We start from the raw sequence: 55,143 nt of genomic DNA on the forward strand, positions 1-55,143 counted from the left end.
CCGTTCAAGGCTGGCATGACGGCTGAGCAGCGATGCGCAGAGCCGTGCGCGCGTAACCGCGGCAATCGGTAAGCAGCGCCGCCACAGGGCGGCGATTAATCGGGGATCGGGACATATGAGTCGTTATCAACGGCAGTCGATGCTGCCGGAAGTGGGCGAGGCCGGGCAGCAGAAGCTGGCGCAGGCGCGGGTGCTGGTGGTCGGTGCCGGCGGGCTGGGCAGCACGCTGCTGCCGCTGCTGGCCGGGGCCGGGGTGGGTTATCTTCGGCTCTACGACGGCGACGTGGTGGAAGAGCATAATCTGCACCGGCAGACGCTGTTTACGCTGCAGGATATCGGCCAGCCGAAAGCGCTGCGGACGGGTGATGCGCTGCGGGCGCGTAATCCCGACTGTGAGGTTGATGTCCGACTGCAGGCGCTGAGCGCCAGCGGCGTTGAAGCGGCGCTGCACGGCATCGATCTGGTCGTCGACGCGGCAGATAACTTTGCCATCACCTATCAGCTGTCGGACGCCTGCCAGCCGCGCGGCATTCCGCTGGTCAGCGCGTCGGTTCTCGGCCGCCAGGGATACGTGGGCGGCTTCTGCGGCGGCGCACCCAGCTATCGCGCGCTGTTTCCGCAGCTGCCGAAAGCGGCGGGCAACTGCAACACCGCCGGGGTGATGGGCCCGGCGGTCGCCACCCTCGGCGCGCTGCAGGCGCAGATGGCGCTGAGCGTGTTGCTCGGCCTGCAGCCTTCGCCGCTCGGCTGCCTGCTCAACTGCGATTTTGTGCAGTGGCACTTTCGCCGCTTCCGCTTCGATGGTGCTGAAGAACCGGCTGCGACGGCGGTGCCGTTTATCGACCGCCAGCTGCTGGAGGCAACGGATTGCATCGTTGAGCTGCGCGGTCATGAAGAGGCGCCTCAGAGCATTGCGGCAGAGGAGGAAGTGGTGCGGCTGTTGCCGCCGCAGCTGGCCGCCTGGCAGCCGCCCGGCGATCGACGTATCGTGCTGGTGTGCGCCAGCGGCATCCGCGCCGCGCAGGCCGCGATGCAGCTGGAGCAGCGCGGGTTTACCCGGCTGGCGATTATCGCCGCGAACCGCTGAGCAGAGCGGATCCCGTCACAGACACCGCATAGTAAGTACTGAGAGGTGAGCGTGGGTCTTTATAACAGATGGAGAGAGAAAGACGGCCTGCGCTGCCTTTAAGGTTATCGGGTGATCTGGCGTTTTTTCAGGAGAATGAACAGATCAGGGGGGATGCGCAAAGTGCGGCATCTGCTTCCGCCGCTCAGTGCGTCTCATCGCGACATGGCAGGTTTCCCCCGGGGAAAACCGGGGGAACAACGTGTCAGAACTTGTAGCTCAGGCTGACCGAGACGTTACGCGGTTCGCCGTACACCGCATAGTCGCTGGTGTAGGCGTAATATTCGCGATCGAACAGGTTGTCGACGTTAGCCTGCACGCCCAGATGCTTCGTCACCTGAAAGCGGGCAAACAGGTTCGCCAGCGGGTAGCTGCCCTGGAACACCCGCTGGGTGTCGCCGGAAGGCCCCGTGGCGTCCTGGTAGGTGCGATCCTGCCAGTAAACCCCGCCGCCGACGGTCAGCTGCGACAGCATCGGCAGGTTGTAGCTGCTGAACAGTTTAAAGGTGGTCTGCGGGGCAAAGGCGTTGGGGCGCGCGCCGCTGGCGTCTTTTGCCACGTAACGCGCCGCGCCAAAGGTCATCTGCAGGTTGTCGGTCAGCGCGCCGTTCAGTTCGAACTCCGCGCCCTTGCTCACCACGCCTTTTGCGGCGTAATACGCCTGCTCGCTGGAATCTCCCACCGTCTTATCGCCATCGGCCTGTGCCAGATTGTCCTGCTCAATGCGGAACACGGAAAGGGTGGCGGTCAGGCGACCGTCCAGCCACGCCGACTTCAGACCAGTTTCATAGTTTTTGCCGGTGGCCGGTGCCAGGTAGTTGCCGCCCGCGGTGCGCGAGGTCTGCGGCTGGAAAATTGAGGTGTAGCTGGCGTAAGCCGACCACGACTCGTTGAGGTCGTAAACCAGCCCGCCGTACGGCGTCAGGTTGTTCTTGCGCATTGCGGCGGTGGTGCCGTTGGCGCTGTACTGCGTGTAGCGCGCGCCGAGGATTAGCGCCAGCGGATCGGCCAGCGAGAAGCGCGCGGCGGTATAAGCTGATTTCTGGCGGATCACATCATCAGAGGTGACCGACCAGTCGCCCCACGCCGGTTCAGCCACGTTGCCATCCCAGCCGTCGCCGAAGGCCGCCACATCCTCTGCATTAGATGCGCTGTAATAGACGTTGCTCTGGCGGCTGTAGCTGACGCCGGTCAGCAGCTGATGCTGGCGGCCCAGCAGCTCAAACGGCCCGCTGGCAAAGCTGTCCACCGAGTCCAGCCTGCGTTTTCCCTTATCCAGGCTGCCGTAGCCGGACATCCCTTCTCCGCTGGTGATATCCGGGAAGCCGGAGCTGTAGAGCAGCCTGCTGTCGAAGGTGGTTTCGCTGTGGGTGCCGTTAACGCGCAGGGCCCAGCCGTTGCTGAAGTCGTGGCTGGCGGAGGCCAGCAGCTTGCGCGACTCAAGGTAGTAGTGGGTCCAGTCGGCGGCGGAGTTAGTGCTGCGATCGTAACGGGTGCGCGAACCGTCGCTGTACCAGGTCGGCAGCCCGCCCCAGGTGGGACTGGCGGTGCTGCTGTCTGAATAGTCATAGCCCAGCGAGAGGGTGGTGCTGTCACCCACGTCGGCGTCGACAACGGCGTAGAGGAACTTTTTGCTCTTGTGGTAGCGATCCAGCCAGCTGTCCTGGTCCTGATAGCCGGTGACCACCCGGCCGCGCACGCTGCCCGCCTCATTCAGCGGGCCGGAGAGATCGGCCACGTAGCGCTGTCTGTTCCAGCTGCCGTAGCTGGCGGATAACGCACCGGTAAAGGTTTTGCTGTCGGCGCGCCTGCGTACCATATTGACCGACGCGCCCGGGTTACCGGCACCGGTCATCAGCCCGGTCGCACCGCGCACCACCTCAATGCGCTCGAAGGTGGCGGTATCGCCGGCGGCATCGCCGAAGTTCCACTCGTCGCTGACCGAGGTGGGAATATCGTCAAAGGTGTAGTTATTGATGTAGAAGCCACGGGAGAAGTAGCTGACGCGCTCGCTGTCGATAATGTACTGCGAAACGCCGGTGGTGTTATTCAGCACGTCGCCGATGGTATCCAGCTGCTGATCCTGCATGCGTTGTTGTGTTGTCACGCTGACCGACTGCGGCACGTCGCGCGGCGTCAGCAGCATTCTGGTGCCGGCGCGGGTGGTTTTTACGCTGTAGTCCTGCTGCTCCTGCCCGACGTCTGCCGCGCCAGCGCTGCTGGCGTTGACCACCATTTCCGCGTCAGCGGAGGGCGCGAGGCTCGTGTCGGCTGCGTAAGCGGGCGTCAGCGACGCCGAAACCGCCAGCGCCAGTAAGGAAACACTAAAGGGGCGGACGATGGCGAGCGAAGGCGCAACAGCGCCGGTTTCCCTGCAATAAGGCATGTTTTTTTCCGTCAGGAAGCGACTTTGGTTAGCCGTGCCGGGTCTTTTTTTATTGTTGCGGTTGCCGTTGTTTCAGCACTGCAAAGCGCCACCAGGGCATAAAGCAAGATAAGCACGCAATGAGAATATAAATGATAATTATTTAGTTTTATCGCGTCATGAAGGAATTTAACAGGAAATGTAAGTAAATGTAAATATGTTGGTTGTCAGAGGGTTAGAGAGGGTTTTAGCCATATTTTTATCTGGGTGTAATCTTAATGATTCAAAAAGGCGTTGATAACGGCGTGGCAGGGGATGTGGCTAACGGGGGAGGTTAACCGGGGCTGGCCGGTTTCAATGCGTGACAGTTACCCGGCCCGCAGATCGGGATGTTACTGTGGCCGAAGCTGACGCCACCTGCCGGGCGGTGTTACCTGCCGCCCGCCAGATCGAGAAAACTCCCGGTGACGTAGGACGCCTTTTCTGACAACAGCCAGGCTATCGCCTGCGCCACCTCTTCCGGCTGGCCGCCGCGCTGCATCGGCAGGCTGGCCTTGACCCGATCAACCCGGCCCGGTTCGCCGCCGTCGGCGTGCATATCGGTATAGATAAAACCGGGCCGTACCGCATTAACGCGGATGCCCTGGGCCGCCACTTCTACCGCCAGGCCGGTGGTCAGCGTATCGATGGCACCTTTTGATGCCGCATAATCAACATATTCATGGGGAGAGCCGAGCCGCGAGGCGGCAGAGGAGACGTTGACGATCGCGCCACCCCGGCCGCCGTGGCGCAGCGCCATTCGTTTAACCGCTTCGCGGGCGCAGAGAAAACTGCCGGTGACGTTGGTGGCGAGCACGGCGTTGATCCGTTGCGCGGTCAGCTGCTCGAGGGTCGCCTGCGGCTTCATCATCGCGGCGTTATTGACCAGCCCGGTCAGTGGCCCCAGCTCGCGATCGATCTGCTGAAACAGCGCTACCACCCGATCCTCCTGCGCGATATCCACCTGCACGGCGATGGCGGTGCCACCGCCGGCACGGATCTGCGCGACGACCTCCTGCGCAGCCTCGTGATTTGACTGATAGCCAATGCAGATATGATGTCCCTCCGCCGCCAGCTGTAGCGCGGTGGCGCGGCCAATACCGCGCGATCCCCCGGTAATTAAGGTGATTTTAGATTGCATCATTCTGGCCCTCAGTCAACCCGGTCTACACGTTCAGTGACAACACATACTCTTTTCTGAACCCGGTTACGCTCATCACTTTTTCTACCGATAAACCGCTGCGAAGTAAAGAAATGGCAACTTCCTTTAACGCTTCGAAATGACCTTCTTCGCGACCTTTTTCACGCCCCTCTTCACGACCTTCTTCACGACCTGCTTTGAAACCCTTTTCATGGCCGATTGCTTCCAGTTGTTCTGCAATAGTCATCAGTTGCTCCTTGTGTCTGGGTAAGTGTTCTGCCAGTCGGCGTACAAAGGCTGCCGCATCATCGGCGCTTCCCGCCTGCAGAATGTAGTGGGTTAGCGATAAGAACAGCGCTTCGTCAGTACTTTCATCACGTAGCGCGTCAATCAGAGTATCCAGTTTTTCTGACAAGTTTTGTTTCCGAATATGCTTTTGGATCAACATCAGTGCAGAAAGTGGGCCATGTTGTAGCATTTCTTCATCCGGAATCACGGTGACGTCAACCAGTGGAAAAATGCCGTTGTAAAGCTCTGACGCCAGCGCGGGGTCATCAAACTCCTCAGCCCATTCGAGCGGGCCGGGGTAGGGCGACTCGCGACCGTTGTAATAGAGCACCGGCACCACCAGAGGCAGCGTTCGGTGACCAGTATCCAGATGTTTCTTCATTGCGGCGATGGCATAACGCATCATTCTGAACGCCATCAGGCGGTCGGGTGAGCTCTGATGCTCGATCAGCACATAAATGTAGCCTTCGCCGTTGCTGGTGCGCAGGCTATAGAGAATGTCGCAAAAGTACAGGCTGAGTTCGTCCGCAATAAACGAGTCTGGCTCCCGACGGAGCGTGCTGAGATCGCAGTTTTCCAGCAACGCCGGCGGTAAATAGTGTTGAATAAAATCCCGGGCGATTTCAGGCCGTGAAAGGAACTGCCGAAAGATGGCGTCATGGGGTGAAGTGGTCCGTTTATGTCTCATCAAAGGCTCCTTTTTTTTAGTGTCTATGTGGAGTCTATTGGAGTTATATGGAAATAAATATCCGTAAAACGTCCATTATGGCTTGATACCTTCGTTATTGAGCACGTCATGACAGATACCGGTATAAGTCAACCCTGCCGACTATCCTCGGTCTCCCGGCAGTTTTCGTATGATCCCTACAGAATGAGATGTTGTTAGAATTCTCACATTTCACTTTCTCTGCACTCAGACTATTTCTCTAATTCACTGGTTTATCAGTGGCGATCTCTGTCACAAATCTCACATCTCATCGTTGTCGTTGTGATTTTAATAACATTTAATGGGAAAAATTTCGCACGGAGAGAAATGATGTCTGTCGCTGTTATCGGTTCCAATATGGTCGATCTGATCACCTACACTAATACCCTGCCAAAAGCCGGGGAAACGCTGGAAGCGCCCGATTTTGCGCTGGGCTGCGGCGGCAAGGGCGCTAACCAGGCGGTGGCCGCCGCGAAGCTGGGCGCGGAGGTGATGATGGTCAGTAAGGTGGGGGAGGATCTGTTTGCCGCCAACACGGTTGCCAACCTGCAGCGCTACGGCATCAACACGGCGCACGTGACCGTTGCCGCCGGCACCTCCAGCGGCGTGGCGCCGATATTCGTCGACGATCGCTCACAGAACCGCATTCTGATTATCAAAGGTGCTAACGCCCGGCTGGCCCCGGCGGATATTGACGCGGCGGCTGAGCAACTCAAACGTTGCCGGTTAATCGTCCTGCAGCTGGAGATCCCGCTGGCCACCGTCTATTACGCCATCGATTTCGCCCGCCGGCACGGCATTCAAATTATCCTCAACCCGGCACCGGCCGTCGCCGGGCTGGATATCGATTACGCCTGCCAGTGCGACTTCTTTATGCCGAATGAGACCGAGCTGGAGATCCTCACCGGCCTGCCGGTTGAAACGGAAGAACAGGTGCTGCACGCCGGACAGACGCTGCTGGCGCGCGGGCTGAAAAACCTGATTATCACCCTCGGCGGCCGCGGTTCGGTGTGGATGCACGGCGACAGGGTGCACCGCGAAGCGCCGGTGCCGGTGCAGGCCGTCGACACCAGCGGCGCGGGCGATGCCTTTATCGGCTGCTTTGCTCACGGGCTGATGCAGCACGGCGACGTGGCGCAGGCGATGCGGTCAGCCTCCGCTTACGCCGCCCTCAGCGTCACCGGTCGCGGAACCCAGTCTTCGTATCCTGATGCCACGACCTTTCATCGCTTCCTTAACGCCTGAGGTTTACCATGCACACGAACATTGTCCAGCAGCCCGACGGTTATCTGAATAAGACGCCGCTGTTGCAGTTTATCCTGCTGTCGTGCCTGTTTCCGCTGTGGGGCTGCGCGGCAAGCCTGAATGATATTCTTATTACCCAGTTTAAAAGCGTGTTCGAACTCAGCGACTTTGCCAGCGCGCTGGTGCAGAGCGCCTTCTACGGCGGCTACTTCCTGATCGCCATCCCGGCCTCGCTGGTGATCCGCAGCAGCAGCTATAAAATCGCCATCCTGATCGGGCTGGCGCTGTATATCGCTGGCTGCGTGATGTTCTACCCGGCCTCGCATATGGCGACCTACACCATGTTCCTGGCGGCGATTTTTGCTATCGCCATCGGCCTGAGTTTTCTGGAAACGGCGGCCAATACCTACAGCTCGATGATTGGTCACCGCGATCACGCCACGCTGCGCCTTAACATCAGCCAGACCTTCTACCCGGTCGGCGCGCTGATGGGCATCGTGCTGGGCAAGTATCTGGTGTTTCAGGAGGGCGACAGCCTGGAGAGCCAGATGGCCGGCATGAACCCGGAACAGCTGCACCAGTTCCGCCTGAGCATGCTGGAGCACACGCTGGAGCCGTATAAGTACCTGGTGATGGTACTGGTGGTGGTGATGGTGCTGTTCCTGCTGACCCGCTACCCGCACTGCAAACCGCAGAGCGTTAACAACAAACGCCCGGGGCTGGGTGAAACCTTCCGCTACCTGGCGAAAAACCGCCACTTTAAACGCGGCATCGTGGCCCAGTTCCTCTACGTGGGGATGCAGGTGGCGGTCTGGTCGTTCACCATTCGCCTGGCGCTGACGCTGGGGGCAGAGAACGAACGTCACGCCTCGAACTACATGATCTACAGCTTTATCGGCTTCTTTATCGGTAAGTTCGTCGCGAACTTCCTGATGACCCGCTTCCGGGCGGAGAAGGTGCTGATCGCCTATTCGATAGCGGGCGTGGCCACGCTGCTCTACGTGATGCTGGTGCCCAACTTTACCGCGGTCTATGCGGCGGTGCTGGTCAGCGTGCTGTTCGGACCCTGCTGGGCGACCATTTACGCCGGTACGCTGGCAACGGTGGACAATAAGTATACCGAAGTGGCCGGGGCCTTTATCGTGATGGCGATCGTCGGCGCCGCCGTGATCCCTGCGGTACAGGGGCTGGTGTCGGATTCTCTCGGCTCGATGCAGCTGGCGTTTGGCGTGTCGCTGCTGTGCTTCGCCTGGGTCGGGGCCTTCTTCTACGGCGAGCTGCGTCATAAAAAGCCGGGTGCTGCCGCCGTTAACGCCGTGGAGGCCACACGATGAAAACGATTCTGCCTTTACACGCTGCCCTGTTCGCTGAAACACCGCGGGTGCTGCTGAGTAACGACGCGTTCAGCGTTGAGCTGTTCCGTTATCCGTCCGGTATTGAAGCGGTGAAGCTTATTAACTGCCGCGGTACGGTAACCGTGCTGCCGTTTTACGGTCAGATGGTCTGGGACGCCAGCTTCGACGGGCACACCCTGACCATGGGCAGCGGCTTTAAGCAGCCGCTGCCGGGTAAAGATATCGTCGACACCTACGGCTGTTTCGCCTTCCACTCCGGGCTGCTGGCCAACGGCTGCCCGTCTCCGCAGGACAGCCACCCGCTGCATGGAGAGATGGCCTGCGCGCGGATGGACAGCGCCTGGATTGAGCTGGAAGAGGGGGCGCTGACGCTGCGCGGTGAAGTCGAGTATATCAAGGGCTTCGGGCACCGCTACCGTGCGGAGCCGGCGGTGACGCTGCTGGCCGGGCGGCCACGGTTGCGCATGACCATGGCGGTGACCAACCTCTCCGGCAACCCGATGCCGCTGCAGTACATGTGCCACATGAACTACGCCTGGGTGGCCGGGGGCCACTTCAGCCAGAGCATCCCGGAGGGCGCATTCCGGCTCCGAACCTCGGTGCCTGCGCACGTGCGCCCGACGCCGCAGTGGCAGGCGTATACCCGCCAGCTGGCTGAGAAGCCCGAGGGGTTCGACGGGCTGCACCGGCCGGAGATGTGTGACCCGGAGATCGTCTTTTTCGCCGACGACCTGCCGCAGTACGGTGAACAGGTGACTTTCAGCCTGATCTCGCCGCAGGGCTACGGGTTCTCTACCACCTTCGACACCGCGCAGTTCAGCCACGCCACCCGCTGGCTGCTGCACAATGCCGATCAGCAGGTGGCGGCATTCGTGTTGCCCGCCACCTGCCGGCCGGAAGGCTACCTGGCGGCAGAACGCGCCGGAACGCTGCTGACGCTGGCGCCCGGAGAATCCCGGCAGTTTGAGGTGGAGACCGGGTTAACCGAGGCGTAAATCCGCTACCGCCGGCGGGCTGACAGCTGCGTCAGCCGCCGGCATTTTCTGACGCTAACCGGCAGTGCAGTGGGACAGGGCACACCTTCACACCGCAAGGCATGAACGGATAACCTCAGAGGAAGTTACAATCCTGCCTGCATCCGCCGACGGCAGGTTTCCGCATCCAGATTCGCCGCCCGCTGCTCGTCGGGCGTCAGGGTCTGCCAGACGCCAGCGACTTTTTTACCGAGGTCGGGAATATATTCGGTTCTGTGCAGCGCGTAATCGGCATTACCGTCTTCTATCACCCGCTGCATATCCTGAACAAACTGACGACTGTCATCGTGAGAAATCGTGCAAAAAACGGCGGCGTACCAGGCTTTATCTTCAGCAGAGTGGTGCGGAATTAACCACCAGCCCAGCAGGGCGCAACATAGCAGAGCCGGTATAACAATACGAAAATTAAACAATGACATAATTAAACCTGAATTAAAAAAAGAGTCGCCGGCCTGAATAAATAAGGTTCATCAGCGGGCTGATGATGTTTAATTCTACAACAGCAGCGATGCGGCAGCACTATATCATAGTGAGAATAGCGGGAAAAAATAATGATAGCCGGCACCGTCCCGTAATTAGGTGACGGTCGCCCACGCCGCACCGCCGGTAAAATCTGGCTGAATCTCCAGCACAAGTACGTTATCATCGCCACATTAAACGACATAAAAGAGCCGCGATGATGAATACACCGCAGAAACTGCCAGCCAGCAGAGATCGGGGGCGCCCGCGGGAGTTTGACACCGATCTTGCGCTGGACAGCGCGATGCTGGTTTTTCGTCAGAAGGGCTATCACGCCGCATCCATTGCCGATCTCAGCGAGGCAATGGGGTTAACGGCAGGCAGCATTTATAAGGCGTTTAAAGACAAGCGCACGCTGTTTCAGACCGTATTCGAACGCTATATTTATCATCGCGGTAAAGATCTGCGTGGTCGGCTGGACCGCTATACCAGTGGCCGGGAAAAACTGGCCGAACTGCTGCAGTTCTATCTGGACTCGGCGCGGGAAGTTGAAGGGCGTCGCGGCTGCCTGGTGGTGGGCAGCGCGGTCGGGCTGCAGGTGTTTGACGATGAGCTGGCCGGGCAGATTCGCCAGGCCGTATTACGCAACAAAAGCTTCCTCACTTCGCTGATCCGTCTTGGACAGGAGGATGGCTCGATCGCCGCGGAAATCGCCGCCGGGACGGCCGCCGGGCTGATTCTGTGCATGATTTTTGGTATGCGGGTGGTGGGAAAAATTGAAGACAACCCGGACGAGTCAGACACCATCCAGATGGCATTAAAAATACTGAACTGAGAAACAAACCACGCGCTGCGTCAGGCTGAAAAGCGGGGGCTGAATTAGATTTTTCGCTGTATAATGTGTTGTGCATCGGGCGTCCGTTGCGTCACGTACAATGGAAAGTAACTATGCTAACGACCCTTATCTACCGAAGCGATCTGCATCATGACTTGTCCGCCGATTCATTAAAAAAATTGATTGAACGTGCGCGCAGTAATAATGAAAGTGTGTCGGTTACCGGGATATTGTTATTCGACGGGCGGACGTTTTTCCAGATTCTGGAAGGCCCGCGCGAGTCGGTCAACGCCACTTATCATCGGATCTGCCGCGACGACCGTCATAATAATTTCACCCTGCTGCTGCGTGATTACGCGCCTCAGCGCCGCTTCGGTCTGACCGGGATGGAGATCTACGATCTGAGAAACGCCGACCGGGCTGACGTTTTTAGCGCCATTCTGCCGCAGCGCAGTTTTACTTCGTCGCAGACCTATGAAGACCGGCCGATACGTTTTCTGCGCTCTTTTCTGGAAGATAAAAACAGAAGCAGCTACGTCAGAGTGGCACCGGTCAGCAAGGATGATTTTTATCAGCAGGCCATTCCGCTGCATGATGAGCGGAATATCTGCCCCGCCAGCCGGCGCTGGACGTTTGCTTTCCAGCCGATCGTCGACACCGTCGAAAAAAAGGTCATCGCGTTTGAAGCGCTAATCAGAAGCCCGTCGGGCGGCTCGCCGCAGGATCTGTTCAGCAGCATGGCCAAAGATGAATTATACGAAGTAGATTTACTCTCCAAAGAATCGGCGTTTATTCGCGCAAAACAGATCGGTCTGGTAAACCGCAAGGTCTCGGTGAATCTGTTGCCTGGTTCGCTGGTCAGCCTGCCCGATGGTGTCGATCGCCTGCTGGCGCTGGTCGCCGCCGCGGGACTGGTGCCGGAACAGGTGGTGGTTGAAGTGACGGAGGATGAGATCATCTCCAACTTCACCGAGTTTCAGGTGGCGATTGATAAGCTGAAAGCGGCGGGGATCAGCCTGGCGATCGATGACTTTGGTGCCGGCTTTGCCGGCCTGTCGCTGCTGTCGCAGTTCCAGCCGGACAAGCTGAAAATCGATAGAAAAATTATCACCGGCATCCACCGTAGCGGCGCGAGGCAGGCGATCGTGCAGGCGATCCTTAACTGCTGTGCGTCGCTGGAGATCACCGTAATTGTGGAAGGTGTGGAACAGGTGGAAGAGTGGGCCTGGCTGCAGGCGGCAGGCGCGCGTTACTTCCAGGGGTTCCTGTTTGCCCGGCCGGCACTGAGCGGTGAAATGATTGTTCACTGGCCCGGCTAAGCCATACTCCTGTCACCTGAGCGAGGCGTCATCCACGACGCCCCGTCGCAGCGTTGTTTCTCAAAGCACCCGCAACTCAACGCCTTTTTCCTCGCACTGTGAATACCGTTTTCCCGCATCATTCGCACTCTATCCAGATGCGCAAATATGCTGTTTTCCAGCAGAATGAAAAAATTAGTCTATGCTTTACAGGTCAGTTAAGATTTATTCCACTACAGGGAGTCATTATGAAGTCCAGAATAGCTACTGCGGTATTCCTTACGTCACTATCGCTGATAGCGTTGACGGGATGTTCATCTAATCAGTCGATCAGGACCACCGACGGCCGCACCATCGTCACCGACGGAAAGCCACAGATTGATAATGAAACCGGGCTGGTTTCCTATAAAGATGCCCAGAGCGGAAAAACCGAGCAAATTAACCGCGATCGGATTTCAAATATGAGTGAACTTGATAACTGAGTGAAGGAGAGGGGCAATGAATAAAACTGTGATGACTATTGCTGCGGCCATCGTGGCCTGCACGGCGTTAAGCGGCTGTACCCGTACCAGTTATGCTATCCATACCAACGACGGGCGCACCATCGTCAGCGACGGCAAACCGACCAAATCGGAAACCGGGCTGTTAGGTTACAAAGACGCCAACGGCGTCAAGCAGCAGATTAACCAGTCTGATGTGAAAGAAGTGTCGGAAATTCCACACTGAGAAGAATAAGCCGCCGGAAGGCGGCTTTATTAACTGGCCGTCTGGCTGACGATTTTATCCATGCTGCGCTGCCCTCAGGTTTCGCTTACACCCCGCTGGTACTGGCTTAAGCTGACCGGCTGCAGTTAAGTTAAAGTACGGGCTATCCTCCTCTCAACGAGATCTGAGACGACAGGCAGACCGTCTTCATGACGGATAAGCGTTAATTGTTTTGTTTTCAGATAATATTGTTGCTCGCGTTTAAAATTGCTTATCCACTGACAGCGTAATGCTGTGCTGGCGATAGCTGTAAAAATCGATATTGCTGTTAACCCGCTTCTCACTGAAGTTCAGCTTTGGCATCAGCCCGAGGAAATGCAGGTCGCGATGCCAGACGGCAAGGTGGTAAAACTGTTCGTTATCGCGGCGGCGCACGGTGAAGATATCGCTGTCCGCCTCATAGTTGCGTTGTGAAAATGCGCCCAGTGCAGAAAACGAGATCTTCCACGGCAAATCAACCTGTACCGCCGCCCGCACGCCGGCGCGGTGATTGCTTTCACTCGCTGTGCTGGTTTGCTGCTCGAGGAGATCCACGCCGCCGGACAGCGCAACGCGCGGGTTCAGCGCGTGCGAGAGCGTGGTTGAAGCATAGCGCGTGTAGCCGCGCAGAAACTCATAGTCCTGATTGTCGTAGCCCATCTTCTGATATTCCAGTGCCTGGCTGACCTGCCATTTGGGCGATATCAGATAGCTGTATTCCAGCCGGACACCCGGGCCGGAAGAGTAGGCGTCCGTTCCGTACCAGCGTTTCTCATAAAACGGCAGCGCGGCGAACTGCTGGCGGAAGTTGCGCCACAGATATCCCGCATAAATCCGGCTGGTAATGTCGTCGTAGTCATGGTTATTCCAGTAGTCTTTACCGTAGACGGTACCCAGAAAGCGCAGGCTGTGCTGATCGTAGAGAGGTAAATCTTTTTGCAGCGCCGCGCTGAACGACACGCCTTCTCCACGCTGGGGGAAACTGTCTTTGTTACGGATAAACTCCCGGTTACCAATGCGAATAGTGTCGCCAGACGAAGCGTTATTCACGTTGCTGTCGTTAAGATAGCTCAGGTTAATACTGCCGCTCAGCGTACCCTTTCTCTGAATTCGCTCCAGATACTGAGCGATGATGTGCTGAACGATATCCGGTGGACTGGTCTGCAGCACCCGGCGGAAGTGATACTGCGCAATATCCACCTGATTATTTTCATACAGGGTGCGCGCCAGTTCCAGACGCACGGCGGCCAGCTCGGGATGTTCACTCAGGATGGCCCGGTAGCGCGCTACAGCCAGCGCGTGGTGGCCTTCGCTGCGCGCCAGACCGGCACCGGCGAACAGCACGAGGGTCCCATCGGGATGCGGGGTGGCGGCATACACCGGCAATATTTCACGCACGACATCCCATCTGCCCTGGGTGACGGCGCCGTCGAGCAGGGCTTTCGCCAGTTCAGGACGGGCAACAAGATCCCGGTTGGTGATGTGCTGCGTATCAGCGCGATGGCTTTCTGCGGGTTGCTTAGAGAGGCGATCTAAATGGCTGGCAGCAGGGAGGTAGCGGGTTTCCGGCGGGGCGGCGAAAACGCAGCTGCACGGCCACAGCAGCAGAGATGCCACTAAAACGGGAACTTTCATCACGGGGATCACCATCACTGGAAAACCGGCCAGACGGGCTGGCCGGAAAGCGCGTTACTGTTTTGTGGCACCGAAGGCGGTGTTTTTGCTGGTGTCAGTAAACTGTGCCACGCCGGCCAGTTCTTCTGCTGCGGGGCCCATAAAGTGGCCGATAAAGGTGCCTTTTTCTCCCCCGGACTGTGCATCACCGCTGAAACCGCCGTTGGAAATTTTGCCCTGCATCGCCACCTCACTGCCGAAGTTACCCGCTTCCACTGGGGTAAGCGTACCGCTGATGGTTTTGCTGGCGAAAACGACGTTGAAGCTGGCATCACCGCGTTCGGTTCCGCGCAGCGCGGTACCGGTATAGCTCGCTGAACCCTGCGTCGGCACGCTGGCGGTCGCGGTGGCTTCACCGGTGTAGAAGACCTCATGCTTATCAGTATCGTAGTTCGTCCATGTACCAAAGGTGGTGTAGCTCATACTGCCGCAACACCAGGAGGTAGAGGTGACTCGCGTATTGTCGGCACGGACTAAAATTTCATTACGAACGCCGCTAACGAACACGCCGCCGCCGCGCATCACATATTCACGACCATCCGGCGTCGTGTAGGTGTAACCGTCCAGTTTGCCGCCGCTGGCATAACTCGTCGCCGGGGTCGTTGGCAGAGCGGGTGTGGTACTGGTGTTATCATCGGTCTGAACCGGTGAGGTTGTTACCGGCGGTTCGCTGTCGCCGCCACCGCCGCCGCCGCCACCACCGCATGCGGTTAGCGCAATCACTGACAGTAACAGGGTCGATTTAATGTTAAGCATGAAAAAATCCCTCTTAATGAAAAACGTATCTTTTCCTAATAATTTGACGCTATAAGTTACACAAAATTTCGGTTTTTTTACTCAACTTATGCCTGAATTGAGGGTTTATAGGAATTTTCTTATCACTACCGGTAAGCAATCAGCGTTATTACCTTTGCGCTCTCAGGCGGGTTTATCTTATCGTTGACGTCTGTTCGTCCGCCCGGTAGCCCTGTGAATACAGGCTTAACCGCTGACGTTGATGGTATTCCATACGCATGGAATGACGTGGTGTAATTTCGCAATAAGCCAAATCAGAAGGGGAGAGGGAATGACGGTGAAAACCCTGGAGCGGCGCTCCGGTGGCAGGGGGATGGATACGCCCGCACGCTACGGTCTGGTCAGCCGCGTGCTGCACTGGGGGATGGCTTATCTGCTGCTCTGGCAGTTTGTGATGGTGTTCAGCTGGCGGGCCTTTGGCGACTCCGCTGTCGTTGACTGGCTGGTGCGGATGGGGCCCAGTCACGGCACGGTCGGTCTGCTGACGCTTGCCTTCGTTGTCGTGCGGGCCGCCTGGGTTCTCGTCAACCGCCGCCGCCGCCCGCCCCGCGTATCCGGATGGCCGGGTGCCGTCGGCCAGGCCGTTCACGTGGCGTTCTACCTCCTGATGCTGGCGATCCCCGCGATTGCCCTGCTGCGCGCCTACGGGAACGGAGAGGGCTGGAGCCCCTGGGGCATTGCGCTGATCCCGAAAACCGGCGTCGAAGTCAGCTGGATGGTGGCGCCGGCCAACGCGCTGCACAGCCCGCTGTCATGGCTGCTCTGCGGCCTGATCGCCGTACATATCCTTGCCGCGTTGTACCATCGCCTGATCCTGCGCGATGGTGTTCTGGGGAGAATGGCGGGGTTACGTAAGGCGCAGAAGTAACCGAGGGCAAGGGGCTAACCATTGCCGCGAAACTCCGGATAGAGCGTCATGCCGCCATCGACAAACAGCGTGGTGCCGTGCACGTAGTCGGAGAGGTCGCTGGCCAGCCACAGCACCGCGTTAGCGATATCCTGCGGTTCACCGATGCGGCCGTAGGGGATCAGCTTTAACAACGCCTTCGCCGCGTCGCCCTGGGTGGCATCGACGTTGATCGCGGTGGCGATCGCGCCGGGGGCGACGGCGTTGACCCGGATACGCTCTTCACCGATCTCCTGCGCCAGGCTGCGCATCAGCAGGTCGATGCCGCCTTTGGAGGCCGCGTAGTTCACGTGGCCCGCCCACGGGATCAGCTGGTGCACCGAACTCATATGAATGATTTTTCCGCGAGCCCGCCCGGCGGACGGGCGTTCGCCCTGCTGACGGAACTGGCGCACCGCCGCCCGCGCGCAGAGAAACTGCCCGGTCAGGTTGACGTCAATCACCGTATTCCACTGCTCCAGCGTCATCTCAGCGATGGCGGCGTCGCGCTGCAGGCCAGAGTTGGCTACCAGGATATCCAGCCCGCCAAACCGATCCACGGTCTGCTGAAACAGGCGCTCCACGTCGGATTCCTTCGCCACGTCGCCGGCAAGGGCAATTGCCTGGCCGCCGTTAGCCGTAATCTGCTGCGCCAGCTGCACGGCCGGCTCCGCGTTTCGGTTATAGTTGATCGCCACCGCGGCCCCGGCGGCGGCCAGCGTCCCGGCGCAGCCGTAGCCGATGCCGGAGCTGGCACCGGTGATTAATGCCACCTGGCCGTTAAGTGAAAGTTGCATAAGCGTGCCTCCTGACAATGGGTGTCCACCAGTAAATTAATGTAGAACACCCGGTGAGGGTTGCCAGCATCATCGGGCTCCTGGCGCGCTAACGTATTGAATGTCCGCTATGCGGTTATGCTTTTTTACAGTTTTGGATACACTGCGATGGAGTAAACGCAATCAGGTATATTTTCATTTAGGGAATTTCATATCTGAAATATCCCTTTATTGCGGATATCTGGCATTGTCATGGTTATTTCACCGCTGTACTGATACATCAGGAGCGCAGTTTCCGGTTATCTGTACGCACCTGAAACATCCCACTGCGTTTTTAACACGCCCTTGACATATAATGGTCTGCTGAATATAAATATGAGCCCGACGACGACACATGAACATGCACTGAAAGGGATGATAGTGTTAGCATAATAACTCTGAGATCGCCTCTGTGCAGCAATAATTCAGTTAACTAACTATAACGGTACGTAAATGAAAAGAAATCTGTTTGTCCTGCTGCCTGCAACATTTATAGCCCTGCCTTTTTTGCTTAATCCGGCCAGTGCTGCCCAGCCTGTTCACCCGGTAGACGTAAGATCTTTCGACGTGGCAGGCGTGAAGAGTGGTATGAGCGTTGAAGAAGCGCGAAGCGCAATGCAGAAGAACTTCGGGGTCTCAGCCGATAAAATTGTCGCTTCTGACTCAATGGATTACCAGACACCGACGGTGATCACGGGCAGCAAGCAAGTGATGTATCTTGTCTACGAAAACGACGGCACCAGAATGCAGGTAAGTTTTCAGCCACGCGTTCCTTATAATAAGATAAATCCTATGGCAGCGGATTTAATTAGCTATGAAATACCCTGGACAAATGAAAATCAGGAAGCAATGAAAAAAGCTGCTCTCGCAAAATATGGTCCGGTCTCAATAAGCAGCATGTATCCATTATGGTGTGAAAAACCGATCCCCGGGACGGGTATGGGGTGCGAATCAGGTTCTGCCCAGCTGGAGCAAAGCAGCACAAAAATCACCCTGACCGATCCGGCCTGGCAAAATGCCGTTATCAAATACATGGATGAGAAAAAAACCACAAAGCCACAGTTTTGATTTTCCTCCTCGCTCAGCATGGGCTTTCCCTGCAGCAGGGGGAGTCCACGTGCTGGACAGATCCTGACGGGAGTTATATTAGGAAATGTCTTAAAAACTAAGTTAATCAATTCAGACTGAATGCAATGTCAGGCGTTAACACAGTATTCTTCACTCTGTTGAACAGGTTTTTCACTGTATTACGACAGGGGCGTCATTTTATTATCGCATCCACTGAAAATTAACTATAAATATGAGAGTTACTGAATGGGCTTAAATAATATCTCAAAAATAGCAACCGCACTCAGTTTTGCAGTGGCGATTGGCTGCACTATAAACGTAGCTTCAGCTGCCAACGTTGACGCAACTGAAAAATCAGCCGCCAGTAGTGAAACTGTCTCCTTGCTTGACGGAAAGCAGCTGTTCAGCCTGCAAGGCTATGTGGTTCAGCCTGTTCCCGGCGGCGCGCCTGGCAACATGTATGTCAACAAACAGGCTAAGCGCGTGCTGATCGTCAATGAAGATGAAAAACCGTTGATTGCCCGTGGTGGCAGTGACAAAGATTTTCTGGATGGCATGAAGTCCATCAAAGATAAGCAGAAGGAATCTTCTCCCTCTTACACCGTGCTGAGTGAAAAAACGGAGAACGTCAAGGGGCTTGAGGTTTACCACGTTGAAGCGACCAGCAATATGGGGGGTAACGAAGTGCAGCAGGCCACCCTGATTGCCGTTGCCGGGAAAAAATTCTCTGTTATCCAGATCATTTCAAATTACCGGGATAAGGCCGGGCATGTTGCTGCGGTGAATAATATTCTGGGAAAATAAGCTGAAAGCCCTGGCTGGTGAGTGACGTTCATCAGTCAGGGTGAATTCTCTACTCTCTTCTTTAACCCTGTAACCGCATCCTCAGCGTTGACCTGCGCACCGCTGCCGGGGCGTCTGATGCTGTTTCCACTATGGAGTTGTGTTACAGCCTGCCGCACGCGGTAAATCTTTCTGCACGCCGGGTCCCTGATTTCACACTCTTCCGTAAAATGTCATACGCGCTGTCTCTGATAATGCAATGCCGGGCTGAGTATTGTAGGCCAGAACTGCCAGCATCCGCGTGATCTCCCCTTCAGTCGGGGTCACGCGGTGCAGGGAATTACGACCACGAAATAGCACCAGGTCGCCTGCATCAATCGCCAGTGCTTCAACAGGCCTACGTTCATCCAGAACAGCCTCGACACCCGCGAAGTTCATCTCTCCGCTGTCGGCATCACGCAGGTCTTTCACGTACTGAAACACCCCGCCCGCCAGCGGTTTCTGTATCAGCAAGGTGATGGCAAAAGAGGAATTGTCGAAGTGCCAGCCCAGTTCCTGGCCGTGAGGCGCGTAGTGCAGATTAACGGAGGAAAGGGGGTCAGCGTAGGGGTAAAGCGCCTCTTCGCCCAGTACATAGCACAGGAAACTTTTGAACAGCTCATCATTATAAAGTTGGCGCAACGGCGACTCAGCAGGGATTATATCATCGGTGATACATCCTTTGGTGCTGAACACATCACGGTTGCGTGGGTGTTCAGGGCTGAACGCCTCATCAGGTTTCATCAGATAAACGTTATGTTTGCTGAGGGTGTGATAAGCCAGATGGCGTTGCGCATTGCCTTCTTCGATGATTGCCTGTAAGGCCGTGGGGTGCAAAAACTGACGCAGCACCAGCGCGCCAGAATGGTTCAATTGTTCACGACAGCTTTGACGCCAGTCGTGATCGACCAGCGGATGCAGATCCAGACGAATAAGAGAGCCAGACATAGCAACAATTCTCATGGTTAACAGGTGTGATGTTACTTTAACCGTCACCTGTTAAGCAGCGTAACGATAAATACTTAATACCCTGTTAAGGAAGAATTAATGCCTGCTCAATCGTCAAGATTACCAAAAATCAGCGTCATCCAGTCATTTAAAGTGGCCTCCGAACTGGGCAGCCTGGCGAAAGCGGCCGCACAGCTGGCGTTAACCCCGGCAGCGGTCAGTCAGCAGATTCGCCAGCTGGAGGAGCAACTGGGGAGTACCCTGTTTTTACGCACACAAAATGGCGTAATGCTGACTGAAACCGGTAAGGAATATCTGCGTTATGTCACTGAAGCCTTTGATATTTTGCATCTCGGTCAGCAAAACATCCACAAGGCGGCCAGTGTACCCAGATTGACGGTGTATGCCTTACCGGCGCTGGCGTCGAAATGGTTGTTACCTCAGCTGGCTGGCTGGCGCGCCCGTTGCCCGAATATCGATCTGTCGTTACACGGTACCCACGCTCAGGTCGATTTCGCCGCAATGCCAGCGGATTTTGTTATCTGTTTTGGTGAAGATCGTTATCCGCAACTGGATAAGCAGTGGCTGTTCCATGATGAGGTGCTGCCGGTCGCCAGCCCGGCCTTATTACAGCGTTTTTCATATGAAGACATCCTCAGTCATGCACCTTTGATCCACCTCGACTGGGGTAACGAAGGACGTTTCCTGCCTGACTGGCGTAGCTGGTTTCAGGCCAGAGGCATGGATGAGCCGCCGTCACAACCCGCATTCAGCTTCAATCTCACCTCGCTGGCGATTGATGCCGCAGTGCTCGGTTCCGGGCTGCTTCTGGGGCAGCGACGCCTGATTGCAGGGGAACTGGCGCGTGGCGAGCTGGTGGTGATTGATAATCTTTCCCTGCCGCTCAGCAAACCGTATTTTCTTGCCTGGCCGCAACGTACTTTGAGCCAGCCAGGCGGTGAAGCCATGATTCACTGGCTACGTGAGTCAGGTGCGGATTGCCGGTAGCGGGTCAGTCAGAAGAGGGCGGCCTGGCAGAATTTTCAGTGAATGTCTTCGGCAGCGTGCGCTGGTCTGCCACCGGCGCGCTGCGGCCGGCACTACTCAGCCCGCCGTAGTGAATACAGAACGCGCCAGCCAGTATCAGGGCGACGCCGGCCACGCGGACCAGGTTGATCGGCCGCTGCGTCAGGTTCATCAGGCCAAAATGGTCCACCAGTACCGCGGCGATCATCTGACCGGCCACCACCAGCACGAGGAAGCTGCCCGCACCGAGCTTTGGCGCAAACGCGGTGGCGCTGACCACGTAGAGCGCGCCGAACAGGCCGCCGATCCAGATCCACCAGGGGGCCTGCAGCGCGGTGGCGACGCGCGGGGCGGGCACTTTAAACAGCCAGAGCAGCGGCAGCAGCACCAGTGCGCTGACGGCCAGCGAGACCAGCGCCCCCCACAAAGGATGCCCCAGCGCTTTACCGACGGCGGCGTTGCTGCTGGCCTGAAAAGGCAGCAGCGCACCGGCCAGCAGGGCGATGGTGACGGGCAGGAAGGTGAGAAACAGGGTTTTACTGAGCATGGCAACCTCATCAGGAAAGGACGTGATGGGGCGATTGTGGATTATCAGTTATAGTTATAGAAATCGTTTATCTGCATCATGGGTATGCATCATATGGATGAACTGCGCAGAATAGATCTGAACCTGCTGCTGACGCTGCACGCGCTGCTGACGGAAAAACACGTCACCCGCGCCGCCGTCAGGCTGCACAGAAGCCAGCCGGCGGTCAGCCACGCGCTGGCGCAGCTGCGGACGCATTTTAACGACCCGCTGCTGGTTCGTCAGGCGGGGCGGATGGCGCTGACCGCGCGGGCACAGAGCCTGTTACCGACGCTGAACAGTGCGCTGGCGGAGCTGAACGACCTGCTGGGCGCGGCGGAGTTTGATCCGGCTACGCTGCGGCGCACCTTCCGGGTGGCGATGTCGGACTATGCGGCACGCATCGTGCTGCCTGAGCTGGTACGTCACCTGAGAAAAACGGCACCGGGCGTTAATCTTGCCATCAGCCAGGCGAGCCGGGAACTGATGCTGGCGCAGCTGGCGGAGGGCGAGCTGGATCTGGCGCTGGGAGTGTTCCCGGATGCGGAGGACGCTATTCAGCAGCAGGCGCTGTTTGGCGAGCACTTTATCTGCATGGCGGACCGCGACACGCTGCCCGCAGGCAGGGCGCTCACGCTGGATGAGTGGCTCGGCAGACCGCACGTGATGCTGGCGATGAAGCCGGACGCGCGGGATGAGATCGAACGGGTGCTGGCAGCGAAAGGGCTGCAGCGGCGTATCTGCATGGCGCTGCCGCACTGGAGCGCTGCCGTCAATCTGCTCCCCGGCACCGACCTGGTGCTGACCGTGGCCAGCCGTTCGGTCAGCGCGCAACGCTATCCGTCGTCGCTGTGTCACTTTACGCCGCCGCTGGCGCTGCCGGAATTCACCTACCACCAGGCCTGGCACGGCAGAAAGGAGCGAGACCCGGCGCATCGGTGGCTGCGCAACGCGTTGCGCGCGTGCTGTTCCGCGATGAACTGACCGGTGAGCCTCTTCCGGCATTAAGCTGAAAGAGGCTGCCATGCAACGGTCTGGCCGTTGGCATCTGATGGCGGCATCAACCGATGCGTGAATACAGCGGCCCGATGTTCTGCCCGGACTGTTTCTGATGGCTGCGCAGAGGCCTGAAGCGTCCTCAGCGGGTGATCCGCTTTGCCAGGATAACGCGGTAACCGCTAACGGCAGTTTTTTCTGTGAAAAGTTACACGGTCACCAGTTTCTGCTGGTACGGCGTGGCGTGGAACTGGCGTTTAAAGTAGATCAGCCCGCAGCCCTGCGTCGCCAGCGCGATATGTCTGACCTCCAGCAGATAGACCCGATGGGTGCCGATGGTATTAATTTGCTGAATCTCACCCTCCAGGCTGGCCAGCGCCCGTTGCAGCACCGGCTGCTGCAGTTCACCCTCGCGCCAGCCCTCCAGCCCGAAGCGCTGCTCCATACTCAGTTCGGTCATGCCGGCAAAGTGGCGCGCCATCTCCTCCTGCTGGTGGTTCAGCACGTTGACGCACATCCGCCCATTGCCGGTAAAGACCGGGTTCATCGCGCTGCGGCTGTTGATGCACACCAGCAGCGTTGGCGGCGTGTCGGTCACCGAACAGACGGCGGTGGCGGTAATGCCACAGCGCCCGGCGCTGCCCTGGGTCGTCACAATATTGACCGCCGCCGGTAAGCTGGCCATCGCCTCACGAAAATTCAGGCGGTGCTGTTCTTCACTGGACATAAAAACCCCCCTTATTTCAGTAAACGGTCAAGCTGGCTGATGTCGTGGTTGTTGTGCAGGTGCGGCACCGTCCAGCCGTGGCGGTCATAGTCGGCCAGGCAGCGGTCAACCATCGCCATCATGCCCTTCATGCTGCCCGAGCCCTGCGCGTGGCGCAGGCACTGCAGGCGCACCTCATCCTGACTGCCGGCATAGTTAATTTCATACAGCTCGTGGCGGCCGCCAAACTCGCTGCCCATCGCGTCCCACATCAGCTTGAGGATCTTGATACGCTGTTCGTGGTCCATACCGTTGGAACCGCGCACGTACTGCGCCAGATAGCGGTCGATCTCCGGGTTGTTCAGGTCACGCACGCTGGAAGGCAGGTAGATCAGCCCGCTGGCAACGTTGCTCTCAATGATGTTTTTGATTTTGCTGTAGGCCATGGGTGCCATCACCCGGTAGGTCTGCATCGCCTGCATATCCGGCAGCCAGGCACCGTTTTTCCACGGCTGTGCTTCTGCGGCCATCGCATCGCTGAGCGACCAGAACAGGTTGCGCCACGCCACCACTTCGCCCAGCGCCGCCTGCACGCCGCGAAACTCAATGACGCCGGTACATTCGAGGCTTTTCTGCAGCATCGCGGTGATGAAATCAAGCTTCACCGCCAGCCGCACGCAGGCCTGCATCGGATAGAGGCGGGCAAAACCGGCCTCGATGCTCCAGCGGCGGCAGCGGTCAAAGTCGCGGTAGACCAGCACGTTCTCCCACGGGATCAGCACGTTATCCATCACCAGAATCGCGTCGTTTTCATCAAAGCGGCTGGAGAGCGGATAGTCGAACGGCGATCCGGTCGCGCCGGCCACCAGTTCAAAGGAGGCGCGGGAGATCAGCTTAACGCCGTCGGCATCCATCGGCGCGATAAACATCAGCGCAAAGCTGGGATCGTCGCCCATCACCTGCGCCGAGCCGAAGCCGATAAAGTTGTAGTGGGTCAGCGCCGAGTTGGTGGCCACCACCTTGGCGCCGCTGACGATAATGCCGGCGTCGGTCTCCTTCTGCACCTGCACGTAGACGTCTTTCACCTCGTCCGCCGGCTTGTGGCGATCGATCGGCGGGTTAACGATGGCGTGGTTAAAGTAGAGGCCGGCTTCCTGAATGCGCTGATACCAGCGGCGCGCGTTGTCGGCGTACTCGCCGTAGAACTCCGGGTTGGCGCCCAGCGAACAGCAGAACGCCGCCTTGTAGTCCGGCGAGCGGCCCATCCAGCCGTAGCTGAGCCGCGACCAGTCGGCGATCGCATCGCGCTGCTGGCGGATCTCCTGCGCCGAGCGGGCAAAGCGGAAGGTGCGGTGGGTGTAGCCGCCGTTGCCGGTATCGGTCTGCCAGCACAGCCGGTCGATGCTCTCCGGCGCGTGCAGCGCGTCGTACAGCTGCGCCACGGAAGCGGCGGCGTTGCGAAACGCCGGATGGGTGGTGACGTCTTTGACCCGTTCACCGTAGATAAAGATTTCACGGCCGTCCTGCAGGCTGTTAAGGAACTCGGCGCCGGTAAACGGGCGGTTGCTGGCGGAGCGGTGGGCTTCAGGTTGCATGGTTCTGCCTCATTATAGTGACGACGTCGCCTCGGCGAGCGTCCGGTTTGTTATCTGAGTGATTTTTTCTGTTAACCGATTTAAGCGCTGCAAGGCGGCGTGCGGAAGAGACGTTTCAGGCGATTGCGGGTACTTTTCACCGGCTCCGGCGCTTACCGGTTGCGGAACTCGCTCGGCGAGCAGCCCGCCATACGATGAAAAAAACGGGCGAAATAGGCCGGATCTTTGTAGCCCAGCGCCCAGGCGATCTGGTGCACGCTGTCGCTGCTGTAGCGCAGCAGGCGTTTAGCCTCGCGCAGCACCCGCTCGAAGATCAGCCGTTTCGGCGACTGGTTGGCAAAGCGCCGGCACAGCCCGGTGAGCCGCGATTCGCTGACGCCCAGCTCACGGGCGTAGTCCGGCACCGCCAGATGCTGACGATAATGCTGGTCGATCATACGGTTAAAGCGCTGAAACTGACGCATCTCGCCGCGCACGCCGCAGGGGCCGTGCTCCCACGGCGGCGCTTCGCGCAGCAGCAGGGTAAACAGCGCCTGCGCCAGCGCGTTAAGTGCCAGCTCGCGCCCGGCCGCCGCGCCGCTGAACTCTGCCGCGATCAGCGGCCAGTAGTGATCCAGCGCGGCCAGCGTCAGGGGTGAGGCGGCCAGCGACAGGCAGACGCCCGCGCGGTTGATGGTGTCCGCCTGACCCGGCCACAGCTTTTCCGCCAGCGACCACACCAGCTCCTGGCGCACCGTTAAGACGTGCCCATCGCTGTCCGCTTCGGTAATAAACGCGTGCGGCACCGATGGCGGCGTCAGGATAAACAGCGGCGCGCAGACGTCGTAGAGATGGTCATCCAGCTGCAGGGTGATCTTACCGGTGGCGAGATAGTGCAGCTGGAAATAGCGATCGTGCCAGTGCGCGTGCATATCGCGGCCGAAGAAGTGCGCCAGCCGGGCGAAGGTTTCATAGTGCACTTCGGCATCGGCGTAGCCTGAGTCATACGCTTTGCTGATATCGATATTGTCACCGCCAGCGCTCATCGCTCCTCCTTAGCGCAACGGATGCGACCGCGCGGCCAGCGGCGTCGGTTGCCGGCCTTCCCCGTTCATCGGAATGCGGCTCAGTACCACTGCGCCCAGCACCAGCAGCCCGGCCACCAGCCACAGCCCGGCGTTGAAGCTGCCGGTGGCGTCGCGCAGAATACCAATCGCCAGCGGGCTGACCGCCGAGCCGATGTTGCCCACCGCGTTGATCGCCGCCAGCGCCAGCGCCCGGGCCTGAAAGCTGATAACGCGGTCCGGGGTGGTCCAGAACATCACCATCGCGGTAAAGGAGCCGGAGGAGGCGATGATAATGCCCAGCAGCTGTACCAGCGGATGGGCGGTGGCGGAGGCCAGCAGCCAGCCTGCGGCCGCAAACAGGTAAGGGATCAGCGTATGGCGCTTGCGCTCCTGGCGGCGGTCAGAGCGGCGGCTCCACAGGATCATCGCCACAATGGTTACCAGCTGCGGAATGGCGGCCAGCATGCCAATCACGATATTGCTGCTGCCGGCGTTAACACTTTTAAGGATCTGCGGCGTCCAGATGTTGATCGCACTTAAGGTGTTGGCAAGGCAGAAGTAGGCCAGCGTGTAAAGCAGCACCAGCGGCGTCAGCACCTCGCGCCACGGCGGTCTGGCCTCGCCAGCGTCGGCGGGCGGCGCGGTGCGTTCGCGCTCAAGCAGTGCGATCAGCAGCCGTTTCTCCTCCGGCCGCAGCCAGCGCGCCTGCTGCGGCCGATCGTCAAGGAAGAACCAGGTGACAACGCCCAGCAGCACCGAGGGTGCGCCCTCCAGCAGAAACAGCCACTGCCAGCCTTTCAGGTTCCACAGGCCGTCCAGCGCCAGAATATAGCCGGACAGCAGCGAACCGAACATCATGGTCACCGGCATGGCGATCATAAACAGCGCGTTGGCGCGGGCGCGGTATTTTGCCGGGAACCACCAGGTAAGATAGACGAGGATCCCCGGCAGGAAGCCGGCTTCGGCGATGCCCACCAGCATGCGCAGCAGATACAGCGACGTGGCATCAGTGGCAAACAGGGTGCAGGTGGAGGCGATGCCCCACAGCACCATAATTCCGGCGATCCAGCGCCGCGCGCCGACAATCCCCAGCATCAGATTACCGGGAATGCCGCACAGCACATAGGTGACGTAGAACAGCGCGGCGGCCAGGCCGAACAGGGTGGAGCTGAGCCCGAGATCCTTGCCCATGGTCAGACCGGCAAAGCCGATATTGATCCGGTCAAGGAAGGAGAAAACAAACAGCACAAACAGAAAGGCGATCAGGCGGCGGAACAGTTTTTTCATCAGCCGCCGTTCGGTGGCGGCCGGACCGTTCTGCTGAGGGTGGTCAGGGGTCACGGACATGTTTTCTCCTCAGGGGATCAGTAAACCGTCGGTTCTGCGGCGGCGCTGCCGCCCGTCGGGGAAATAAAGCGTGCCGCCAGCGCTTCGGCGCCGCGGGCCAGCAGGGTGGTATCGACGCCGACCGCCACAAACAGCGCCCCCAGGTCAAGATAGTGTTGCGCCAGCTTTTTATTGGCCATCAGGATGCCCGGGGCTTTGCCTGCCGCGCGGATCGCGGTAATGCAGCGCGCGATCGCCGCCTGCACCTCGGGATGGCCGGGATTACCGGCAAAGCCCATATCGGCGCTGAGATCGGCCGGGCCGATAAACACGCCGTCGACGCCTTCCACCGCCAGAATCGCCGCCAGGTTATCCACCGCCTCGCGCGTTTCGATCTGCACCAGCAGGCAGATCTGATCGTTGGCGCGGAGCAGATAGTCAGGCTCGCGGTTCCAGCGCGAGGCGCGGGCCAGCGCGCTGCCGACGCCGCGGATGCCCTGCGGCGGGTAGCGACAGGCGCGTACCGCCTGCTGCGCCTGGGCGGCGTTCTGTACCATCGGCACCAGCAGCGTCTGCGCCCCGGTATCCAGCAGTTGTTTAACGATCACCGGGTCATTCACCGGTGGCCGCACCACCGGATGACTGGGGTAGGGGGCGATCGCCTGCAGCTGGCAAAGGATCGAGCGCACGTCGTTCGGCGCGTGCTCGCCGTCAATCAGCAGCCAGTGAAAACCGGCCCCGGCCAGCAGCTCGGCGCTGTAGCTGTTTGCCAGCCCCAGCCACAGCCCGATCTGCGGCTGTTTATCGGCAAGCGCCTGCTTAAATGCGTTATGTGGCATGGTGCCTCCTCAGACAAACCGGCAGCTGATGGCCCCCATCGGGCCGTAATCGACGTGGAAGGTGTCGCCCTGGCGCACCGCGACCGGACGGGTGAAGGAGCCGCCGAGGACCACCTGGCCGGCCTCCAGCTGTACGTCGTGCGCGGCCAGCTTATTGGCCAGCCAGGCGACGCCGTTGGCCGGGTGATTCAGCACCGCGGCGGCGACCCCGGACTCCTCAATCACCCCGTTGCGGTAGAGCAGCGCTGAGATCCAGCGCAGGTCCAGCGCGTCGGGTTTGATCGGCCGCCCGCCCATCACCACCCCGGCGCTGGCGGCGTTGTCGGCGATGGTGTCGAACACCCTGCGCGGCCGCTGGGTTTCCGGGTCGATGCCGTGGCAGCGCGCGTCGATAATCTCCAGCGCCGGAATGATGTAACCGGTGGCGTTATACACATCGAACAGCGTGCAGCCGGGGCCGCGCAGCGGTTTTGCCAGCACAAAGGCCAGTTCAACTTCGAGCCTGGGGACGATAAAGCGCTCGACAGGAATGTCGCTGCCGTCGGCGAAAAACATATCGTCGAGCAGCGCGCCGTAGTCCGGCTCGTCAATCTGCGAGCTGGTCTGCATAGCCCGTGAGGTCAGGCCGATTTTATGGCCCTTCAGCGTGCGGCCTTCGGCGATCTTTGTCGCCACCGATGCGCGCTGGATGGCGTAAGCATCTTCAATACTGATATCAGGATGGCGCAGTGACAGCTGTCGAACCTGTTCCCGGCTCTGCTCTGCCTGGCGCAGTTCGCGTGCCAGCTGCTGGCGGACTTGTGGGGTTAACATAACGGGCTCCTTAATCCTTGCGGAACAGTGCGTGAACGTTGTTCTGTTTAAAGTTGAGCACTTCGGGCAGTTCCTCCACCGCCAGCGACAGCGCCAGGTAACGTTCGGCCATCAGCGGGGCAAAATGCGTTTTAATCAGGGCAAACAGGTCGTTCATCACCGGCTGCAGCTGGTCCGGCGTGCGGCCATGGCCGATTTTCAGCGTCATATGCACAAAGGCGTAGTCGTGCCGGCCGTCCGCCATCTGCCAGGTGTCGATCCAGTGGGCGCGGCTGCGGATGCCGCCCAGCGGAAACAGGCCGCTGCCGGCCAGCAGCAGGCTGACCTGCGCAAACAGCGCCGGCAGCTGCGCCTGCTGGCGGATATTGTCGGTACATTCGGTAATAAAATGCGGCATAACGGGCTCCGGATGAGGCGCTGGCCGGTGCCAGCGCCTGCTGATTACAGGGTATTGCCGAGCTTAAAGCCCTGATCGGTGTCGCCCTTGCGGGTGTAAGAGAAACCGTCGGCACCGATGGTCACCGCCATCTCGCTGGGATCGCTGCGCTCCACCACCGGCTGCGGCGTGCCGTCCAGCCTCAGCACCCGCGAGCCTTCGCTGTACCAGCTCGGCACCACCGGGTTGCCCCACCAGTCGCGGCGCTGGTTGTCGTGCACGTCCCAGCTGACCAGCGGGTTATCCGGGTCGCCGGTGTAGTAGTCCTGGGTGTAGATCTCAATGCGGTGCCCGTCCGGGTCGCGGATGTAGAGGTAGAAGGCGTTGGAGACGCCGTGCCGGCCTGGGCCGCGTTCGATGGCGTCGGACCGGCGCAGCGCGCCGAGCTTGTCGCAGATCGCCAGGATATTGTGCTTTTCGTGGGTGGCGAAGGCGATATGGTGCATGCGCGGCCCGGCACCGCCGGTCATCGCGGTGTCGTGCACCGTGGATTTACGCCGCACCCAGGCAGCGTAGACCACGCCGCTGGCATCGCGGATATCTTCGGTGACGCGAAAGCCCAGCCCCTGGATATACGCCACCGCCAGCGGCACGTCCGGGGTGATCTGGTTGAAGTGATCAAGGCGCACCAGAGACCCGGGGGTATACAGCTCGTAGCGCCAGGCCAGCCGCTCCACGTGCTGAACCTCACAGAAGAATTCGTACGGGAAACCGAGCGGGTCCTCCACGCGCACCGCGTCGCCGATGCCCCTGACGAAGCCGTTGGTGCGGCGCTCGGTTTTACAGCCCAGCGCCTGGAAATACGCTTCGGCGCGGTCGACGTCCTGCGGGCTGCGCACCCGGTACGCAAAGGCGGCCACCGCCGCCACCGGCCCTTCGCGCAGCACCAGGTTGTGGTGAATAAACTCCTCCATTGCGCGCAGATAGAGGGTTTTGTCATCTTCGGCGGTGACGTGCAGGCCGAGAATATCGACGTAAAACTCGCGGGATTTTTTCAGGTCGGTGACCTGCATTTCCATATAGGCGCAGCGCAGAATATCCGGCGGCGGCAGGGTGGCGGTCAGCGTTGTTGTGGTCATAGTCGGCTCTCTTCTGGATCGGGCCGCCCGATAAGGGGCGGCAGTGATGCGTGACGTGCTCTGCATCAACGGTCAGCGCCTGCCCGGCTGGCACCGGCGCGTTGCCGCAGGCAAACGCTACACGCCCCATTTCGGGATGGGGTGATTGCCCATCGAGATGCAGACGTTTTTCATCTCGGCGAACACCTCGAAGCTGTACTCACCGCCTTCGCGGCCGGTGCCGGAGGCTTTAACGCCGCCGAACGGCTGGCGCAGGTCGCGGACGTTCTGCGTATTGACGAACACCATCCCGGCTTCAATATGGTGGGCGAGGCGCAGCACCTTGCTGACGTCCCGGGTCCAGATGTAGGAGGCGAGGCCGTACTCGACGTCGTTGGCCAGCCGCAGGCCTTCGGCCTCGTCTCTGAACGGCAGCAGGCAGGCCACCGGACCGAAGATCTCCTCCTGCGCCACGCGCATGCGGTTATCCACGTCGGCCAGTACGGTAGGGCGCAGAAAGTTGCCATGGGATAACCCGGCCGGGCGGTCCGGGCCACCGGCCACCAGTTTTGCGCCTTCATCAATGCCGAGGCGGATATAGCCGGTGACCTTTTCCCAGTGCTGCTGCGTGATCATCGAACCCACCTGGGTTTGCGGATCGGTCGGGTCGCCGACGCGCAGGCGGTTGGCGCGCTCCGCAAAACGCTTAACAAACTCGGGGTAGATGCTCTGCTGGATAAAGATGCGCGAGCCGGCGGTGCAGCGCTCGCCGTTCAGCGAAAAGATGGTGAACAGCGCGGCGTCCAGCGCGCGCTCGATGTCGGCGTCCTCGAAGATCAGCACCGGCGATTTGCCGCCCAGCTCCATTGAATACTTCTTCAGCCCGGCGCTCTGCATAATCCTGCGCCCGGTGACGGTGCCGCCGGTGAAGGAGATGGCGCGCACGTCGTGGTGGCGCACCAGCGCATCACCGGCGGTGGCCCCGTAACCCTGCACCACGTTCAGCACTCCGGCGGGGATGCCGGCCTCCAGCGCCAGCTCGCCCAGCCGGTCGGCGGTGAGCGGCGACAGTTCGGACATCTTCAGCACCGCGGTGTTACCCAGCGCCAGGCAGGGGGCGGTTTTCCAGGTGGCGGTCATAAAGGGCACGTTCCACGGCGACACCAGCGCGCAGACGCCGACCGGCTGCACCAGCGTGTAGTTGAGCATCTGGTCGTCGACCGGGTAGCTGCGGCCGTTCATCTGCTGGCAGATCCCGGCAAAAAATTCGAAGTTGTGCGAGGCGCGCGGGATCAGCACGTTTTTTGTCTGGTGGATCGGCAGGCCGGTATCGGCGGTTTCCAGCGCGGCAATCTCCGGCACGTTTTCATCGATCAGCTCGCCAAGCCGGCGCATCAGACGCGCACGCTCCTTCATCGGCGTATTGGCCCATTTCGGGAAGGCCCGCTTCGCCGCGTCTACCGCCTGGTGGATCTCCCGCTCGCCGCCGGAGGCGACCTCGGCCAGCACCTCGCCGGTGGCCGGGTTGCTGGTGGTGAAGTACTCCGCGCTGGCCACGCGTTTGCCGTCGATCCAGTGGTCTATCCTGTTCATTGCAGGCTCTCCTCAAACTGTTGTTCGCTGACGATATGATTAACCAGGCGGCCGACGCCTTCGATCTCCACCACCACCTCATCGCCGGGCCGCACGTCGGCCAGCCCTTTCGGCGTGCCGGTGGCGATCATATCCCCCGGCTGCAGGGTCATAATTTCGCTGAGGTACGCCACCAGAAACGGCACGTCGAATACCATGTCGCGGGTGTTGCCCGACTGCCGCAGCTCGCCGTTAACCCAGGTCTTCAGCCACAGATTCTGCGCGTCGGGTACGTCGCGTCGCGGCACCAGGCCGGCGTGCAGCGGGGTCAGCGTGTCGCGGCTTTTCACCCGCAGGTTGGGTCGGTAGTAGTTTTCCAGGTAATCGCGGATCGCGTAGTCGTTGCACAGCGTGTAGCCCTGTACGTACTCCAGCGCCCGCTCGCGGCTGACGCTGCGCGCGGTTTTGCCGATCACCACCACCAGTTCGGCCTCGTAGTGCATGTAGCCGACGTTGTCCGGCCGCACGCTGACGGCGTTATCACCGGTGATGCTGTTCGGCGCTTTGATAAACACCAGCGGCTCCGCGGGCGGCGTAAAATCCAGCTCGCTGGCGTGATCGGCGTAGTTGAGGCCGAGGGCGAAGAAGGTCGGGTGGCCGTCCGGCTGGGTCGTGGCGTCGGCCGTGCGGGTAAAGGTGTTACGCAGCGGCGGCAGGCCGGCGGCCTTAATCACCACTTCGTCCCCGTCGTTGACGGCCACGCGCTGCTGCGGGGTGCCGAGCAGGATCAGGTCGCCCGGCTGCAGCGTCACAAAATCGCTTAATGCGGCGATCAGCGCTGCGGCCCCGCGCTGCAGCTCAGACGTGGACCAGCACTGCACCACCACGCCGTTGATCTCGGTAATGATGTCCAGCGCGCTGGCGTCGGCCAGCGGCACGGTTTCGCCCAGCGGACAGAAGCCGTCGCGGCACTTGGCCGCGATCGCCGGCCGGTAAAAACTCTCTTCCGCCAGGCTGACCTCGTTAGCCAGCGCATACCCGCTGATACAGCCTGTGGCCTGCGCCACCGTGACCTTACGCGCCGTTTTCCCGATCGCCACCGCCAGCGTACCGCCGCTGAAGGTGGGCAGCCCGGCAAGGCTTATGGCATCGCCGCTGCGGCGGTGGGTATTACGCGGCTTGATAAACCACACCGGTGACTGCGGCGGTTGCTGATAAGGCGGCTGGCGGAAGCGGTCGGCCCACGCGTCGATTTGTGAGTGATGGTTGAGGGCAACGGAAAAAACGGATCGTTTCATCATTATTCCTTGTGCTGGGGTAACGCCTTTGCCACTTCGTTAATATGTTAATGATCGGTTATAAGATCGTTTGCGTTCAGCGGGTCAATATCGTGGAAACGGGGATCAACAACGTTGCCGGGGGTGCTGTAAAGCCGTGAAAGGCCTTTTCAGATGGGATTACGGGTGGTATTGCGCACTAATTGTTAATTTTTTGTTATTTCAATTGTGATGGGCGTCACTTTGTTAATATGTTAACGATATGGTTTTTTTGGGCGCGTTTGTTCACAAAAATCCGGGCGGTCAGCGCCGTCAGGCCGTATACTCCCGGTAGAGCCAATCCCCCACCGCAGAGCGCGACCGAGATGACCGATTCCCTGACCATTGCTTTACTTCAGGCACGCGAGACGGCGATGGGCTATTTTCGCCCGATCCTCAACCGTCATAACCTGACCGAGCAGCAGTGGCGGATTATTCGCATCCTCGCTGAACACCGGTCGCTGGACTTTCACGCGCTGGCGCAGCAGGCCTGCGTGCTGCGCCCGAGCCTGACCGGCATCCTCACCCGCCTGGAGCGGGATGGCCTGGTACTGCGCCTGAAACCGCTGAACGATCAGCGTAAACTGTTCGCTTCGCTGACCCCGGCGGGGCAGACGCTCTATCAGCAGGCCTGTCATGAGGTTGACGCCGGTTACCGGCGGATTGAGCAGCAGTTTGGCCCGCAAAAAATGCAGCAGCTCAGGCAGTTGCTGCAGGAGTTTAATGCTCTGAACGGCGGGGAAGGGACGCAGGAGGACGATCGGGAACTGACGGGTTGAGCGGGTTGTGTGGCCTGGGGCAGCTATCGCGCGTGCCTCTCAGCCTCAAAAAAACAGACCCTGACGGGCCTGCCTGATAACGTTGTGCTTACCATGCTTACCATGCTTACCATGCCGGACATGGGGCACGTGTCAGCGGCGGGTTAGCCTTTATGCTGCATCACGCCAACGATTTCCGCGACGGTCTCCGCCAGCCGTTCGCCGCGCCTGTAGCTTTGCAACGCCTTATCACCGCCCGCGACGACCGACTGTGGGCGTTCAATAAATCTGCCCATTGGCGTGAAGTTCTCGTCCATCACCGCCACAAATTGTTCCAATTGATAATTGATATGTGTTTATTCGTCTGGTGAATAAATTGAACGCCACCGATGATAAACAGGCGGAGGTTGACGCGGGGGATGCCACGTTGCAGTCTTGATATTAATTCCAGCCTGAGGACCGCTCAAATGCAACAAGAGCAGCTGCCTGTCGTACTTATCCCGGGATTTATGCTCGACGAGACGCTGTGGGATGAGTTTATCAGCGTCTATCCGGACAGCCGTCGTTTTATCAGGGCAAGCCTGAGCCAGACCATAGCGGAAATGGCTGGCCATATTGCCGGTGGACTTCCGGAGCGCTTTGTTCTTGCTGGCTTTTCGTTAGGTGGCTATGTAGCACGGGCAGTCGCCGAGGCATTTCCCCAGCGCACAGCAGGCATGATCCTGATTGCCACCTCCCTGCGCGAGGATTCACCTGAACAGCGCGCGCGGCTTGAAGCCGCTTCCCGTGTCGCACTTTCCGGAGACTTTAAGGGCATCAGCCCCGGCGCGGTCAAAAGGTCCCTCCACCCTTCCCGTCACGGTGATGCCGCGTTAATTCAGAAAGTTCGTGAGATGGGAAAACGACTCGGCGCGGAGGTGTTCAGAACACAGTCCGGACTGGAGCGTAACGGCATCACCCTCAGGCCGGTTTCCATCCCGGTGATGGTGGTCGCAGCAGGTCAGGATCAGCTCCGGTCCGATGAGGAGGCGGCGGAACTCGCGGACTGCTTCGGATGTGACGTTCATGTTATCGAAGGAAGTGGTCACCTGATCCCGCTGGAAACCCCCCGGGAGCTTGCACGGTCTGTTTATACCTGGCTGCAAACGTCAGGGCTGTAGCCGTAATGGTTTCAGAGCATTTCGCAGGCCGGCAGGATTTTTTCACGTAGCCAGAGAGGCGGCACATTCCGGGTAACCCCGGCGAGACGATGCGCTGTTTGCAGATCTTCGTGCGCCCGGCCGAAAGCGGGCTGGTGCCGCAGGTGCAGTTTCACGACGTCGGCACGCCTTACAGTGAAAATAGCTGGAGAACCCTTGCCGACCCCGATCACGCACCGTTAATTTTCCGCTCTCAGACCTGGCTGCAGGATACCCGGCTGGAAAAAGATCATACGCTGATGCTGCCACCGGTTCCGGTCAGCAGCGCTGTACGGCTGCTGTATCTGTTTGCGGGCAGCGCGCAGATCGGCGATATCACTCTCGGGGCGGGTGAAAGCGTGATTATTGAGGATCAGACCCGCCACCCGATCATCGCCCGGGAAAGCAGTGACCTGGTTCTTTTCACCACCGATCCGGCGGCAAACGTTTTTCGCGGTGGCATGTTCAGCGGCAATGTGCGTTCACATCTGTAAAAGGGCGTTCTCCGTCGGTTACCGGCGCAGAACGCCGGTGAGGTCATAGCTTATGCCGGCCGCGCGGCCGACGGCCCGTATCAGGCGTTCTGCCGCATGATCCCGACAATCTCACCGACCGTCTCCGCCAGCCGTTCACCGCGCTTGTAACTCTGCAGCGCTTCGTCACCGCCCGTCACCACCGACTGTGGGCGTTCGATAAAGCTACCCAGCGGCGCGAACTCTTCATCCAGCACCGCCACAAACGGGATCTTCACCCGCTCAACGCCAAAGGCGTCTTTAAACGGCGCATCGGCCTGCGCCCGGTTAAGAATGCCAAGCTGTGCGTCGGGATAGCGCTGGGTTAAGGCCCGGATCGCGGGCAGGTTGCGCTGGCAGTCCGGGCACCACATTTCGGCGGCCACCAGCAGGGTGAAGCGGCCCTTCAGCGCGGCAATTTGTGCTTCAAGTTCAGGGCTGAGAAAATCCGCTTGCTGAGTTTTGTCCTGATCGCGGCGTAGCGCGGCGATCTCTTCCGCCGAGCCCTGGCTGACAAACTCAGCGTAATCAACGCTGTATCCGAATAAGGTTTTAAAATCTGCCACGCGGTTGCTCCTGTTTTGATTGCGGATCGTCCGATCTGCCGTTAAGTGTATCATGCCTGAATCACCGGCCTTACAGAGTCAGGCTCTTAATTCTGCCCTGAGGGGGATGGTTTTAAGAGAGAAAAAGAGTCTGGATAGGATGAAAAATTCCGCTCGCCGGCTGCCGGATACGCCAGAAATTACGTTGTGCTAGCCGATTACTCAAGGGCTTACGATGAAGTGCAAGGGGAACTGTCGTCGGGGATTAAATATGTACCAGCAGAATAACGCCCCCACGAGGATATCCGCGCGGGGGAAATAATAAGCGCTTCTGTCGAGCCGGCTAAATCCCATTCACCCGACCAAACAGCGTCATCCTCTCTGCCGCCCGTTCCGGGTTATCCAGCAGCCCGGCCGCATCGGCAAGGCGGAACAGCTCGCAGTAGTGGCCGAGGCTGCGCGCGCTCTGGGAGCCGGCCAGCATTGAGAAGTGATCCTGATGGCCATTGAGCCAGGCGAGAAACACGATGCCGGATTTGTAGAACTGGGTCGGGCTGGTGAAGATATGACGCGCCAGCGGCACGGTCGGGGCGAAAATCCGTTCGTAAGTCTGGCGATCGCCCGCCGCCAGCGCGTGCAGCGCCGCCGCCGCCGCCGGGGCGATGGCGTCAAAAATGCCCAGCAGCGCGTGGGAGTAGCCCTGCTCGTCGCCGGCGATCAGTTCGGGGTAGTTGAAGTCGTCGCCGGTGTACATTTTCACCGTCGGCGGCAGCTGGCGGCGCATCTCCACTTCACGATCCTTATCCAGCAGCGAAATCTTGATGCCGTCGACCTTCGCCGGGTTGGCGCGGATCGCCGCCAGGCACACCTCCATCGCGCTGTGGATGTTGTCGCTGCCCCAGTAGCCGCGCAGCGCCGGGTCAAACATATCCCCCAGCCAGTGCAGCACCACCGGTTCGCGTACCTGGCGCAGCAGGGTATCGTAGACCCGCAGATAGTCGTCCGGGCCGCGGGCGATCGCCGCCAGCGCCCGGCTGGCCATCAGGATAATGCGGCCGCCGCAGGCCTCAATCGCCGCGATCTGCTGCTCATAGGCGGCGATCACGTCATCGACGGTCAGCCCGCTGAAGCGGGTCAGGTGATCGGTGCCGGCCCCGCTGGCCACCACCGCGCCGGGAAAGGCTTTCGCCTGTTCGACGCTGCGCTGAATTAACGCCAGGCTGGCCGGCCAGTCGAGGCCCATGCCGCGCTGGGCGGTGTCCATTGCTTCGGCAATGCCGAAGCCGTGGGCGAACAGATGGCGGCGATAGGCGAGGGTGGCGTCCCAGTCAATCGCCATATCGCGGCTGGGGTGCTGCATACGCCGCACGTCGGCCACCACGTGGGCGGCGGCAAACGCCTGGCGGTTAAAACGCGGTTGTGCGGGCGCGGACCAGCGCCGTTCGCCCTGAATCTGATAGTCGCTGACCCGGCCCTGCGCATCCAGTAAACGTAGGTGATTGCTCTTCATTATTGATTCCTTGTGATTAGTGTTTAGCCAGATGGCCGCGCGGTAGCGCGTCAGCGGCGGCGGTAGCGGACCCAACCGGCAGCTTGCGCACGCCGAACAGCACCACGCTGCTGCACAGGATCACTCCGGCGGCGGCCAGCCACACCGGCTGCAGCGTATAGGTCTGCGCGTAGTAGCCGGCGACGATCGGCGAGATCCCGCCGGCCGCCATGCCCATATTCATCACAAAGCCGATCGCCGACCCGCGCAGCGACGGCGGCACCAGCTCGGCGGTCACCGACAGTACGATTGGCGTGACAGGGTAACCGAGGAAGCCCAGCAGCATCACCAGCACCACCACCAGCGGTACCGACGGCGTCAGGGCCATGGCGGCCATCAGCACGCCGCTGGCGGCGGTGATCGCCATCAGGATATTGCGGCGGCGAACAAAGTCGCCTTTGTCGCAGTAGCGGCCAAGCAGGAAACCGCCCAGCGCGCCGGTCAGGCCGAGCAGGCTGGCGATGGTGCCCGCCATGCCGATCGACAGGTTTTTTATCTGCATCAGGTAGCTTGGCGCCCACAGCAGCACGATCCACCAGCCGGCCAGCAGCACAAAGTAGTAGGCGGCCATCAGCAGCACCGGCGCATGGCGGAACAGGGTGCGCAGCGGCACTTTTTCCGCCGCCTGACGGGCCAGCAGATCGGCCGGTTTACGGTCGTTTTTCACCAGCACCGCATACAGCAGCGCGACCAGTATTCCCAGGCCACCGGCAACATAAAACACCACCCGCCAGCCAAACATTGGCCCGAGCACTGCCCCCATCCAGGTGCCGAGAAAACCGCCGATCGGGTAGCCCATCCAGTAGAGAGACATCACCGTGGTGCGCTGCTTCTCGCTGGTGACGTTGGCCACCTCCAGCGAGGCGGCGGGCCAGAAGATGCCTTCACCGATGCCGGTCATCACCCGGTAGAAGATCAGGCTGGTCAGGCTGCCCGCCACGCCGGTAAACACCGTGGCCAGCGAGAACATCATCAGACCGAGGATCAGCACCGGCTTACCGCTGAGCTTGTCGGCGATGACCCCGGAGATAAACAGAAAGACGATAAAACCAAAGAAGAACGACGACAGCAGAATGCCGCTCTCCGCTTTGCCAAGGCCAAATTCACCGGCGATCAGGCCGATGGCCGACGACACCGTCATGCGGTCGACCGAGTACATCATGTAGCCCAGCCCGCACAGCACGGTAACCAGGATCATCTTGCGGGTATCTGTATTCATATCTTCCTCGACAAGTCTGCGGACCGACGAAAACAGCTGAGTTCAGCTCTGTCAGATACGAAAAAGGGACTGCACGCCTGCGCAAGCGGGCGCTCAGCCGTGTTCGAGATGACGGGCCTTGCAGGTACGCAACACCTCGTCCGGATCCTGCTGCCACCAGTTCAGCCGGGAAAAAATCTCCACCTCATGGAAACCCTGATAGCCTTCGGCTTCCACCTGCTGGCGCAGGCCGCGAATATCAATCACGCCGTCGCCCATCATGCCGCGATCGGACAGCATATCCTGCGTGGGGTTGAGCCAGTCGCAGATATGGAAGGCCAGCAGGCGTTTCTGCCCGGCGCGTCTGATCTCGCGGGCAAAGCCGGCATCCCACCAGGTGTGATAGACGTCGACGGCGATGCCGAGCCCGTCGTCACCCAGCCGGTCGCACAGGTCGTTGGCCTGCTGCAGGCTGTTGACGCAGGCGCGGTCGGCGGCGTACATCGGATGCAGCGGCTCAATCGCCAGCGGCATGCCGCGCGGCCGCGCATAGTCGAGCAGCGCGGCCAGCCCGTCCTCCACCTGCCGGTGCGCGCCGTTGAGATCTTTTGACCCTTCCGGCAGCCCGCCGACCACCAGCACCAGGCAGGCGGCGTTCAGCTCCAGCGCTTCATCCACCGCGCGATGGTTATCGTCCATTTTTTGCTGGCGCTGCTCGCGGCTGCTGGCCGGAAACATGCCGCCACGGCAGTAGCCGGTGACGGTCAGATCGTGTTCGCGCATCAGGCGCGCGGTGGGCTGTAACCCAAGCGCGCTGACCTGATCGCGCCACGGTGAGATGCCGCGGATCTCATGGCGGGCGCAGCCTTCAATAATCTGCTGCAGGTTCCACTGCTGGCGCACGGTGGCGGTATTCAGCGACAGCTGTTCGGGTTTTGGCGTTTGCATATTCCTCTCCTCAGCGCTCCAGCGACGGCACGTCAACCCAGCGGCGCTCTTTCCAGCTCTGCAGCGCCAGGTCAACCAGCTGCAGCCCCTTGGCCCCTTCCAGCAGGCCCCAGCGGTAGTCGCCTTCGCCCCAGACGTGGCGCAGGAACAGCTCCCACTGCACCTTGAAGGCGTTGTCGTAGTGCTGCGTGTCAGGCACTTCGGCCCAGTCGTCAAAGAAGTTGTGCGTCTGGCGCTGGTCCGGGTTCCACACCGGTTTGGGGGTGTTGACGCGGCTCTGGGTGACGCAGTCGGTCAGCCCGGCCACCGCAGAGCCGTTGACCCCGTCCACCTGGAAGGTCACCAGGTCATCGCGGCGCACGCGCACGCACCACGAACTGTTAATCTGCACGATCGCGCCGTTATGCAGTTCGAAGGTGGCGTAAACCGCGTCGTCGGCGGTGGCCGGGTAAGGCTGCTGCTGCTCGTCCCAGCGCTGTGGGATATGGGTGGCGCCGAGGCAGCTCAGGCTTTTGATCTCGCCAAACAGGTTGTCGATCACGTAGCGCCAGTGGCAGATCATATCGAGGATGATGCCGCCGCCGTCTTCGCTGCGGTAGTTCCACGACGGCCGCTGGGTCGGCTGCAGGTCGCCTTCGAACACCCAGTAGCCAAACTCGCCGCGCACCGACAGCACCTTACCGAAGAAGCCTGATTCGTTAAGCAGTTTCAGCTTCTGCAGCCCCGGCAGCCACAGCTTGTCCTGCACCACGCCGTGACAGACGCCTTTTTCGCGGGCGAAGTGATACAGGCTCAGCGCCTCATCCAGCCCCATCGCCACCGGTTTCTCGCTGTAGACGTGCTTGCCTTTGCTGATGGCCTTCTTCAGCAGCCCCGGACGCGCCTGGGTGGTGGCTGCATCAAAGAAAATAGTGTCCGACGGATTATCCAGCGCCTCGTCAATGCTGGTGCCCCAGCGGCTGATGCCGTACTCCTGCGCCAGCGCGGCGATCTTCTCCGCGTTGCGGCCGATCAGGATCGGGTCCGGCATCAGGCGATCGCCGTTGGCCAGCAGCACGCCGCCCTGTGCACGTATCGCCACAATCGAACGGATCAGATGCTGGTTTTTACCCATACGTCCGGTAACGCCGTGCATAATGATGCCAACGGGAATCTGAGCCATTACTTTCACCTCGCGATATGTTTAGTGTGCCGGGGCCGCTGTGACCGACCGCGGAATTTCAGAGAATCAACAGGGACAACCGGGCTGAAAGGGCAGATACTGATTTCAACTAACCGGTTGATGAAATCACTATAGGTCGATAATTCACCGCCTGGGGTGATCGGATTCACATAACCAACTAGTTAGTTGAAAATTATTTTTATCCGTTTTCATCGTCAGTTCTGACGCTATACTTGCGAAAAAGTACGCGAACCCGGAGGGGGAACAGCTGTGGCTAACAGGATGGTTAAGGATAAGAACGATGTGGCAGACAAGCAGAGCCGCATCCTGCAGGCGGCGCGTGCTGAATTCGCCGAGAAGGGCTTTGACGGTGCCCGCGTGGACAGTATTGCCGAACGGGCGCAGGCCAATAAGCAGCTGATCTACTACTACTTCGTTAACAAAGACCAGCTCTTTACCCGGGTACTGGAAGAAGCCTACCGCGATAAACGCCAGCAGGAAGCGGCGCTGGATCTCGACCGTTTTCCGGCGAATGAGGCGATTCTGCAGCTGGTGGATTTCACCTGGCACTACTATCTGAAGAACCCCGAGTTTATCCGCCTGCTCAACAGCGAAAACCAGCTGAAGGCCCGCCACCTGCAGGGGCTGGACAGCCCGGTGGAGCTGAACAGAAGCTGGATCGACATCACTCAGGGGCTGCTGGAGCGCGGCTGGCGCGAAAACAACGTGCGCAGGAATATCGCTGCCATGCAGCTGAATATCACGATTTCTGCGCTGGGTTTCTTTTATCTGATTAACCAGTCCACGCTGTCGATTATCTACCAGACCGATCTGGGTGAGCAGTCCGCGCTGGATGAACATCTGCGGGTGATGAAAGAGTGTGTTGCAGCGTGGATCAGGCCGTGATGTGCGTTTGCCACAGCTGATGCTGTGGCGGCCTGGCCCCATTTCCGGGCTGTCCGCCGGTGTGGACACCCGCTGCGAAATACCCGACCCGAATACGATGCAATGCACATGCTGGCCCGGGCGTTGTGACAGTGTCACTGACACAGGCGGTGAAGACCGCTGAGCCTCGCTGTGGGCCGTAGACTGACCAGACCGTCTCCGGCGGTCTTCTGACGATTAACAGGTGAAGCATGAATAACTCGTTTTCCCCACGCGCGCTGCTACAGCAGATGTTCCTGGCAGCGATTGAATCCGCTCAGCCGCAGCATACCATCCCGCAGTTTCTTCCCGCCGATCGCACTGGCCGCCTGGTGGTTCTGGGTGCGGGCAAAGCCTCTGCGGCGATGGCGCGGGCGGTAGAGGATCACTGGCTGGGCGAACTCAGCGGGCTGGTGGTCACGCGTTACGGCTACAGCGTGCCCTGCCGCGCGGTAGAGATAGTGGAGGCGGCGCATCCGGTGCCGGATGAAGCGGGGTTGCAGGCAGCTGAGCGTATACTGGCACTGGCGCAGGGGCTGGGCGAGCAGGACACCGTGCTGTGCCTGATCTCCGGCGGCGGCTCGTCGCTGCTGCCGCTGCCGCTGGAGGGCATAGCCCTGGCGGACAAACAGCAGATCAACCGCGACCTGCTGCGCTCCGGTGCCACCATCAGCGAGATGAACCTGGTGCGCCGTCATCTCTCCGCCATCAAGGGCGGGCGGCTGGCCGCGGCCTGTTACCCGGCGAAGGTGATTACCCTGCTGATCTCCGACGTGCCGGGCGACGATCCGGCCGATATCGCCTCCGGTCCGACGGTGGGCGATGCCAGCAGCTGCGCTGATGTGCTCGCCATCCTTGAACGCTACCAAATCAGCGTACCGGCTGCCGCCCGCCGCCGGCTGGAGAGTGGGGAAGCTGAAAGCATCAAACCGGGCGATGCGCGGCTGGCGAGGAATGAGGTGCATCTGATTTCCACGCCGCAAATGGCGCTGGAGGCAGCGGCGAAAATCGCAGCGGAGCAGGGTATCACGGCACATATCCTCAGCGACCGAATTGAGGGCGAGGCGCGCGACGTGGGTAAGGTAATGGCGGCTGTCGCCCTGCAGGTGGCCAGCCACGGTCAGCCGTTCAGCAAGCCCTGCCTGCTGCTCTCCGGCGGTGAAACCACCGTCACCGTGCGCGGCAGCGGTCGCGGCGGGCGCAACGTCGAGTTTCTGCTGTCGCTGGGGCTGGCGCTGGACGGCGCAGAGCGGGTCTGGGCGCTGGCCGGCGATACCGACGGGGTGGACGGGCAGGAGGAGATTGCCGGCGCTTTTCTGGCACCGGACATGCTGCAGCGTGCCCGTGACCAGGGCATCGCACCGCGCGCGGCGCTGGACAACAACGACGGCCACGGCTTTTTCGGCGCGCTGGGGGATGCGGTGATCACCGGGCCGACGCTGACCAACGTTAATGATTTTCGCTGCGTGCTGATCCTTTAAGCCCTGTATTTTTTGAACCGCTGAAGCATAATCTGCCCGACCGTATGTGCCGGCTGCCGTGAAATTCGCGGCGGCGGCCTGTTCTCAGTGGCTTATGGCGCGTTGTTGGGGGGCCGCCTGGAAAACGGAAACAGAATAACGGGTCCTTTGCAACCGAGTCCCAGAGTGGACACCTCTAGCCCTGATTTACCTGAAAAACGTTTTTGTATTGAATGAACGCCTCTTTTATCGCAGCTTAAACATCAAGTTTGCGGCCTGTCAGCCATTCCACCATCGCCGGGTCACGGTGTGAGAAAAAGGCGCTGGTTGCGGTGTCGAGGGCAGCAATCTGCAGCATATCCTCAGAACTGAGTCTAAAATCGAGAATGTCAATGTTCTCTTCCATGCGCTCTTTCCGCACCGTTTTCGCGAGTGAAACGATGCCCCGCTGGAAGATCCAGCGCAGTACCACCTGGCCCACACTTTTGCCGTACTTCTGACCAATTGCCGCTAATACGGGATGCTGGAAGAGACCATTTTTACCTTCAGAAAACGGTGCCCAGGCTTCCGGCTGAATGCCACGGCTTTGATTCCATGGAACCGCATGCAACTGCTGGTTGAAGGGGTTAACTTCAATCTGGTTTACCGCAGGAGCCACTTTGTTGAAGGCGATAAGGTCCGCCAGTCGGTCAGGATGGAAGTTGCTGACGCCAATGGCGCGAATTTTGCCTGCCTGCTGCAGCTCTTCCATAGCACGCCAGGCCCCATGGACATCGCCGTAAGGCTGGTGAATCAGATACAGATCAACGTAATCAAGTTGCAGCCGATTCAGGGAGCGTTCGAATTGTGCTTTAGCGCCCTCATAATTTGTATCCTGCAGCCATAGCTTGGTCGTTACAAAGAGTTCGCTACGTGCGATACCGGTCTGTTTCAGTGCGTTCCCGACCTGAGTTTCATTCTGGTAGGACGCTGCGGTATCGATCAGGCGGTATCCTGTATCGATAGCATCAGTCACGGCTCTTTCGCATTCGGCGGCATCCGTCATCTGGAAGACACCAAAGCCCAGAAGGGGCATTTCTATACCGTTGTTCAGTTTTACAGTTTGCATGGCGTTATCCTTCAGCTGTTGTGTAGGAGAAGCATAACGCAAAGTTATTTATTCTATTATAGGGGGTAGTTAACTAGGGTTTATTAGATGTATTCATTAATCTTTGCAGGGCTGACGGTCTGCTTTGTGCGCAAAGTAAACCGCCATATTCAACACCTTTTTCCGGCAGGATTAGGCCACTTTATTTTTATAAAGATGATGTTTGTATTGAGCCTGCAATAATGAAGGCTCAATACTGGTTCTTCCTATTGCAGGTCTTTTTCCTTCAGGAATTTACTCACCAAATCGGCAATCTGCACATTATTGAGGTCAGAGAACGGAAAGTGGGTATTCCCTCTGATTCCCACTTCAGGCAGATGCGTCACCGTCACATCCCCGCCATGCTTGTTCACCACATCACGCCACTCGCGAGCCATCGCCAGTCTTACGCGCCAGCTGTCCTGCGCGGGCATGGCGACAGGTTTATCCGGTATGTTATCGCCGTAAATAACCAGAATCGGGATTTTGGTCAGTGCCATAAACTGCTCCATCGGAACAGGCTCACCCTTCAGCGTGTCGAACGCGCCTGGCATAGGGGCAGGAAGTTCTTTTTCCGGGAAGACAAAGCTGCTGCCAGGCTCAAAGGCGACAATGGCTTTGACCTTGTCGTTTTTCATCGCCGTGTACCAGCCTGGTCCGCCACCCTGAGAGTGGGTGAAGAGGATCGCCGGGCCGGATTTATCCACTACGGCGGACATTGCATCAGAGATAACATTGATATCAAACGGCCCGGTATTCGGGGTCATCTGACGGAAATACTGGTTCAGCGCTTCTTTGTCGTGAGAGAACTGAACACCTTTAAAATACTCTGGCCACACGCCAACGCGGAACTGGTTGAACCACATCTGTTCATCCGGTTTAGGCGTAACCGTACCTTCTACAGTAGTGCGCCCGGCGCTGCCCCGGCGTGGCTGATCGACAAGATAGGTTGAGAACCCGCGACGCAGGAATATGTTCTGGAAACCTTCGCGACCATCCGGGGTGCTTTCCCAGGTACGGGAGAACTGACCTGCGCCGTGCAGCATGACGATAGGGTATTTATGCGGATTCTCCGGGATTTGGTAGAACACAGACGCATGATCGCCATGGTAGGTTTGGCCAGCAGAGTTCAGCGGCTTTTTCGCGTCAAATGTTCCTGGTGCGGTGATGATAGTGCCACCCGCAGAAAAGCTTCCCTGTTCCTGAATGACCAGCGGCTCGGCATATACCGACTGAGCCATCAGGCCACCCGCCATCACGCAAATGGCCAGCGTTTTTAAGATCGTCTTCAAGATTACATCCTCTGTTATGTTTGCCGTTCAATCATATCTGAGTTGTCAGCGTTAATTATTTAGCACCCCTGATTGCCCTTATCTGGCAGACTCATGAATGCGGACGATTAACTACGTATCGTTTCTAACCAACTGTTTACCTTTTCTGTAGTTCTTCGCTCCTGGTCGCATTCAGGGACCAGCAGTTTTTCCCGGCGCGCAGTTGGGTCGAGTCCGGCAAGGATGTCGTCGCTGTCTCCTTTACCTTAGCCACCGTGAGTATTGTTTGCGAGCGCCTGTTGCAGTGCCTTTTCAGCTCGCGTTGCTGCATCACTTTCGCCATGTTCACGCAGAACCTGTGCCAGCTGGCGCAGCTGCGCTGCCGTCAGGCCGACACGCATGCTGGCTCGCGTATGCGATAACAGCTGGGCTTCAACCCCAGGTGTTGCCGCTAATGCGCCAACCGTTGCCAGCTCGCGGCTTTGCCAGTCGAGGTTATCGCGAGCGAAAATGTCGCCGAACAGATGCGTTTGCAGGAACTGATTAATGACCGGGGCAAAATCAAACAGAGGTCCCTGGACGGGAGCGCCTGAGATTTTCGTCTGGTTTGCGGTGCCGATACGACGAAGCTCATCCCCGACAGGGATTGGGGCGATCGGTTCTTTTCCCTCAACATCCTTGATGCCACGTTGTTTACGTGCACTGGCCACCTTCATGAGTTCATTAAGTGCGTTCAGGCTACGAGGGAAGCCCGTATAGGCATAGAGCTGGACGAGAATCTCTTTGGTTTCATTTATGGTGAGCCCTGCATCAAGCCCCTGATTCAGTGCTGCATTCAGCTTATCCATCTGACTGCTGGCCATCGATGCCGCAATCAACGGGATGGCCTGCTCGCGAACCGACAGCGTATCGGAAACGGTTTGTTCGTGGTTCATTTCTGAGGTTCCTTTATTGGCGGGCGCAGCATTTGCCGAGAGACTAAAACCAAACGTCAGCAGTACCGCTGCCGTTAATGCCTTAATGAGCGTGATATTGTTCATCTGTCACTAACTCCTTCCAGTTAACGCTTTTACCATCCACAATCCCGGTTATCGCCAGATGCGTCATCGCGCTGCCGGGTGCTGCTCCGTGCCAGTGTTTGACGCCCGCCGGGCAGGAAACAACGTCACCCGCGCGGATGACCTGCACCGGCTGGCCTTCCTGTTGGGTGAGTCCAACACCAGAGGTCACAATCAGCCGCTGACCTGCCGGATGCGTATGCCAGGCAGAGCGGGCTCCGGGTTCAAAGGTGACATAAGCCCCTGACACAGTGATGTCGTTATCAGGCTTGAAGAGAGGATCAACCCGGACGCGACCGGTAAAGTTCTCTGCTGGCCCATACACCGCGTTCTGACTTCCTGCGGGTGCGATATGGACAACGGGATTTTGCTCCGCAGCCCAGGATGAAAAGGTGAAGAAGGGCAGTAACAGCCCGAGGTAACGTAAATGTCCGATCATGCAAAGCGTCCTTATCATTGAAGAGGCGGATTGCCTGCGATGATTTTATCGAGAGGGTAATGACGTCAGGCTGACGCCTTCCTGACAATTCTGTCAGTTATCCCGGGTCCCGGCTCAGCGCCGGATTGAGCATTACCCGCCACTTTATTCGCATGTATCGCAAAGGTGAGGCCAAATGTATTGATGCCACCTTCACTACGCGCAAAGACGTCCCCCCTGTGCATAATGGCGACGGCACGCACGATCGACAGGCCCAGCCCATGATGGGTATCACTCCTGGCTCGGGATGTGTCAACGCGATAGAACCGCTCGAAAAGCCGGTGTAAGTGCTCTGGTGCTATCGGATCGCCAGGGTTTGAAACTTCAACACAAGCCTGATGACCTTTTTCGCTTAACTGCACCGTAACCGTACTTTTGGTCGGTGAATGTCTTGCGCTATTTTCCAGTAAATTAGCCAGTGAGCGGTGGAACAGTCGTCGGTCGATGTGCGCGGTGACGTCGCCCTCCACTTGCAGAGAAAGCTGTTTTTCAGCAAAAGAGGGTTCAACGTACTCCGCTGTTTTCAGGGTTTCTTCCCGCAGGGACACCTGCGTAAGCTGGGAAGCATGTTCACCCGCGTGAGCATGAGACAGGAACAGCATGTCGTTAACGATCGATGTCATACGTTCAAGCTCCTCAAGATTTGAACCCAGTAACTCTTCCAGTTCATCCTGCGAGCGTCGGCGCGAGAGACCCAGTTGCGTCTGGCCGATAAGGTTTGTCAGCGGTGTACGGAGTTCATGCGCAACATCGGCGTTAAAGCTTTCGAGCTGTCGCCAGGCGATTTCCTGACGCGCTAACACGCCGTTAAAGGATGACGCCAGTTGCTGCAGTTCTTCGGGCAAAGCGCGAGTATTCAGGCGCTGGCCATGGTCACCCGGTGCGAGTTGCCGGGCCTGTTTACTGAGAGCCCCAACGGGACGAAGACCGATCCTTGAGATGATGTATCCCAGTAAGGCGACAATCACGATGCCCAGTGCGACAATAATCAACAGTGTACGAGTGAACGCATCGAGTGTGCCCATGTACGGCGTGGAGTCGATGGCAACCACATAGCGAAGCTCAGGCCTTTCTCCGTTCGCGGGGATGGTTTTCACTAACAGGAACAGTGAGCATGTGCCTTCCGATGCGCCGGGCACTTTATTAAAACCCTCCTGTAAAGAAGACCACTGAACACCAACCGGTGGTGTTCCCCCCATGCTGAAGCGCGGGTTATCGCTCACTATCCAGTAGCGAACGCGCTCACCTTCAGAATTGGTTAACACAGTGAATTTATTGGCCAGCAAAGACCAGCCGTCAGCCGAGGTTCGTGCGGTGATCCACGGACTCATTAATGATTCCCGGAACAACAGTTCGTTGTGCATCTGCTTTTGCAAAGAGTCATGCAAGGAGCTTCTGAGCAGGATACCGATAACGGATACAATCAACAGCGCGGATAAGGCAAACATCAGCGCCAGGTGAACGGAGATGGAACGCTCAGGCATGCTTATCCCCTTCATTTATTCGGACCGTACTTCGAGGACATAGCCCATGCCACGAACGGTATGTAGCAGTTTGATATCGAACGGGGCATCCACTTTGGCTCGAAGTCGTTTAATGGCGACTTCAACCACGTTGGCATCGCTGTCAAAATTCATGTCCCATATCTGCTCAGCAATCATCATCTTTGACAGGATCTCCCCCTGATGTCGGGCCAGAAGGCTCAGCAGGGAAAACTCTTTCGCGGTCAGCTCCAGTCGCGTTCCGGTGCGAAATACCCGGCGAGCCAGTAAATCGAGATGCAGATCGTGAATTTGCAGCTGGGTGATATCTGCGCCATCCGTAGCGCGGCGACGCACCAGTGCCTGAATACGTGCCACCAGTTCAATAAGCGAAAAGGGCTTGGGCAGATAATCATCTGCGCCAAGACGAAGACCTTTAACGCGCTCATCGACCGAACCCCGTGCCGAGAGCATCAGCACCGGCGTCTGTTTGGCTGCTCGCACACCCTCAAGTACCCGGTAGCCATCCATCCCCGGCAACATCACATCAAGGATTATCGCGTCGTAGTCGAACTCCAGCGCGTAATGAAGACCTTCTGCGCCATCTGCTGAGACATCTACCGTAAACCCGGATTCACTCAACGCACGGTTGAGATAGGTTGACGTTTTTTCTTCATCTTCGACTAACAACAGGCGCATAACGGGACTTCCTCACGTGGGGGATCAACGAGGCGGCGGCAATATCCGCCCCGGCGGCTAACAGCTTGCGTCGCTCTGGCATTGTTGGGTCATTCTGGCTTTTCATTGATCGCTCATTCTCAGAAAATTGAACATGGATCCTGTTAAACGAGACCATTCTGCCTCCTGATTGCCAACATAAAGCTGACAGTTGCCTGACAGCGTTGTCAGAAACACTCACCGTCCCGGCCCCTTTCCTGACAAAAATGTTATTTCCCTGTCACGATGCTGACAGCCCTCTCTCCCTAATCTGAGCCTGCAAATTTGATTCCGCGAGCCTGCATAACCAGTCTGACACTCATCGGGAGAGACCATGAAATTCACGCTTATCAGTGCAATGCTACTCACGGCAATGGCCGGAGTGACCTCAGTCAATGCGGCTGATTATAAAAAAAATCCATTCACACTGGCCTATGACGATGCCATCACCAGGAACGTCAACGGCAAGGTCAACATTCATCCGGTGAAATACGATCTGCATGGCATCCAGATCGCCGCGAATGTCTATACCCCTGCTAACTACGATCCAGCTAAAAAATACCCTGCCGTGGTGGTCGCACATCCTAATGGTGGCGTAAAAGAACAGGTCGCCGGGTTGTATGCGCAGCGACTTGCCGAACATGGGTACATCACGATTACCGCCGATGCAGCTTATCAGGGGGCTAGCGGTGGTATGCCTCGCAGCGTGGATAAACCGGCTAACCGTATTGAGGATGTTCACGGCATGGCTGACTATATCAGCCAGTATCCTGGTGTAGATACCGCCCGCCTCGGCCTGCTGGGTATTTGCGGAGGTGGCGGGTATTCACTTGTTGCCGCCGGGACGGACAAACGGTTCAAATCGATTGCAACCATCAGTATGTTTAATTCAGGCCTTGTACGCCGCAATGGTATGCAGGATTCACAGCTGGATACTGTCCAGCAGCGTCTTCAGCAGGCTTCTGACGCACGTGCTCAGGAAGCCGCCGGAGGAGAAGTGCTTTACTCCGGCGATGCCAACATGACTGATGAACAGATTGCTAAATTACCTTTTGCCTTGTATCGGCAGGGCTACGAGTACTACTGGAAAACCCACGCCCATCCGAACTCTACGTTCAAATACACCACCAGCAGTCTGCTGGATTTGATGAGTTTTGACGTAACGGACCATATCAATCTCATCAATAAACCGCTGCTGATGATTGCCGGTACAAAAGCCGATACGCTCTATATGACTGAAGATGCGTTCGCGAAAGCCACCGGTACGAAGGACAAAGAACTCTTCCTGATTGATGGTGCTACCCATATCGAGACGTACTGGGTGCCTGAGTACGTTAACAAGGCTTTGCAAAAATTAGACGTCTTCTTTGATAAGAATATTTAATCCGCATCTGTCGATACCCCGATGGGTATCGACTTATCCAGAATTTATCGTTCAGATTAACGGAGTCGGGATGAAAGATAATTACGCCTGATTAATAGCCGCTATGAATGAAATTCATAAAATCATTCGGGCAGGGGATAGTTGTTTTTTACCCGAACAGTCGCGGATCTACGCCGAAGTACGTGATGTACACAAACGGAGAGCCCGTGATAAAGGCGTAGGCTGCAACGTAACAGAACGTCAGGCATAGCGTAACACGCATGTATCTGGCGTTGGTTAGCAAGGCATAGTGGTTGTGAAAGGCTCTGGTTACGGAGGCTTGCGAGCGTTTTTCAGGAGGTAATGTCTCCGCTAACCAGAATAAAGACATCAGCATTAATGTTCCGACAATCGCCAGCAGCCAGAAAATGGCATGCCACGATGTGACTTTAATCATCTGCCCGTCGCCCGTCGCCCGTCGCCGGGCCGGCGTGAACTTTCCCCGCCTGCATTACAAAAGGTGAGCTTACCGGTTATCTCCGCAGTTCAGGTTGAATTCGCTCTTTAGCCTTATCTCCCCGCCGTGAGCCCAACTGGTTACCGTTGGGGATTAGAAATTATTTTTAATCTGTCCCTCGCTATTCTCCTGTTTCGCATAAAGATTGCCGGCTTTGTTATTTTACCTGCCCCTCATTCCCTTACAGACTGGCCGCATTCAACGAACGTCCCCGCCGTTACGGCAAAAGCGCCCGCCACTTCCCGGTGGCGCGTTTATGCCTGCGCAACGGTGAATCAACGAAGGGTTGGCTTGTGATGGAAAGCGGTCAGAGTAAAAAACGCATTGCCGTGATCGGCCTTGGCGCGATGGGGTGCGCCGCACTGCTGGCGCTGGCCCGTCAGGGACACCAGGCTGAAGGCTTCGAACAGTTTCGGGTGGGTAACGATGTCGGGGCGTCCGGCGGCCGCACGCGTCAGCATCGCCTGATTTACGGCGAAGGCAGCGCTTATACGTCGCTGCTGCTGCGGGCGCAGGCGCTGTGGCAGCAGCTGGAACGGGAGCAGCAGACGCAGCTGTACTGGCCGGGCGGTTTCCTGACCGTCGGCACGCCGGACAGCCCGTGGTTTCAGGCGGTGGAGCGTTCCGCCCTGCAGCAGCAGTTACCCGTTGAACGGCTGAGCCGCGAACAGCTGCGACAGCGCTATCCGCGGCTGAATATCGACGCCGACGAGCAGGGGCTATTCGACCCGGCCGGCGGCATCCTGCTCACGCACGAGCTGCTGCTGGCCAGCGTGGCGCAGGCCATTACGCTGGGCGCACGCGTCCATGAAGCGGCCAGCGTCACGGCGATTCACGCCGCGCCGCAGGGCCCGCTGTTAACCATCAACGGCGAGGAGCGCCAGTTTGATGAGGTGGTGGTGGCGGCCGGTGCATGGAGTAAAACCCTGCTGCCCGGCCTGCCCGTGGCGTCGCGCCGGCTGGGCAAAAGTTTTCACCTCGGCCGTGAAAGCGGCTTCGATACCACCCGCTTTCCGCCAACCATGCGCGTCACCGCCGGAAGGCCGATGTGGAACACCCAGCCGATGCCGGACGGCAAAACCTTTAAGTTCTTTGTCGGCGACGCGGAGATTGATGAGCAAAAGGATCCGCAGATCGTTGCCACCGAGGCCAGCAGCGCGCTGACCGGCACGCTGTACCAGCGTCTGGACCGGCAGATGGGCGAGGCGGTTAACGGCGCGCACCCGGCGATTATCGGCGGCGGCACCTGGCCGGAAGCCTACACCTTCGACCAGGCCCCGCTGCTGGGAGAGCTGCGCGCCCACCCGCACGTCTGGGTTGCCGCCGGGCTCTCCGGCCACGGCTTCAAGCTGGCCCCGGCGCTGGGCGAACTGCTGGCGCAGGCGATCGACCACCGCGTCGATCTCGACCGGCAGTGGGCCATTTTTTCTCCCGCACGACGTTTTGCCGAACCTACGGCCTCTTACTCACGTTAACACCAGGATCGTCCATGAACAAAACGCTTACCGGCCTGTTACTGGCCTCTTTCAGCACCCTGGCCGCCGCGGCCGACGCGCCTTCACCGCTGGCGGATAAGACCCTGCACGGCATTATGCAGAACGACTATGAACCGATCGCCTTTGTTGACGAGCAGGGGCATAACAGCGGCTATTTTTATGAGCTGGTGGCCGCGGCCGCCAGAAAACTCAACGCCACGCTGGAGGTGAAAAACGGCACCTTTGACACCTTTATCCCCGGCTTACAGAGCCAGCGTTTTGACGTCGCGCTGGGCACCGACGCCACGGTGCCGCGTCAGCAGGTGGTGGATGTTGTGCCGCTGATAGCCGCCGGCTACTCGTTTATCACCCGCGCCAGCGGGCCGGTGACGCTGGCAGACAGCCTGGATGCGCTGTGCGGCCACTCGGTGGCGGCGCTGGCCGGGCAGTCCACCATTGACGCGCTGAACGCCCAGGCCAGCCGCTGCCAGCAGCAGGGAAAACCGGCGCTGCGCGTGGCGATTTTCCCTTCACGCTCCGCCGCATGGCTGGCGGCGAAGAGCGGTCAGGCCGAGCTGACGCCGGTGTATACCGGCGAAGCGGGCTGGATCACTAAAAAAGATCCGGACTGGCGCGTCACCGGGCCGGTGTTTGACAGCGGTCAGTCCGGCTTTGCGGTCAGCAAAACCAGCGGTCACGCGCAGGCGTGGGCCGGCGCGATTAACGCGCTGATCGCCGACGGCACCTATCTGCAGATCCTCAGCAGGTACGGCGTGCAGTCCGTGGCGCTGAAAGAATCGCAGGTAAATCCGGCACGCTGATCCGCAGGGAGACGACGTCAGCGCGCGGCGCGCGCCGTCTCCCTTTTTTATTCTCTTCGCGTGCGGATAACGCCGTAATACCGGGTGACTGATGAGTGAAACAGAGCTGAGCGGGCCGACGGACGGGGCGGGGCGGGTCAGCGGGCAGCAGCGCAGCGTGCCGTTGTCCGTGACCGACGCGATCGGTGACATTGAACGGCGGCAGGGCATACGTCCGCAGAGCCAGCGTAAGCGGATCCTTTCTGCGCTGCTACTGCTGCTGTTTATGCTGTGGTTTGTGCGCGCGTCGGCCGCCAACCCGGCGTTTGACTGGCCGCTGGTCGGGCAGTATCTCTTCAACCCGCGGATCCTGCAGGGGCTGTGGACCACGCTGTGGCTGACGCTGCTGGTGACGCTGCTCAGCGTGGTACTGGGCCTGGGGATTGCGGTGATGCGGCTGTCCGAAAACCCGGTGCTCTCCTCACTCGCCTGGGGCTACATCTGGCTGTTTCGCGCCACGCCGATGCTGGTGCAGCTGCTGTTCTGGTTCAATATTGGTTATCTGGTGCCGACGCTGACGCTGGGCTGGCCGGGGCTGACGCCGTCAGTGACGCTGCCCACCAACGAATTAATTAACGCGCTGGGTGCCGCGATCCTCGGCCTGACGCTGCACGGTATGGCCTACGCCGCTGAATTTATCCGCGGCGGCCTGCTGGCGGTGCCGCAGGGGCAGCGCGAGGCGGCCACCATGCTCGGGCTGCGCCGGCGGCAAATCTTCCTGAAAATTACCCTGCCGCAGTCGCTGCGCAGCATTATTCCGGCGCTGGGTAACTTCCTGATCGACAACCTGAAAGGCACCTCGATGATCAGCGTGGTGGCGGTTACCGAACTGCTCTACTCCGCGCAGTTAATCTACAACAGCAACTACAAGGTTATTCCCCTGCTGCTGGTCGCCACCTTCTGGTACGTGGTGGTGACCTCGCTGCTGTCAGTTTTACAGTCGTGGAGCGAACGCTACTACGGCCGCAGTTATCACCGTCGCTGAGATTAAGGGTAAATCATGTCCGGAGACTTTAACGATCCTGAGCCGCTGGCGAAACCGCCGGTGGTCAGCGCCCGCCGCCTGCACAAGCGCTACGGCGAGAACGTGGTGCTGGAACATATTGACCTCGACGTGGCTCAGGGGGAAGTGCTGTGCCTGATCGGCCCCTCCGGGTCGGGGAAAAGTACCCTGCTGCGCCTGATGGCGACGCTGGAGCAGGCGGATGGCGGGCTGGTATTTTTTGGTCACCAGCCGCTGGGGGTGCAGCAGAAAGGTGACCGGTTGTTTCGTGCCGGAGAGAATATTACCCGGCAGCAGCGCGATCGTATCGGTTTTGTCTTTCAGCAGTTTAACCTGTTCCCCCATTTAACGGTGGTGGACAACATCAGTCTGGCGCCGCGCCTGCAGGGGCGACATCCTCGCGAAGCAAAGGAGCAGGCGCTGGCGCTGCTGGCACGCGTCGGCCTCGAACACAAGGCCGATGCCTGGCCCGGCAGCCTCTCCGGCGGCCAGCAGCAGCGCGTCGCCATAGCCCGCGCGCTGGCGCGGGAGCCGGAGCTGATCCTGTTCGACGAACCGACCAGCGCCCTCGATCCTGAGCTGGTCAACGAGGTGCTGGCGGTAATGACCGATCTGGCGGCGAG

54 protein-coding genes and 1 pseudogene are annotated in these 55,143 nt (G+C 59.1%); 23 read left to right on the plus strand and 32 right to left on the minus strand.

Annotated features, from left to right (window positions below):
- The first annotated feature begins 115 nt into the window (after positions 1-115).
- Positions 116-1,087: a HesA/MoeB/ThiF family protein gene (locus NV64_RS01060; RefSeq protein ID WP_056237687.1), complete on the plus strand. Its 972-nt coding sequence runs from the start codon at positions 116-118 to the stop codon at positions 1,085-1,087.
- Positions 1,088-1,331: 244 nt separating this feature from the next.
- Here NV64_RS01060 and fhuE read toward each other — a convergent pair whose 3' ends face one another.
- The 3 genes from fhuE to NV64_RS01075 all read right to left on the minus strand — a co-directional run bounded on the left by fhuE (position 1,332) and on the right by NV64_RS01075 (position 5,647).
- Complete coding sequence (fhuE, locus tag NV64_RS01065; protein ID WP_101505120.1) at positions 1,332-3,512, minus strand: ferric-rhodotorulic acid/ferric-coprogen receptor FhuE; 2,181 nt, start codon at positions 3,510-3,512, stop codon at positions 1,332-1,334.
- Between the two features lie 409 nt (positions 3,513-3,921).
- Positions 3,922-4,671, minus strand: a complete 750-nt coding sequence (locus NV64_RS01070) for an SDR family oxidoreductase (RefSeq protein WP_056238417.1) — start codon at positions 4,669-4,671, stop codon at positions 3,922-3,924.
- A gap of 25 nt (positions 4,672-4,696) precedes the next feature.
- On the minus strand, positions 4,697-5,647 hold the full coding sequence (locus NV64_RS01075) for an Rpn family recombination-promoting nuclease/putative transposase (protein WP_101505121.1): 951 nt from the start codon (positions 5,645-5,647) through the stop codon (positions 4,697-4,699).
- A 348-nt stretch (positions 5,648-5,995) separates the two neighbouring features.
- Here NV64_RS01075 and rbsK point away from each other — a divergent pair, with 348 nt between their 5' ends.
- The 3 genes from rbsK to NV64_RS01090 are packed head-to-tail and all read left to right on the plus strand — an operon-like array spanning position 5,996 to position 9,260.
- The gene (gene rbsK, locus NV64_RS01080; RefSeq protein ID WP_056237694.1) at positions 5,996-6,910 is read left to right on the plus strand and encodes a ribokinase; all 915 of its coding nucleotides are present in this window, start codon (positions 5,996-5,998) and stop codon (positions 6,908-6,910) included.
- A gap of 8 nt (positions 6,911-6,918) precedes the next feature.
- On the plus strand, positions 6,919-8,244 hold the full coding sequence (gene fucP / locus NV64_RS01085) for an L-fucose:H+ symporter permease (protein ID WP_056237695.1): 1,326 nt from the start codon (positions 6,919-6,921) through the stop codon (positions 8,242-8,244).
- Complete coding sequence (locus tag NV64_RS01090; RefSeq protein ID WP_056237697.1) at positions 8,241-9,260, plus strand: aldose 1-epimerase family protein; 1,020 nt, start codon at positions 8,241-8,243, stop codon at positions 9,258-9,260. The genes fucP and NV64_RS01090 overlap by 4 nt, the downstream gene beginning before the upstream one ends.
- 125 nt (positions 9,261-9,385) lie before the next feature.
- Here the strand turns inward: NV64_RS01090 and NV64_RS01095 are convergent, their stop codons facing one another.
- Positions 9,386-9,718, minus strand: a complete 333-nt coding sequence (locus NV64_RS01095; protein ID WP_056237699.1) for a hypothetical protein — start codon at positions 9,716-9,718, stop codon at positions 9,386-9,388.
- A 260-nt stretch (positions 9,719-9,978) separates the two neighbouring features.
- Between NV64_RS01095 and NV64_RS01100 the strand changes: the two genes are divergently transcribed.
- From NV64_RS01100 to NV64_RS01115, 4 genes are all read left to right on the plus strand, one after another.
- Positions 9,979-10,593, plus strand: a complete 615-nt coding sequence (locus tag NV64_RS01100; RefSeq protein WP_101505162.1) for a TetR/AcrR family transcriptional regulator — start codon at positions 9,979-9,981, stop codon at positions 10,591-10,593.
- 113 nt (positions 10,594-10,706) lie between these two features.
- Complete coding sequence (locus tag NV64_RS01105) at positions 10,707-11,912, plus strand: diguanylate phosphodiesterase (RefSeq protein WP_056237701.1); 1,206 nt, start codon at positions 10,707-10,709, stop codon at positions 11,910-11,912.
- Positions 11,913-12,139: 227 nt separating this feature from the next.
- On the plus strand, positions 12,140-12,373 hold the full coding sequence (locus NV64_RS01110) for a YgdI/YgdR family lipoprotein (RefSeq protein ID WP_056237702.1): 234 nt from the start codon (positions 12,140-12,142) through the stop codon (positions 12,371-12,373).
- A gap of 16 nt (positions 12,374-12,389) precedes the next feature.
- The gene (locus tag NV64_RS01115) at positions 12,390-12,617 is read left to right on the plus strand and encodes a YgdI/YgdR family lipoprotein (RefSeq protein ID WP_056237705.1); all 228 of its coding nucleotides are present in this window, start codon (positions 12,390-12,392) and stop codon (positions 12,615-12,617) included.
- A gap of 240 nt (positions 12,618-12,857) precedes the next feature.
- On the opposite strand, the gene NV64_RS01120 is transcribed toward NV64_RS01115, so the two are convergent.
- Together NV64_RS01120 and NV64_RS01125 are read right to left on the minus strand one after the other, a co-directional pair.
- Positions 12,858-14,270 (minus strand): porin family protein, encoded by a 1,413-nt coding sequence (locus NV64_RS01120; protein WP_158239869.1) that lies wholly within the window; start codon positions 14,268-14,270, stop codon positions 12,858-12,860.
- Between the two features lie 54 nt (positions 14,271-14,324).
- Positions 14,325-15,065, minus strand: coding sequence for a Slam-dependent surface lipoprotein (locus NV64_RS01125; RefSeq protein ID WP_101505123.1), 741 nt, complete (start codon positions 15,063-15,065; stop codon positions 14,325-14,327).
- A 310-nt stretch (positions 15,066-15,375) separates the two neighbouring features.
- On the opposite strand from NV64_RS01125, the gene NV64_RS01130 reads away from it, so the two are divergent.
- Positions 15,376-15,972, plus strand: coding sequence for a cytochrome b (locus NV64_RS01130; protein ID WP_072166388.1), 597 nt, complete (start codon positions 15,376-15,378; stop codon positions 15,970-15,972).
- Positions 15,973-15,986: 14 nt separating this feature from the next.
- Here the strand turns inward: NV64_RS01130 and NV64_RS01135 are convergent, their stop codons facing one another.
- The gene (locus NV64_RS01135; RefSeq protein ID WP_056237712.1) at positions 15,987-16,787 is read right to left on the minus strand and encodes a glucose 1-dehydrogenase; all 801 of its coding nucleotides are present in this window, start codon (positions 16,785-16,787) and stop codon (positions 15,987-15,989) included.
- A 471-nt stretch (positions 16,788-17,258) separates the two neighbouring features.
- On the opposite strand from NV64_RS01135, the gene NV64_RS01140 reads away from it, so the two are divergent.
- Entirely contained in the window at positions 17,259-17,873 is a 615-nt protein-coding gene (locus NV64_RS01140) for a hypothetical protein (protein ID WP_101505124.1), read from the plus strand.
- Positions 17,874-18,119: 246 nt separating this feature from the next.
- On the plus strand, positions 18,120-18,677 hold the full coding sequence (locus NV64_RS01145; RefSeq protein ID WP_233208890.1) for a hypothetical protein: 558 nt from the start codon (positions 18,120-18,122) through the stop codon (positions 18,675-18,677).
- A gap of 192 nt (positions 18,678-18,869) precedes the next feature.
- Here NV64_RS01145 and NV64_RS01150 read toward each other — a convergent pair whose 3' ends face one another.
- Entirely contained in the window at positions 18,870-19,643 is a 774-nt protein-coding gene (locus tag NV64_RS01150; protein WP_101505125.1) for a 2OG-Fe(II) oxygenase family protein, read from the minus strand.
- A 99-nt stretch (positions 19,644-19,742) separates the two neighbouring features.
- Between NV64_RS01150 and NV64_RS01155 the strand changes: the two genes are divergently transcribed.
- Entirely contained in the window at positions 19,743-20,651 is a 909-nt protein-coding gene (locus NV64_RS01155; RefSeq protein ID WP_101505126.1) for a LysR substrate-binding domain-containing protein, read from the plus strand.
- Between the two features lie 4 nt (positions 20,652-20,655).
- Here NV64_RS01155 and NV64_RS01160 read toward each other — a convergent pair whose 3' ends face one another.
- Positions 20,656-21,216 carry a DMT family transporter gene (locus tag NV64_RS01160; RefSeq protein ID WP_056237722.1) on the minus strand — a complete coding sequence of 187 codons (561 nt, stop codon included), beginning with the start codon at positions 21,214-21,216 and terminating at the stop codon, positions 20,656-20,658.
- A 93-nt stretch (positions 21,217-21,309) separates the two neighbouring features.
- Between NV64_RS01160 and NV64_RS01165 the strand changes: the two genes are divergently transcribed.
- Positions 21,310-22,218, plus strand: coding sequence for a LysR family transcriptional regulator (locus NV64_RS01165; RefSeq protein ID WP_056238426.1), 909 nt, complete (start codon positions 21,310-21,312; stop codon positions 22,216-22,218).
- 220 nt (positions 22,219-22,438) lie between these two features.
- On the opposite strand, the gene hpaC is transcribed toward NV64_RS01165, so the two are convergent.
- The 10 genes from hpaC to NV64_RS01215 all read right to left on the minus strand — a co-directional run bounded on the left by hpaC (position 22,439) and on the right by NV64_RS01215 (position 32,919).
- Entirely contained in the window at positions 22,439-22,957 is a 519-nt protein-coding gene (hpaC, locus tag NV64_RS01170) for a 4-hydroxyphenylacetate 3-monooxygenase, reductase component (protein ID WP_101505127.1), read from the minus strand.
- Between the two features lie 11 nt (positions 22,958-22,968).
- On the minus strand, positions 22,969-24,531 hold the full coding sequence (gene hpaB, locus NV64_RS01175) for a 4-hydroxyphenylacetate 3-monooxygenase, oxygenase component (RefSeq protein WP_101505128.1): 1,563 nt from the start codon (positions 24,529-24,531) through the stop codon (positions 22,969-22,971).
- Between the two features lie 152 nt (positions 24,532-24,683).
- Positions 24,684-25,556, minus strand: a complete 873-nt coding sequence (gene hpaA / locus NV64_RS01180) for a 4-hydroxyphenylacetate catabolism regulatory protein HpaA (protein ID WP_056237729.1) — start codon at positions 25,554-25,556, stop codon at positions 24,684-24,686.
- Between the two features lie 9 nt (positions 25,557-25,565).
- Positions 25,566-26,924: a 4-hydroxyphenylacetate permease gene (hpaX, locus tag NV64_RS01185; RefSeq protein WP_101505129.1), complete on the minus strand. Its 1,359-nt coding sequence runs from the start codon at positions 26,922-26,924 to the stop codon at positions 25,566-25,568.
- A 17-nt stretch (positions 26,925-26,941) separates the two neighbouring features.
- The gene (gene hpaI, locus NV64_RS01190; RefSeq protein WP_056237736.1) at positions 26,942-27,742 is read right to left on the minus strand and encodes a 4-hydroxy-2-oxoheptanedioate aldolase; all 801 of its coding nucleotides are present in this window, start codon (positions 27,740-27,742) and stop codon (positions 26,942-26,944) included.
- 9 nt (positions 27,743-27,751) lie between these two features.
- Positions 27,752-28,570, minus strand: a complete 819-nt coding sequence (hpaH, locus tag NV64_RS01195) for a 2-oxo-hept-4-ene-1,7-dioate hydratase (protein WP_369878849.1) — start codon at positions 28,568-28,570, stop codon at positions 27,752-27,754.
- Positions 28,566-28,952: a 5-carboxymethyl-2-hydroxymuconate delta-isomerase gene (locus NV64_RS01200; RefSeq protein ID WP_101505131.1), complete on the minus strand. Its 387-nt coding sequence runs from the start codon at positions 28,950-28,952 to the stop codon at positions 28,566-28,568. The genes hpaH and NV64_RS01200 overlap by 5 nt, the downstream gene beginning before the upstream one ends.
- 44 nt (positions 28,953-28,996) lie before the next feature.
- The gene (hpaD, locus tag NV64_RS01205; RefSeq protein WP_101505132.1) at positions 28,997-30,070 is read right to left on the minus strand and encodes a 3,4-dihydroxyphenylacetate 2,3-dioxygenase; all 1,074 of its coding nucleotides are present in this window, start codon (positions 30,068-30,070) and stop codon (positions 28,997-28,999) included.
- A 117-nt stretch (positions 30,071-30,187) separates the two neighbouring features.
- Entirely contained in the window at positions 30,188-31,642 is a 1,455-nt protein-coding gene (gene hpaE / locus NV64_RS01210; RefSeq protein WP_101505133.1) for a 5-carboxymethyl-2-hydroxymuconate semialdehyde dehydrogenase, read from the minus strand.
- Positions 31,639-32,919 carry a fumarylacetoacetate hydrolase family protein gene (locus NV64_RS01215; protein ID WP_101505134.1) on the minus strand — a complete coding sequence of 427 codons (1,281 nt, stop codon included), beginning with the start codon at positions 32,917-32,919 and terminating at the stop codon, positions 31,639-31,641. The genes hpaE and NV64_RS01215 overlap by 4 nt, the downstream gene beginning before the upstream one ends.
- A 344-nt stretch (positions 32,920-33,263) precedes the next feature.
- Here NV64_RS01215 and hpaR point away from each other — a divergent pair, with 344 nt between their 5' ends.
- Positions 33,264-33,716 (plus strand): homoprotocatechuate degradation operon regulator HpaR, encoded by a 453-nt coding sequence (hpaR, locus tag NV64_RS01220; protein ID WP_056237753.1) that lies wholly within the window; start codon positions 33,264-33,266, stop codon positions 33,714-33,716.
- Between the two features lie 143 nt (positions 33,717-33,859).
- On the opposite strand, the gene NV64_RS23320 is transcribed toward hpaR, so the two are convergent.
- On the minus strand, positions 33,860-34,033 hold the full coding sequence (locus tag NV64_RS23320; RefSeq protein WP_156365601.1) for a hypothetical protein: 174 nt from the start codon (positions 34,031-34,033) through the stop codon (positions 33,860-33,862).
- A gap of 129 nt (positions 34,034-34,162) precedes the next feature.
- Between NV64_RS23320 and NV64_RS01225 the strand changes: the two genes are divergently transcribed.
- Together NV64_RS01225 and NV64_RS01230 are read left to right on the plus strand one after the other, a co-directional pair.
- Complete coding sequence (locus NV64_RS01225) at positions 34,163-34,855, plus strand: alpha/beta fold hydrolase (RefSeq protein WP_101505135.1); 693 nt, start codon at positions 34,163-34,165, stop codon at positions 34,853-34,855.
- An 89-nt stretch (positions 34,856-34,944) separates the two neighbouring features.
- Complete coding sequence (locus NV64_RS01230) at positions 34,945-35,367, plus strand: hypothetical protein (RefSeq protein WP_056237763.1); 423 nt, start codon at positions 34,945-34,947, stop codon at positions 35,365-35,367.
- Between the two features lie 80 nt (positions 35,368-35,447).
- On the opposite strand, the gene NV64_RS01235 is transcribed toward NV64_RS01230, so the two are convergent.
- The 5 genes from NV64_RS01235 to NV64_RS01255 form a co-directional block, all read right to left on the minus strand.
- Entirely contained in the window at positions 35,448-35,951 is a 504-nt protein-coding gene (locus NV64_RS01235; protein ID WP_056237766.1) for a thioredoxin family protein, read from the minus strand.
- 322 nt (positions 35,952-36,273) lie between these two features.
- The gene (locus tag NV64_RS01240) at positions 36,274-37,440 is read right to left on the minus strand and encodes a dihydrodipicolinate synthase family protein (RefSeq protein ID WP_101505136.1); all 1,167 of its coding nucleotides are present in this window, start codon (positions 37,438-37,440) and stop codon (positions 36,274-36,276) included.
- A gap of 16 nt (positions 37,441-37,456) precedes the next feature.
- Positions 37,457-38,698, minus strand: a complete 1,242-nt coding sequence (locus tag NV64_RS01245; RefSeq protein ID WP_101505137.1) for an MFS transporter — start codon at positions 38,696-38,698, stop codon at positions 37,457-37,459.
- A 93-nt stretch (positions 38,699-38,791) separates the two neighbouring features.
- Positions 38,792-39,625 (minus strand): sugar phosphate isomerase/epimerase, encoded by an 834-nt coding sequence (locus NV64_RS01250; RefSeq protein WP_101505138.1) that lies wholly within the window; start codon positions 39,623-39,625, stop codon positions 38,792-38,794.
- Between the two features lie 10 nt (positions 39,626-39,635).
- Entirely contained in the window at positions 39,636-40,787 is a 1,152-nt protein-coding gene (locus NV64_RS01255) for a Gfo/Idh/MocA family protein (RefSeq protein ID WP_056237779.1), read from the minus strand.
- A 270-nt stretch (positions 40,788-41,057) separates the two neighbouring features.
- On the opposite strand from NV64_RS01255, the gene NV64_RS01260 reads away from it, so the two are divergent.
- Both NV64_RS01260 and NV64_RS01265 read left to right on the plus strand, forming a co-directional pair.
- On the plus strand, positions 41,058-41,693 hold the full coding sequence (locus tag NV64_RS01260) for a TetR/AcrR family transcriptional regulator (protein ID WP_072166389.1): 636 nt from the start codon (positions 41,058-41,060) through the stop codon (positions 41,691-41,693).
- A 230-nt stretch (positions 41,694-41,923) separates the two neighbouring features.
- A complete protein-coding gene (locus NV64_RS01265; RefSeq protein WP_101505139.1) occupies positions 41,924-43,192 on the plus strand; it encodes a glycerate kinase in 1,269 nt (422 codons plus the stop codon).
- Between the two features lie 235 nt (positions 43,193-43,427).
- Here the strand turns inward: NV64_RS01265 and NV64_RS01270 are convergent, their stop codons facing one another.
- From NV64_RS01270 to NV64_RS01300, 6 genes are all read right to left on the minus strand, one after another.
- Positions 43,428-44,279: an aldo/keto reductase gene (locus NV64_RS01270; protein ID WP_056237786.1), complete on the minus strand. Its 852-nt coding sequence runs from the start codon at positions 44,277-44,279 to the stop codon at positions 43,428-43,430.
- 245 nt (positions 44,280-44,524) lie between these two features.
- Positions 44,525-45,589, minus strand: a complete 1,065-nt coding sequence (locus NV64_RS01275; protein ID WP_056237789.1) for an alpha/beta fold hydrolase — start codon at positions 45,587-45,589, stop codon at positions 44,525-44,527.
- A 245-nt stretch (positions 45,590-45,834) separates the two neighbouring features.
- The gene (locus NV64_RS01285) at positions 45,835-46,608 is read right to left on the minus strand and encodes a carboxymuconolactone decarboxylase family protein (RefSeq protein ID WP_233208891.1); all 774 of its coding nucleotides are present in this window, start codon (positions 46,606-46,608) and stop codon (positions 45,835-45,837) included.
- Positions 46,586-47,065 carry a cupin domain-containing protein gene (locus NV64_RS01290; RefSeq protein WP_101505140.1) on the minus strand — a complete coding sequence of 160 codons (480 nt, stop codon included), beginning with the start codon at positions 47,063-47,065 and terminating at the stop codon, positions 46,586-46,588. Before NV64_RS01290 ends, NV64_RS01285 begins: the two co-directional genes overlap by 23 nt.
- Before the next feature lie 65 nt (positions 47,066-47,130).
- Complete coding sequence (locus NV64_RS01295; protein WP_101505141.1) at positions 47,131-48,588, minus strand: heavy metal sensor histidine kinase; 1,458 nt, start codon at positions 48,586-48,588, stop codon at positions 47,131-47,133.
- A gap of 15 nt (positions 48,589-48,603) precedes the next feature.
- Positions 48,604-49,284: a heavy metal response regulator transcription factor gene (locus tag NV64_RS01300; protein WP_056237798.1), complete on the minus strand. Its 681-nt coding sequence runs from the start codon at positions 49,282-49,284 to the stop codon at positions 48,604-48,606.
- Between the two features lie 376 nt (positions 49,285-49,660).
- On the opposite strand from NV64_RS01300, the gene NV64_RS01310 reads away from it, so the two are divergent.
- The gene (locus tag NV64_RS01310) at positions 49,661-50,686 is read left to right on the plus strand and encodes an alpha/beta hydrolase (protein ID WP_233208899.1); all 1,026 of its coding nucleotides are present in this window, start codon (positions 49,661-49,663) and stop codon (positions 50,684-50,686) included.
- 151 nt (positions 50,687-50,837) lie between these two features.
- On the opposite strand, the pseudogene NV64_RS23795 reads toward NV64_RS01310, so the two are convergent.
- Positions 50,838-51,128, minus strand: a pseudogene (locus NV64_RS23795) (Bcr/CflA family drug resistance efflux transporter); the annotation flags it as partial.
- A 350-nt stretch (positions 51,129-51,478) separates the two neighbouring features.
- On the opposite strand from NV64_RS23795, the gene NV64_RS01320 reads away from it, so the two are divergent.
- The 4 genes from NV64_RS01320 to NV64_RS01335 form a co-directional block, all read left to right on the plus strand.
- Positions 51,479-52,657 carry an FAD-dependent oxidoreductase gene (locus NV64_RS01320; RefSeq protein ID WP_056237808.1) on the plus strand — a complete coding sequence of 393 codons (1,179 nt, stop codon included), beginning with the start codon at positions 51,479-51,481 and terminating at the stop codon, positions 52,655-52,657.
- Positions 52,658-52,671: 14 nt separating this feature from the next.
- Positions 52,672-53,478, plus strand: a complete 807-nt coding sequence (locus tag NV64_RS01325) for a transporter substrate-binding domain-containing protein (RefSeq protein WP_101505143.1) — start codon at positions 52,672-52,674, stop codon at positions 53,476-53,478.
- A gap of 91 nt (positions 53,479-53,569) precedes the next feature.
- Positions 53,570-54,502 (plus strand): amino acid ABC transporter permease, encoded by a 933-nt coding sequence (locus tag NV64_RS01330; protein ID WP_101505144.1) that lies wholly within the window; start codon positions 53,570-53,572, stop codon positions 54,500-54,502.
- Positions 54,503-54,517: 15 nt separating this feature from the next.
- Positions 54,518-55,143: amino acid ABC transporter ATP-binding protein (locus tag NV64_RS01335; protein WP_101505145.1), on the plus strand; the 626-nt coding region annotated here is incomplete at its 3' end.

The sequence above is a fragment of the Erwinia sp. B116 genome (assembly GCF_002865965.1).
GTDB lineage: Bacteria > Pseudomonadota > Gammaproteobacteria > Enterobacterales > Enterobacteriaceae > Erwinia.

Coding starts and splice junctions, on each gene's coding strand:
- NV64_RS01140 (WP_101505124.1), top strand. CDS start 17,259: ATGAAAAGAAATCTGTTTGTCCTGCTGCCTGCAACATTTATAGCCCTG.
- NV64_RS01310 (WP_233208899.1), top strand. CDS start 49,661: ATGCTACTCACGGCAATGGCCGGAGTGACCTCAGTCAATGCGGCTGAT.
- NV64_RS01165 (WP_056238426.1), top strand. CDS start 21,310: ATGGATGAACTGCGCAGAATAGATCTGAACCTGCTGCTGACGCTGCAC.
- hpaA (WP_056237729.1), bottom strand. CDS start 25,556: ATGAGCGCTGGCGGTGACAATATCGATATCAGCAAAGCGTATGACTCA.
- NV64_RS01060 (WP_056237687.1), top strand. CDS start 116: ATGAGTCGTTATCAACGGCAGTCGATGCTGCCGGAAGTGGGCGAGGCC.
- NV64_RS01295 (WP_101505141.1), bottom strand. CDS start 48,588: ATGCCTGAGCGTTCCATCTCCGTTCACCTGGCGCTGATGTTTGCCTTA.
- NV64_RS01110 (WP_056237702.1), top strand. CDS start 12,140: ATGAAGTCCAGAATAGCTACTGCGGTATTCCTTACGTCACTATCGCTG.
- hpaB (WP_101505128.1), bottom strand. CDS start 24,531: ATGCAACCTGAAGCCCACCGCTCCGCCAGCAACCGCCCGTTTACCGGC.
- NV64_RS01130 (WP_072166388.1), top strand. CDS start 15,376: ATGACGGTGAAAACCCTGGAGCGGCGCTCCGGTGGCAGGGGGATGGAT.
- NV64_RS01070 (WP_056238417.1), bottom strand. CDS start 4,671: ATGCAATCTAAAATCACCTTAATTACCGGGGGATCGCGCGGTATTGGC.
- NV64_RS01285 (WP_233208891.1), bottom strand. CDS start 46,608: ATGAACAATATCACGCTCATTAAGGCATTAACGGCAGCGGTACTGCTG.
- NV64_RS01255 (WP_056237779.1), bottom strand. CDS start 40,787: ATGGCTCAGATTCCCGTTGGCATCATTATGCACGGCGTTACCGGACGT.
- NV64_RS01105 (WP_056237701.1), top strand. CDS start 10,707: ATGCTAACGACCCTTATCTACCGAAGCGATCTGCATCATGACTTGTCC.
- NV64_RS01325 (WP_101505143.1), top strand. CDS start 52,672: ATGAACAAAACGCTTACCGGCCTGTTACTGGCCTCTTTCAGCACCCTG.
- NV64_RS01320 (WP_056237808.1), top strand. CDS start 51,479: ATGGAAAGCGGTCAGAGTAAAAAACGCATTGCCGTGATCGGCCTTGGC.
- NV64_RS01075 (WP_101505121.1), bottom strand. CDS start 5,647: ATGAGACATAAACGGACCACTTCACCCCATGACGCCATCTTTCGGCAG.
- NV64_RS01250 (WP_101505138.1), bottom strand. CDS start 39,625: ATGCAAACGCCAAAACCCGAACAGCTGTCGCTGAATACCGCCACCGTG.
- NV64_RS01230 (WP_056237763.1), top strand. CDS start 34,945: ATGCGCTGTTTGCAGATCTTCGTGCGCCCGGCCGAAAGCGGGCTGGTG.
- hpaI (WP_056237736.1), bottom strand. CDS start 27,742: ATGCCACATAACGCATTTAAGCAGGCGCTTGCCGATAAACAGCCGCAG.
- hpaR (WP_056237753.1), top strand. CDS start 33,264: ATGACCGATTCCCTGACCATTGCTTTACTTCAGGCACGCGAGACGGCG.
- NV64_RS01245 (WP_101505137.1), bottom strand. CDS start 38,698: ATGAATACAGATACCCGCAAGATGATCCTGGTTACCGTGCTGTGCGGG.
- NV64_RS01300 (WP_056237798.1), bottom strand. CDS start 49,284: ATGCGCCTGTTGTTAGTCGAAGATGAAGAAAAAACGTCAACCTATCTC.
- NV64_RS01330 (WP_101505144.1), top strand. CDS start 53,570: ATGAGTGAAACAGAGCTGAGCGGGCCGACGGACGGGGCGGGGCGGGTC.
- hpaX (WP_101505129.1), bottom strand. CDS start 26,924: ATGTCCGTGACCCCTGACCACCCTCAGCAGAACGGTCCGGCCGCCACC.
- NV64_RS01155 (WP_101505126.1), top strand. CDS start 19,743: ATGCCTGCTCAATCGTCAAGATTACCAAAAATCAGCGTCATCCAGTCA.
- rbsK (WP_056237694.1), top strand. CDS start 5,996: ATGTCTGTCGCTGTTATCGGTTCCAATATGGTCGATCTGATCACCTAC.
- NV64_RS01150 (WP_101505125.1), bottom strand. CDS start 19,643: ATGTCTGGCTCTCTTATTCGTCTGGATCTGCATCCGCTGGTCGATCAC.
- NV64_RS01100 (WP_101505162.1), top strand. CDS start 9,979: ATGAATACACCGCAGAAACTGCCAGCCAGCAGAGATCGGGGGCGCCCG.
- NV64_RS01225 (WP_101505135.1), top strand. CDS start 34,163: ATGCAACAAGAGCAGCTGCCTGTCGTACTTATCCCGGGATTTATGCTC.
- fucP (WP_056237695.1), top strand. CDS start 6,919: ATGCACACGAACATTGTCCAGCAGCCCGACGGTTATCTGAATAAGACG.
- NV64_RS01115 (WP_056237705.1), top strand. CDS start 12,390: ATGAATAAAACTGTGATGACTATTGCTGCGGCCATCGTGGCCTGCACG.
- NV64_RS01160 (WP_056237722.1), bottom strand. CDS start 21,216: ATGCTCAGTAAAACCCTGTTTCTCACCTTCCTGCCCGTCACCATCGCC.
- hpaC (WP_101505127.1), bottom strand. CDS start 22,957: ATGTCCAGTGAAGAACAGCACCGCCTGAATTTTCGTGAGGCGATGGCC.
- NV64_RS01145 (WP_233208890.1), top strand. CDS start 18,120: ATGGGCTTAAATAATATCTCAAAAATAGCAACCGCACTCAGTTTTGCA.
- NV64_RS01120 (WP_158239869.1), bottom strand. CDS start 14,270: ATGAAAGTTCCCGTTTTAGTGGCATCTCTGCTGCTGTGGCCGTGCAGC.
- NV64_RS01240 (WP_101505136.1), bottom strand. CDS start 37,440: ATGAAGAGCAATCACCTACGTTTACTGGATGCGCAGGGCCGGGTCAGC.
- fhuE (WP_101505120.1), bottom strand. CDS start 3,512: ATGCCTTATTGCAGGGAAACCGGCGCTGTTGCGCCTTCGCTCGCCATC.
- NV64_RS01265 (WP_101505139.1), top strand. CDS start 41,924: ATGAATAACTCGTTTTCCCCACGCGCGCTGCTACAGCAGATGTTCCTG.
- hpaE (WP_101505133.1), bottom strand. CDS start 31,642: ATGAACAGGATAGACCACTGGATCGACGGCAAACGCGTGGCCAGCGCG.
- NV64_RS01125 (WP_101505123.1), bottom strand. CDS start 15,065: ATGCTTAACATTAAATCGACCCTGTTACTGTCAGTGATTGCGCTAACC.
- NV64_RS01135 (WP_056237712.1), bottom strand. CDS start 16,787: ATGCAACTTTCACTTAACGGCCAGGTGGCATTAATCACCGGTGCCAGC.
- NV64_RS01090 (WP_056237697.1), top strand. CDS start 8,241: ATGAAAACGATTCTGCCTTTACACGCTGCCCTGTTCGCTGAAACACCG.
- NV64_RS01215 (WP_101505134.1), bottom strand. CDS start 32,919: ATGAAACGATCCGTTTTTTCCGTTGCCCTCAACCATCACTCACAAATC.
- NV64_RS01095 (WP_056237699.1), bottom strand. CDS start 9,718: ATGTCATTGTTTAATTTTCGTATTGTTATACCGGCTCTGCTATGTTGC.
- hpaD (WP_101505132.1), bottom strand. CDS start 30,070: ATGACCACAACAACGCTGACCGCCACCCTGCCGCCGCCGGATATTCTG.
- NV64_RS01290 (WP_101505140.1), bottom strand. CDS start 47,065: ATGATCGGACATTTACGTTACCTCGGGCTGTTACTGCCCTTCTTCACC.
- NV64_RS01270 (WP_056237786.1), bottom strand. CDS start 44,279: ATGCAAACTGTAAAACTGAACAACGGTATAGAAATGCCCCTTCTGGGC.
- NV64_RS01200 (WP_101505131.1), bottom strand. CDS start 28,952: ATGCCGCATTTTATTACCGAATGTACCGACAATATCCGCCAGCAGGCG.